Source organism: Pantoea sp. X-Soil-TKNS-1207 (assembly GCF_059730485.1).
Genome location: NZ_AP035958.1, coordinates 1666981 through 1722497 on the forward strand (window position 1 = coordinate 1666981; position 55517 = coordinate 1722497).

Annotated in this window: 62 protein-coding genes, 1 tRNA gene and 1 pseudogene (1 of these 64 running past the window's edge); 29 read left to right on the forward strand and 35 right to left on the reverse strand. The window is 54.3% G+C overall.

Features of this window, described 5'->3' with window-relative positions; all coding sequences use genetic code 11:
* Positions 1-1124 carry the 5' portion of a beta-galactosidase BglB gene (gene bglB, locus AC6I8V_RS07680; RefSeq protein WP_497845288.1) on the reverse strand. 16 nt of this gene lie to the left of the window's left edge, so the window shows 1124 of its 1140 coding nt (coding positions 1-1124); the start codon lies at positions 1122-1124; the stop codon falls past the left edge of the window.
* A gap of 9 nt (positions 1125-1133) precedes the next feature.
* Positions 1134-2726: an MFS transporter gene (locus AC6I8V_RS07685; protein ID WP_497845289.1), complete on the reverse strand. Its 1593-nt coding sequence runs from the start codon at positions 2724-2726 to the stop codon at positions 1134-1136.
* A 412-nt stretch (positions 2727-3138) separates the two neighbouring features.
* On the opposite strand from AC6I8V_RS07685, the gene hinT reads away from it, so the two are divergent.
* From hinT to AC6I8V_RS07725, 8 genes are all read left to right on the forward strand, one after another.
* A complete protein-coding gene (hinT, locus tag AC6I8V_RS07690) occupies positions 3139-3489 on the forward strand; it encodes a purine nucleoside phosphoramidase (RefSeq protein WP_497840843.1) in 351 nt (116 codons plus the stop codon).
* Positions 3490-3508: 19 nt separating this feature from the next.
* Positions 3509-3874 carry a YcfL family putative periplasmic lipoprotein gene (locus AC6I8V_RS07695; RefSeq protein WP_497845290.1) on the forward strand — a complete coding sequence of 122 codons (366 nt, stop codon included), beginning with the start codon at positions 3509-3511 and terminating at the stop codon, positions 3872-3874.
* A gap of 10 nt (positions 3875-3884) precedes the next feature.
* Positions 3885-4478 (forward strand): penicillin-binding protein activator LpoB, encoded by a 594-nt coding sequence (lpoB, locus tag AC6I8V_RS07700; protein WP_497845291.1) that lies wholly within the window; start codon positions 3885-3887, stop codon positions 4476-4478.
* Positions 4462-5280 (forward strand): thiamine kinase, encoded by an 819-nt coding sequence (gene thiK / locus AC6I8V_RS07705; protein ID WP_497845292.1) that lies wholly within the window; start codon positions 4462-4464, stop codon positions 5278-5280. The genes lpoB and thiK overlap by 17 nt, the downstream gene beginning before the upstream one ends.
* 18 nt (positions 5281-5298) lie before the next feature.
* Positions 5299-6342, forward strand: a complete 1044-nt coding sequence (nagZ, locus tag AC6I8V_RS07710) for a beta-N-acetylhexosaminidase (RefSeq protein WP_497845293.1) — start codon at positions 5299-5301, stop codon at positions 6340-6342.
* A 39-nt stretch (positions 6343-6381) separates the two neighbouring features.
* A complete protein-coding gene (gene ycfP, locus AC6I8V_RS07715; RefSeq protein WP_497845294.1) occupies positions 6382-6924 on the forward strand; it encodes an alpha/beta hydrolase YcfP in 543 nt (180 codons plus the stop codon).
* Positions 6925-7136: 212 nt separating this feature from the next.
* A complete protein-coding gene (locus AC6I8V_RS07720; RefSeq protein WP_497845295.1) occupies positions 7137-8441 on the forward strand; it encodes an NAD(P)/FAD-dependent oxidoreductase in 1305 nt (434 codons plus the stop codon).
* Between the two features lie 296 nt (positions 8442-8737).
* Positions 8738-9280 carry a glycine zipper 2TM domain-containing protein gene (locus tag AC6I8V_RS07725; RefSeq protein WP_497845296.1) on the forward strand — a complete coding sequence of 181 codons (543 nt, stop codon included), beginning with the start codon at positions 8738-8740 and terminating at the stop codon, positions 9278-9280.
* Positions 9281-9766: 486 nt separating this feature from the next.
* On the opposite strand, the gene AC6I8V_RS07730 is transcribed toward AC6I8V_RS07725, so the two are convergent.
* The 3 genes from AC6I8V_RS07730 to AC6I8V_RS07740 all read right to left on the reverse strand — a co-directional run bounded on the left by AC6I8V_RS07730 (position 9767) and on the right by AC6I8V_RS07740 (position 13639).
* Entirely contained in the window at positions 9767-9982 is a 216-nt protein-coding gene (locus AC6I8V_RS07730; RefSeq protein ID WP_497845297.1) for a hypothetical protein, read from the reverse strand.
* Between the two features lie 257 nt (positions 9983-10239).
* Entirely contained in the window at positions 10240-12366 is a 2127-nt protein-coding gene (locus tag AC6I8V_RS07735; protein ID WP_497845298.1) for a peptidase domain-containing ABC transporter, read from the reverse strand.
* The gene (locus AC6I8V_RS07740; RefSeq protein WP_497845299.1) at positions 12353-13639 is read right to left on the reverse strand and encodes an HlyD family secretion protein; all 1287 of its coding nucleotides are present in this window, start codon (positions 13637-13639) and stop codon (positions 12353-12355) included. Before AC6I8V_RS07740 ends, AC6I8V_RS07735 begins: the two co-directional genes overlap by 14 nt.
* A 243-nt stretch (positions 13640-13882) precedes the next feature.
* Between AC6I8V_RS07740 and AC6I8V_RS07745 the strand changes: the two genes are divergently transcribed.
* Positions 13883-14920 (forward strand): hypothetical protein, encoded by a 1038-nt coding sequence (locus tag AC6I8V_RS07745; protein ID WP_497845300.1) that lies wholly within the window; start codon positions 13883-13885, stop codon positions 14918-14920.
* 138 nt (positions 14921-15058) lie between these two features.
* Here the strand turns inward: AC6I8V_RS07745 and mfd are convergent, their stop codons facing one another.
* Together mfd and AC6I8V_RS07755 are read right to left on the reverse strand one after the other, a co-directional pair.
* Positions 15059-18502 carry a transcription-repair coupling factor gene (gene mfd, locus AC6I8V_RS07750; RefSeq protein ID WP_497845301.1) on the reverse strand — a complete coding sequence of 1148 codons (3444 nt, stop codon included), beginning with the start codon at positions 18500-18502 and terminating at the stop codon, positions 15059-15061.
* Between the two features lie 105 nt (positions 18503-18607).
* Complete coding sequence (locus tag AC6I8V_RS07755) at positions 18608-18817, reverse strand: hypothetical protein (protein ID WP_497845302.1); 210 nt, start codon at positions 18815-18817, stop codon at positions 18608-18610.
* Positions 18818-19057: 240 nt separating this feature from the next.
* Between AC6I8V_RS07755 and lolC the strand changes: the two genes are divergently transcribed.
* The 4 genes from lolC to cobB all read left to right on the forward strand — a co-directional run bounded on the left by lolC (position 19058) and on the right by cobB (position 23105).
* A complete protein-coding gene (gene lolC, locus AC6I8V_RS07760) occupies positions 19058-20257 on the forward strand; it encodes a lipoprotein-releasing ABC transporter permease subunit LolC (RefSeq protein ID WP_497845303.1) in 1200 nt (399 codons plus the stop codon).
* A complete protein-coding gene (lolD, locus tag AC6I8V_RS07765; RefSeq protein WP_497845304.1) occupies positions 20250-20951 on the forward strand; it encodes a lipoprotein-releasing ABC transporter ATP-binding protein LolD in 702 nt (233 codons plus the stop codon). Before lolC ends, lolD begins: the two co-directional genes overlap by 8 nt.
* Positions 20951-22195, forward strand: a complete 1245-nt coding sequence (gene lolE / locus AC6I8V_RS07770; protein WP_497845305.1) for a lipoprotein-releasing ABC transporter permease subunit LolE — start codon at positions 20951-20953, stop codon at positions 22193-22195. The genes lolD and lolE overlap by 1 nt, the downstream gene beginning before the upstream one ends.
* A 76-nt stretch (positions 22196-22271) precedes the next feature.
* Positions 22272-23105 carry a Sir2 family NAD+-dependent deacetylase gene (gene cobB, locus AC6I8V_RS07775; protein ID WP_497845306.1) on the forward strand — a complete coding sequence of 278 codons (834 nt, stop codon included), beginning with the start codon at positions 22272-22274 and terminating at the stop codon, positions 23103-23105.
* Between the two features lie 111 nt (positions 23106-23216).
* Here cobB and potD read toward each other — a convergent pair whose 3' ends face one another.
* The 4 genes from potD to potA are packed head-to-tail and all read right to left on the reverse strand — an operon-like array spanning position 23217 to position 27000.
* The gene (gene potD / locus AC6I8V_RS07780; RefSeq protein ID WP_497845307.1) at positions 23217-24260 is read right to left on the reverse strand and encodes a spermidine/putrescine ABC transporter substrate-binding protein PotD; all 1044 of its coding nucleotides are present in this window, start codon (positions 24258-24260) and stop codon (positions 23217-23219) included.
* 10 nt (positions 24261-24270) lie between these two features.
* A complete protein-coding gene (potC, locus tag AC6I8V_RS07785) occupies positions 24271-25044 on the reverse strand; it encodes a spermidine/putrescine ABC transporter permease PotC (RefSeq protein WP_497845788.1) in 774 nt (257 codons plus the stop codon).
* Positions 25041-25901: a spermidine/putrescine ABC transporter permease PotB gene (gene potB, locus AC6I8V_RS07790; protein ID WP_497845308.1), complete on the reverse strand. Its 861-nt coding sequence runs from the start codon at positions 25899-25901 to the stop codon at positions 25041-25043. Before potB ends, potC begins: the two co-directional genes overlap by 4 nt.
* Positions 25885-27000: a spermidine/putrescine ABC transporter ATP-binding protein PotA gene (gene potA / locus AC6I8V_RS07795; protein ID WP_497845309.1), complete on the reverse strand. Its 1116-nt coding sequence runs from the start codon at positions 26998-27000 to the stop codon at positions 25885-25887. The genes potB and potA overlap by 17 nt, the downstream gene beginning before the upstream one ends.
* Positions 27001-27314: 314 nt before the next feature.
* Here potA and pepT point away from each other — a divergent pair, with 314 nt between their 5' ends.
* On the forward strand, positions 27315-28541 hold the full coding sequence (gene pepT, locus AC6I8V_RS07800; protein ID WP_497845310.1) for a peptidase T: 1227 nt from the start codon (positions 27315-27317) through the stop codon (positions 28539-28541).
* 121 nt (positions 28542-28662) lie between these two features.
* Here pepT and AC6I8V_RS07805 read toward each other — a convergent pair whose 3' ends face one another.
* From AC6I8V_RS07805 to rluE, 8 genes are all read right to left on the reverse strand, one after another.
* Positions 28663-29784, reverse strand: a complete 1122-nt coding sequence (locus tag AC6I8V_RS07805) for a ribosomal protein uL16 3-hydroxylase (protein WP_497845311.1) — start codon at positions 29782-29784, stop codon at positions 28663-28665.
* Between the two features lie 59 nt (positions 29785-29843).
* Entirely contained in the window at positions 29844-31304 is a 1461-nt protein-coding gene (gene phoQ, locus AC6I8V_RS07810) for a two-component system sensor histidine kinase PhoQ (protein ID WP_497845312.1), read from the reverse strand.
* A gap of 3 nt (positions 31305-31307) precedes the next feature.
* The gene (gene phoP / locus AC6I8V_RS07815) at positions 31308-31976 is read right to left on the reverse strand and encodes a two-component system response regulator PhoP (protein WP_497845313.1); all 669 of its coding nucleotides are present in this window, start codon (positions 31974-31976) and stop codon (positions 31308-31310) included.
* 107 nt (positions 31977-32083) lie between these two features.
* Complete coding sequence (purB, locus tag AC6I8V_RS07820) at positions 32084-33454, reverse strand: adenylosuccinate lyase (protein ID WP_497845314.1); 1371 nt, start codon at positions 33452-33454, stop codon at positions 32084-32086.
* Positions 33455-33498: 44 nt separating this feature from the next.
* The gene (gene hflD / locus AC6I8V_RS07825; protein ID WP_497845315.1) at positions 33499-34140 is read right to left on the reverse strand and encodes a high frequency lysogenization protein HflD; all 642 of its coding nucleotides are present in this window, start codon (positions 34138-34140) and stop codon (positions 33499-33501) included.
* Positions 34141-34173: 33 nt separating this feature from the next.
* Positions 34174-35286, reverse strand: a complete 1113-nt coding sequence (mnmA, locus tag AC6I8V_RS07830; protein ID WP_497845316.1) for a tRNA 2-thiouridine(34) synthase MnmA — start codon at positions 35284-35286, stop codon at positions 34174-34176.
* A gap of 38 nt (positions 35287-35324) precedes the next feature.
* Complete coding sequence (locus tag AC6I8V_RS07835; protein WP_497845317.1) at positions 35325-35801, reverse strand: NUDIX domain-containing protein; 477 nt, start codon at positions 35799-35801, stop codon at positions 35325-35327.
* Between the two features lie 48 nt (positions 35802-35849).
* Positions 35850-36476 (reverse strand): 23S rRNA pseudouridine(2457) synthase RluE, encoded by a 627-nt coding sequence (gene rluE / locus AC6I8V_RS07840; RefSeq protein ID WP_497845318.1) that lies wholly within the window; start codon positions 36474-36476, stop codon positions 35850-35852.
* A gap of 131 nt (positions 36477-36607) precedes the next feature.
* Here rluE and icd point away from each other — a divergent pair, with 131 nt between their 5' ends.
* Positions 36608-37858: an NADP-dependent isocitrate dehydrogenase gene (gene icd / locus AC6I8V_RS07845; protein ID WP_480370389.1), complete on the forward strand. Its 1251-nt coding sequence runs from the start codon at positions 36608-36610 to the stop codon at positions 37856-37858.
* A 120-nt stretch (positions 37859-37978) separates the two neighbouring features.
* Here the strand turns inward: icd and AC6I8V_RS07850 are convergent, their stop codons facing one another.
* From AC6I8V_RS07850 to AC6I8V_RS07900, 11 genes and pseudogenes are all read right to left on the reverse strand, one after another.
* A complete protein-coding gene (locus AC6I8V_RS07850; RefSeq protein WP_497845319.1) occupies positions 37979-38527 on the reverse strand; it encodes an ORF6N domain-containing protein in 549 nt (182 codons plus the stop codon).
* Positions 38528-38620: 93 nt separating this feature from the next.
* Positions 38621-38812 (reverse strand): annotated as a pseudogene (locus AC6I8V_RS07855) (hypothetical protein); the annotation flags it as partial.
* Positions 38809-39942: a phage integrase Arm DNA-binding domain-containing protein gene (locus tag AC6I8V_RS07860; protein ID WP_497845320.1), complete on the reverse strand. Its 1134-nt coding sequence runs from the start codon at positions 39940-39942 to the stop codon at positions 38809-38811. The pseudogene AC6I8V_RS07855 and the gene AC6I8V_RS07860, both read right to left, overlap by 4 nt.
* Positions 39917-40177, reverse strand: a complete 261-nt coding sequence (locus tag AC6I8V_RS07865; RefSeq protein WP_497845321.1) for an excisionase — start codon at positions 40175-40177, stop codon at positions 39917-39919. The genes AC6I8V_RS07860 and AC6I8V_RS07865 overlap by 26 nt, the downstream gene beginning before the upstream one ends.
* Positions 40178-40255: 78 nt before the next feature.
* Positions 40256-40447: a DUF1187 family protein gene (locus AC6I8V_RS07870; protein WP_497845322.1), complete on the reverse strand. Its 192-nt coding sequence runs from the start codon at positions 40445-40447 to the stop codon at positions 40256-40258.
* Complete coding sequence (locus AC6I8V_RS07875; protein WP_497845323.1) at positions 40435-40920, reverse strand: class I SAM-dependent methyltransferase; 486 nt, start codon at positions 40918-40920, stop codon at positions 40435-40437. Before AC6I8V_RS07875 ends, AC6I8V_RS07870 begins: the two co-directional genes overlap by 13 nt.
* 156 nt (positions 40921-41076) lie before the next feature.
* Entirely contained in the window at positions 41077-41388 is a 312-nt protein-coding gene (locus AC6I8V_RS07880; RefSeq protein ID WP_497845324.1) for a hypothetical protein, read from the reverse strand.
* Between the two features lie 106 nt (positions 41389-41494).
* Entirely contained in the window at positions 41495-42157 is a 663-nt protein-coding gene (locus tag AC6I8V_RS07885) for a hypothetical protein (protein WP_497845325.1), read from the reverse strand.
* Positions 42157-42822, reverse strand: coding sequence for an ATP-binding protein (locus tag AC6I8V_RS07890; protein WP_497845326.1), 666 nt, complete (start codon positions 42820-42822; stop codon positions 42157-42159). Before AC6I8V_RS07890 ends, AC6I8V_RS07885 begins: the two co-directional genes overlap by 1 nt.
* A 1-nt stretch (position 42823) precedes the next feature.
* A complete protein-coding gene (gene exoX, locus AC6I8V_RS07895) occupies positions 42824-43492 on the reverse strand; it encodes an exodeoxyribonuclease X (RefSeq protein WP_497845327.1) in 669 nt (222 codons plus the stop codon).
* On the reverse strand, positions 43467-43658 hold the full coding sequence (locus AC6I8V_RS07900; RefSeq protein WP_497845328.1) for a hypothetical protein: 192 nt from the start codon (positions 43656-43658) through the stop codon (positions 43467-43469). Before AC6I8V_RS07900 ends, exoX begins: the two co-directional genes overlap by 26 nt.
* 233 nt (positions 43659-43891) lie before the next feature.
* Here AC6I8V_RS07900 and AC6I8V_RS07905 point away from each other — a divergent pair, with 233 nt between their 5' ends.
* Positions 43892-44101 carry a hypothetical protein gene (locus AC6I8V_RS07905; protein ID WP_497845329.1) on the forward strand — a complete coding sequence of 70 codons (210 nt, stop codon included), beginning with the start codon at positions 43892-43894 and terminating at the stop codon, positions 44099-44101.
* Positions 44102-44273: 172 nt separating this feature from the next.
* Here the strand turns inward: AC6I8V_RS07905 and AC6I8V_RS07910 are convergent, their stop codons facing one another.
* From AC6I8V_RS07910 to kil, 4 genes are all read right to left on the reverse strand, one after another.
* The gene (locus AC6I8V_RS07910) at positions 44274-45761 is read right to left on the reverse strand and encodes a RecE-related exodeoxyribonuclease (RefSeq protein WP_497845330.1); all 1488 of its coding nucleotides are present in this window, start codon (positions 45759-45761) and stop codon (positions 44274-44276) included.
* Positions 45762-45862: 101 nt separating this feature from the next.
* Positions 45863-45942: transfer RNA gene (locus AC6I8V_RS07915), tRNA-OTHER, on the reverse strand.
* Positions 45943-46003: 61 nt separating this feature from the next.
* Complete coding sequence (locus AC6I8V_RS07920) at positions 46004-46348, reverse strand: hypothetical protein (protein WP_497845331.1); 345 nt, start codon at positions 46346-46348, stop codon at positions 46004-46006.
* A 75-nt stretch (positions 46349-46423) separates the two neighbouring features.
* Positions 46424-46570 carry a host cell division inhibitory peptide Kil gene (gene kil / locus AC6I8V_RS07925; RefSeq protein WP_497845332.1) on the reverse strand — a complete coding sequence of 49 codons (147 nt, stop codon included), beginning with the start codon at positions 46568-46570 and terminating at the stop codon, positions 46424-46426.
* A 131-nt stretch (positions 46571-46701) separates the two neighbouring features.
* Between kil and AC6I8V_RS07930 the strand changes: the two genes are divergently transcribed.
* Positions 46702-47220, forward strand: coding sequence for a super-infection exclusion protein B (locus tag AC6I8V_RS07930; protein WP_497845333.1), 519 nt, complete (start codon positions 46702-46704; stop codon positions 47218-47220).
* A 377-nt stretch (positions 47221-47597) separates the two neighbouring features.
* Here AC6I8V_RS07930 and AC6I8V_RS07935 read toward each other — a convergent pair whose 3' ends face one another.
* The gene (locus AC6I8V_RS07935; RefSeq protein WP_497845334.1) at positions 47598-48023 is read right to left on the reverse strand and encodes a helix-turn-helix domain-containing protein; all 426 of its coding nucleotides are present in this window, start codon (positions 48021-48023) and stop codon (positions 47598-47600) included.
* A 127-nt stretch (positions 48024-48150) separates the two neighbouring features.
* On the opposite strand from AC6I8V_RS07935, the gene AC6I8V_RS07940 reads away from it, so the two are divergent.
* The 12 genes from AC6I8V_RS07940 to AC6I8V_RS07995 all read left to right on the forward strand — a co-directional run bounded on the left by AC6I8V_RS07940 (position 48151) and on the right by AC6I8V_RS07995 (position 55397).
* The gene (locus AC6I8V_RS07940) at positions 48151-48432 is read left to right on the forward strand and encodes a transcriptional regulator (RefSeq protein ID WP_497845335.1); all 282 of its coding nucleotides are present in this window, start codon (positions 48151-48153) and stop codon (positions 48430-48432) included.
* The gene (locus tag AC6I8V_RS07945; RefSeq protein ID WP_497845336.1) at positions 48410-48886 is read left to right on the forward strand and encodes a toxin YdaT family protein; all 477 of its coding nucleotides are present in this window, start codon (positions 48410-48412) and stop codon (positions 48884-48886) included. Before AC6I8V_RS07940 ends, AC6I8V_RS07945 begins: the two co-directional genes overlap by 23 nt.
* A gap of 23 nt (positions 48887-48909) precedes the next feature.
* Complete coding sequence (locus AC6I8V_RS07950; protein ID WP_497845337.1) at positions 48910-49905, forward strand: phage replisome organizer; 996 nt, start codon at positions 48910-48912, stop codon at positions 49903-49905.
* Positions 49880-50164, forward strand: a complete 285-nt coding sequence (locus tag AC6I8V_RS07955) for a P-loop NTPase family protein (RefSeq protein WP_497845338.1) — start codon at positions 49880-49882, stop codon at positions 50162-50164. The genes AC6I8V_RS07950 and AC6I8V_RS07955 overlap by 26 nt, the downstream gene beginning before the upstream one ends.
* 504 nt (positions 50165-50668) lie before the next feature.
* A complete protein-coding gene (locus AC6I8V_RS07960) occupies positions 50669-50893 on the forward strand; it encodes a hypothetical protein (protein WP_497845339.1) in 225 nt (74 codons plus the stop codon).
* Positions 50894-50943: 50 nt separating this feature from the next.
* Entirely contained in the window at positions 50944-51537 is a 594-nt protein-coding gene (locus AC6I8V_RS07965) for a DUF1367 family protein (protein WP_497845340.1), read from the forward strand.
* Positions 51534-51734 carry a hypothetical protein gene (locus AC6I8V_RS07970; protein ID WP_497845341.1) on the forward strand — a complete coding sequence of 67 codons (201 nt, stop codon included), beginning with the start codon at positions 51534-51536 and terminating at the stop codon, positions 51732-51734. Before AC6I8V_RS07965 ends, AC6I8V_RS07970 begins: the two co-directional genes overlap by 4 nt.
* Entirely contained in the window at positions 51727-53415 is a 1689-nt protein-coding gene (locus AC6I8V_RS07975; RefSeq protein WP_497845342.1) for a DNA cytosine methyltransferase, read from the forward strand. The genes AC6I8V_RS07970 and AC6I8V_RS07975 overlap by 8 nt, the downstream gene beginning before the upstream one ends.
* A gap of 361 nt (positions 53416-53776) precedes the next feature.
* Entirely contained in the window at positions 53777-54082 is a 306-nt protein-coding gene (locus AC6I8V_RS07980; protein WP_497845343.1) for a Ref family recombination enhancement nuclease, read from the forward strand.
* Positions 54079-54636, forward strand: a complete 558-nt coding sequence (locus AC6I8V_RS07985) for a DUF1133 family protein (protein ID WP_497845344.1) — start codon at positions 54079-54081, stop codon at positions 54634-54636. Before AC6I8V_RS07980 ends, AC6I8V_RS07985 begins: the two co-directional genes overlap by 4 nt.
* 95 nt (positions 54637-54731) lie before the next feature.
* Complete coding sequence (locus AC6I8V_RS07990; RefSeq protein ID WP_497845345.1) at positions 54732-55034, forward strand: type II toxin-antitoxin system HigB family toxin; 303 nt, start codon at positions 54732-54734, stop codon at positions 55032-55034.
* A 3-nt stretch (positions 55035-55037) separates the two neighbouring features.
* Positions 55038-55397 (forward strand): helix-turn-helix domain-containing protein, encoded by a 360-nt coding sequence (locus AC6I8V_RS07995; protein ID WP_497845346.1) that lies wholly within the window; start codon positions 55038-55040, stop codon positions 55395-55397.
* The last annotated feature ends 120 nt before the right edge of the window (positions 55398-55517 follow it).

The window sequence follows — 55517 nt, forward strand, 5'->3', positions numbered from 1 at the left end:
AAATACTCCGTCAGACACAGCAGCGCCATCGCCTGACCATACGGCATCGAGGTCAGCGGCACCTGGCGATAGTACTCCAGATCGCTCCCCATCGCGGTGCCAAACGACACCTGCTTCAGCTCCCCATCCTCATCAATATTGGCAATCACGCCACGCAGCGCTTTTTCCGCCAGCGGCAGATAGTCGCGCGACAGGTAACGTTTACGTACTGCCTTCAGAATGCCGTAGGCAAAACCGGCGGTGGCAGACGCTTCCGGGTAGCTGTCAGGATCGTCCAGCAGGGTATGCCATAGGCCGCTGCTATGCTGGCAGGTTGCCAGCGCCTTCACCTGGCTCTCCAGCGCCTGTTGCAGAAAACGGCGTGTGGCGTGCTGTTCCGGCCAGTTCATCATTTCCAGAAAATCAGGGATGACGATGGTGACCCAGCTGTTGCCGCGCGCCCAGCGTGCATTGGCGAAGTTGTGGCGACCCGCAAAGTTCCAGCCGTGGAACCATAAGCCAGTCTGGCGATCCATCAGATACTGGGTGTGAATCAGGAACTGATAGCTGGCTTCCTCAATAAACGCCGGACGATCCAGCAGCTGGCCAATCTTCGCCAGCGCCATCACGCTCATCATCAGGGTATCGTCCCACAGCTGCTGAGTGTTCTCGTTGTTATATACGATATGTTGCAGCCCACCGTTTTCGGTACGCGGCATTTCATACATCACCCATTCCGCCCAGCGCTCCAGCACCGGTCGCCATGCCGGGTTGCGCGTCTCTTCATAGCGATACGCCAGCGTCAGAAACGGACACACGGTGTTGACGTTTTTGGTCGGCGTGCCTTCAGCCAGCCGGGTGCTGAACCAGTCATCAATAATCTTCAGCGTGGCCTGGTCGCCGGTCTGCTGGTAATAATGCAGCATACCGTACAGGCCGATGCCGTGCGTCCACTCCCAGCCTGCCCAGCCTTTGGTATCAATCACGCGTCCATCATCGAGACGCAGCAAAAACTCGCCGCTATGGTCGGTAATATTGACCAGGTTCTGCGTCAGCTGATGGATTAGCTGCACCAGCTCCTTGCGGGGCAGCAGATACTCCGGCTGGCGTAACAGGTCACTATGCTTTACAGGAAATACGGTCATGGTTCATTCCTATCGTTTTGATGGGGTAGGGAGAGGATGCAGGGGGCTGCGCTGGCGCGGCAAAGGCGGCGCAGCGGGCTTATGGCGGTTGAGATAACCGACGTTGTTATTGCCCCAAAGATTTTCGTACGGCATACCCGCCAGGGTTTCGACGATCTCACGCGCTTCCGGCGTGATACGTTCCGGCACCACCCGCCCGGCGTCACGCATTTTCAGCGTCTCTTCACGCAGCACGGTATGGGTATGCAGATTGAGTTTGAAGCGCAGCGACACCAGAAAGCCGCAGGTCAGCACGCAGACGGTGCCGATACTGAGGATCACCAGGATGGTATGGCTCACCGCCGGCACCTGTGACGCCTGGCCGGAGACAAATCCCGCCAGCTGCAACAGGATACCCACCACCATCACCGCACCCGCCTGCGAGGCTTTGCGCGTCAGCGTCATAATGCCGGCGAAGATCCCTTCACGACGCTGGCCGGTGATCACCTCGTCAACGTCGGCGATGTAGGTGTAGGTGTTCCACGGCACATAGTTGATGCCGCCACGACCCAGCCCGGCGAGGCCGGAAATCAGTACCAGCAGCGCCATGCTGTCGTTCATCCCGGCGTACCACAATCCGGCGTAGGAGAGGGCGCTCAGGCCGAACAGCACCACCACCAGACGATAAGCCGGTGCCGGTCCAAGGCGGATGCACAGCGGGATCATCGCCATCACCGCGATAAATTGCAGCACGGCCATGGTACCCATCAGGCTGGAGGCGATTTGGGCGCTTTGCATCAGTACAAACACCACGTACCAGGTGAACACCGCGTTAAACACATCCTGGGCGATATAGCCACCGAGATACATGCCGAGATGCTGGCGGAAGATGCGTACGCGCAGCGTCGATCCCAGCTCCAGATACAGACGTTTCAGGCTCTGGAGCAGCGTCAGCTGATGTTTTTCCTGTTCGGCGCGCAGCGATTCGGCTGAAAAATCATCCGGGTCGCGTTCCCAGGTAAAGCGCCACACCAGCGTCAGCACCAGCGCGCAAATCACCGCAAACACCAGGCTGGCGTAGAAGAACGATAGTGGGTTGGCTTTACCGAACCAGCCAATCAGGATGCCCGGCAGAAACGCGGCCAGAATCGCCGACAGCTGGGCCAGCGCGATGCGCGCGCCGGAGAAACGGGTCTTTTGTTTGAAATCATCGGTCATCTCCGGCACCAGGGTTTCGTAAGGCACCAGAATCATGGTGTAGACGATGTCGAACAGCAGGTAGGTCAGCAGATACCACCAGAAACTCATATCGGCAAGCCACATCAGGCTGTAGCTGAATACGCAGGGGATGCCGAGCAGGATAAAGAACTTACGCCGCCCAAAGCGTTTGCCGAGCCAGGTGGAGCCGAAATTGTCGGTCAGGAAGCCCATCAGCGGGCTGACCAGCGCATCCAGCACGCGGGCGGCGGCAAAGATAAAGGTGGCTTCGATAGGCGTCAGCCCACAAAACGTGGTGTAGAAGTAAAGCAGCCAGGCGGCAGTCAACGCCGTGGTGCCTGCGCCGAGGAAATCCCCGGAGCCGTAGGCCAGATAGTGGCCCAGACCAATCTTACGTGAGCGCATTGCAGGTACTCCCTGAGACAAATGTGGTGTACATCCCTCATCCTTCCGGACAGCTGGCTCGGATTGGTTAGAAAGTAGAGCCGTCAGCGGGGCTAAACCTTCGCGATTTGGCAAGGTTGTCGGGCTGAGTGGCAAAATCACAAAGAAACAGCCGTGATAAATCTAATTTATAAAACAGCGTTTCATTTTTGTGGTGGATGAGATGTCAGAATTGAGAGCCAGAACACGATGTGCAGTCGAAGGGAATGTTGTGGGCCTGCGCGCAGGCTGCGAATTCATTCGCTCCCGCGGCGCGATAAATTTTTGCTGTAAACGCAGCCATTTAATGTAAGAAAAGTGGTCCTGAGGTTGAAAGAAACAGAATTCCTCACGCATACTGCCTGACTGAACTCCAGGCTTAAGGAAATGCACCATGGCTGAAGAAACTATTTTCAGTAAAATCATCCGTCGCGAAATCCCCGCCGACGTGGTTTATCAGGACGAACTGGTCACCGCCTTCCGCGATATCGCGCCCAAAGCGCCCACCCATATTCTGATCATCCCTAACGTATTGATTCCCACTGCTAACGATGTGCAGGCCGCGCACGAGCAGGCGCTGGGCCGCATGATCACCGTGGCGGCGAAAATCGCGCGCGATGAAGGTATCGCCGAAGATGGCTACCGTCTGATCATGAACTGCAACCGCCACGGCGGCCAGGAGGTTTACCACATCCATATGCATCTGCTGGGCGGCAAACCGCTCGGACCGATGCTGGCTGGCTAACCCTCAGGCGGACCTTGCTATGCGTCAATGGCTGAGCGGCTTGTTATTGCTGACCCTTGCGGGTTGCAGCAGTGACAAGCCGATGATCAATACTTCGCAGTCGCTGGTGATGGAATCGTCGGTGCTGTCGGCCGGTATCATCACCGATGAACCCCGGCTAACCGGCAACGACGGGCAGCTGCGCGCGGCGAGCGTGCTCTACAATCAGCGCGAAACGCCGGTAACCGTGCACTATCGTTATTACTGGTATGACGACAAAGGGCTGGAAATCACCCCGCGCGAACCGGCACAGACGCTCACCGTTCCGGCGCATGGCAGCATTGAGGCTGCCTCGCAAATCGGTAATCTGACCGCCAGCAAGGTGCGTCTCTATCTTTATCTCTGAGGAGTAATCTGTGATTCGCAGTGTAAAACGTTCCGGCGCGCTGTTATTTGCGCTGATGCTGACCGGCTGTGTGGTGAAACAACAAACCCCGGCCCCGGTTGAACCGACCACCCCGACGACGCCCACGCAACCGGTGCCGCCGCCGACCCAGCCGCCACAGCCGGAAACCGTGCCGCAGCCGCCGAAGCTGAAAACCATCAACTGGAGCGCCAGCGTACAGCCGCTGGTGGCGAATATGGTGCAGTCGGCAGGGGTGAATCCGGGCAGCGTGCTGCTGGTGGATCGCATCAAAAACAGCACCAACGGCGCTTTGCAGACAGACAAAGCGACCGATGCGATTCAGAGCGCGCTGAACAACAACGGCAAATTCCAGCTGGTGACCGCCGATCAGCTCAGCCAGGCGAAGCAGACGCTGGGTCTGTCGCCGGATGACAGCCTCAATTCGCGCAGTAAGGCCATTGGCCTGGCGCGCTATGTCAACGCGCAGTATGTGCTGTACAGCACCGCGCAGGGCGATGTGAAATCACCGACCCTGCAAATGCAGCTGATGCTGGTGCAGACCGGCGAAATCATCTGGTCAGGCAACGGTGTCGCACAACCCTGATCCGGCGCTGCAATATCTGATTCAGCAACAATGGCCGACGGCGCAAGCTGCCGGTCATTTTTTCACGCTGCCGGGTCTGAGCGGGCAGAGCGTGCGCATCAGCGGCGAGCAGGGCAGCCTGCTGGCGCGCCGTGCGCCATCCTCGCCGATTCCGTTTGTCGATCGTCAGCGTGAATATCGCCTGCTGCGCAAGCTGCGCGGCTCACAGCTGGCGCCACGGGCGCTGGGCTGGCGCGATCCCTGGTTGCTGCTGGCCTGGCAGCCGGGCGAGGTGCTGTCCGTCGCAGACTTCGGCGCACAGCGCGCGGCGGTGATTGCGCTGCTGCACCGTTTGCATCACCAGCCGCTGACCGGCTATCGCCTGTCGCTGACGCCGCTGTTGCAGCGCTACTGGCAGCTTTGCCAGCAGCGGCACTGGCGCTGGCAGCGGCGTCTGCATCATCTGATTAACGCCGGTGAGCCACGTCCGCTGCGCCTCGCGCCGATTCATATGGATGTCCATGCCGGTAATCTGCTGCGCTGCGCCGAGGGGTTGCGGTTGATCGACTGGGAATACGCGGCAGATGGTGATGTGGCGCTGGAACTGGCCGCCATCTGCGCGGTCGATCCCCGGCAGCAGGCGGCATGGATCGCGGCCTATGCCGACGCGGCCCAACTCGATGCCGCAACCCTGCGACGCCAGATACAACGCTGGCAGCCGTGGTTGCAGTTGCTGATGGCCAGCTGGTATCAACGGCGCGCCGAACAAAGCCAGGATGCTACGCTTGAGCAACTGGCTCGCGCCAGCTGGCAAGACCTTTAACATTACAGGATTGACGTTATGACCACGAACACCCCCGGACCGCTGATGCTGGATGTCGAGAGCTATGAACTCGACGCGGAAGAACGGGAAATTCTGCAACATCCGCTGGTAGGCGGCCTGATTCTGTTTGCCCGCAACTATCATGATCCGGCACAGCTGGCCGAGCTGGTGCGCCAGATCCGCGCCGCCTCGCATACCCGGCTGGTGGTGGCGGTAGATCAGGAAGGCGGTCGCGTGCAGCGTTTCCGCGATGGCTTCACCACGCTGCCCGCGATGCAATCTTTCGCCGCGCTGCACGATCTGCCCACCGCAGGCGAGCTGGCGCAGCAGGCGGGCTGGCAAATGGCGGCGGAGATGATTGCGATGGATATCGACATCAGCTTCGCCCCGGTGCTGGATATCGGCCATATCAGCGCGGCCATCGGCGATCGTTCGTTCCACACCGATCCGGCGATTGCCTTGCAGGTGGCGCGCCGTTTTATCGCCGGGATGCATGAAGCTGGAATGAAAACCACCGGCAAACATTTCCCTGGGCACGGCGCGGTGAGTGCCGATTCGCATAAAGAGACGCCGCGCGACCCGCGTGATGCCGTCACCCTGCGTCAGCATGATATGGCGATTTTCCAGCAGCTGATTGACGAGCGCGCGCTGGATGCGGTGATGCCTGCCCACGTTATCTATACTGAGGTGGACCCGCTGCCCGCCAGCGGTTCGCCTTACTGGCTGAAGACCGTCTTACGTGAAGAACTCGGCTTCGACGGCGTCATTTTCTCCGACGATTTGTCGATGGAAGGGGCGGCGGTGATGGGCAGCTACGCGGAGCGCGCTCAGCAGTCGCTGAATGCCGGTTGCGACATGATTCTGGTGTGCAACCACCGTCAGGGGGCGATCAGTGTGCTGGATAATTTGACCCCGATCGGGGCGACGCGTGTGGCGCAGTTATACCATCAGGGACGATTCGACCAGAAAATGCTTCAGGCAAGCACACGCTGGCAACAGAATCAGCGCCAGCTCAGCGAACTGCAAAGCCGCTGGCTGGCACATAAAGCGTCGGGCAGGTAAGCATCGCTGCCCGGAACGTTCACCACGCTGAGGATAATCATGATCATCTATCTGCACGGTTTCGACTCCAACAGTCCGGGCAACCATGAAAAGGTGCTGCAACTGCAATTTATTGACCCGGATGTCAGGCTGATCAGTTACAGCACCCGTCACCCCAAACACGATATGCAGTTTCTGCTGAAAGAGTGCGACAAGCTGCTGCAACAGGCCGCCGATGCCCATCCGCTGATTTGCGGCGTGGGGCTCGGTGGCTACTGGGCGGAACGCATTGGCTTCCTGTGTGGCCTGCGTCAGGTGATCTTTAATCCCAACCTGTTTCCCGAAGAGAACATGGAAGGCAAGATTGACCGGCCGGAAGAGTATGTCGATATCGCCACCAAATGCGTGAGCAACTTTCGCGAAAAGAACCGCGACCGCTGCCTCACCATCCTGTCGCGTCATGATGAAGCGCTGGACAATCAGCGCACCGCGGCGCAACTCCATCACTTCTATGAAATTGTCTGGGACGAAGCCGCCAGCCATAAATTCAAGAACATTGCGCCGCATCTGCAACGGATAAAAGCCTTCAAAATGCTGGGGTAATCCTGGCTGCGCCGCATGATGCGGCGCAAAGTTTGTGTAACATTCCGATAATGTCCTTGAAAGATTGATGTACATCAATTTTGTTGTGATATCCCGATCCCGCCATGATATTCTGCCCCCAGCTCGCGATTTAATGTCGCCAACCCTATGTTTATTAAGGTTTTTAATAACCATTAATTAACTTTTGGTTTACAACTTTGAGGGGGTCTTTGTTGACTACGTCTATGAAAAAAATCGTTATTGTCGGCGGCGGTGCCGGCGGCTTAGAGCTGGCCACCCAGCTCGGACATAAGCTGGGCCGGAAAAAGAAAGCCGAGATCATTCTGGTTGATCGTAACCATAGCCATCTGTGGAAACCGCTGTTGCATGAAGTTGCGACCGGCTCCATGGACGAAGGGATTGATGCGCTGAGCTACCTGGCCCATGCGCGTAATCACAGCTTCCAGTTCCAGCTCGGTTCACTGACCCACATCAACCGCGATAACAAAACCATCGAACTGGCCGAGATCCTCGACGCCGACGGTGGCGTATTAGTCCCGCAGCGTGAGCTGGCGTATGACACGCTGGTGATGGCGCTGGGCAGCACCTCAAATGATTTCGGCACGCCGGGTATCAAAGATCACTGCATCTTCCTCGATAACCCGCATCAGGCGCGTCGTTTCCACAACGAAATGCTTAACCTGTTCCTGAAATTCTCTGCCAGCGAAGGGCGTTTGCAGAAAGTGAACATCGCCATCGTGGGCGGCGGTGCGACCGGCGTTGAACTGTCGGCGGAGCTGCACAACGCGGTGAAACAGCTGCACAGCTATGGCTACAAAGGTCTGGACAGCTCGGCGCTCAACGTCACGCTGGTGGAAGCGGGTGAGCGTATCCTGCCTGCACTGCCGCCGCGTATCTCTGCGGCGGCCCATCAGGAGCTGACTAAACTTGGCGTGCGCGTGCTGACCCAGACCATGGTCACCAGCGCCGACGCAAACGGCCTGAATACCAAAGGCGGCGAGTTTATCGAAGCCGATCTGATGGTGTGGGCGGCGGGTATCAAAGCGCCGGACTTCCTGAAAGAGATTGGCGGGCTGGAAACCAACCGTATCAACCAACTGGTGGTGAAAGACACGCTGCAAACCACGCGCGATGACGATATCTACGCCATCGGTGACTGCGCCTCCTGTGCGCTGCCATCCGGTGGGTTTGTACCGCCACGCGCGCAGTCAGCGCATCAGATGGCGTCACGCGCGCTGGAAAACATCCTTGCCCAGATGAAAGACAAGCCGCTGAAAGCCTACGTCTACAAAGATCACGGCTCGCTGGTGTCGCTGTCGCGCTTCAGCACCGTGGGCAGCCTGATGGGTAACCTGATGCGTGGCTCGATGATGGTGGAAGGGCGTATTGCCCGTTTCGTTTATATTTCCCTGTATCGTATGCACCAGATTGCGCTCCACGGTTATTTCAAAACCGGCCTGATGATGCTGGTGGGTAGCCTGAACCGCGTACTGCGTCCGCGCCTTAAGCTGCACTGATAGATGCCGGGCGGTTCAGGCCGCTCAGCCTCGCCTGCAACCGCCTTAACTCATTGAAATGCGTAAGTTACGCTGATGGGAATGGCGGTTTTTCTCTCTTCTCAGAACTCTCTGAAAAAGCTGGCCCTGACGGCCATGCATCGCGTTTCCTCCATTAATCTGATGTTGCAAAATCGGGCCATCTGTAAAACTTATCTCACAAACACGGCGCGTCGCGCACGCCGGTTATGCCCCGGCTGCAACAGGATGCTGTAGCGGCAGGAATGCGCGGTAACACTTATCAGGAGGACATTCCTGTGAACAAATCAATGTTAGCGGGTATCGGTATTGGCGTGGCAGCAGCATTAGGCGTTGCCGCTGTCGCCAGCATGGATGTCTTTGACCGTGGCCCGCAGTATGCTCAGGTGATTTCGGCGACGCCGATTAAAGAGAGCATTAAGCAGCCGCGACAGGATTGTCGCAATGTCACTTTAACTCATCGTCGTCCGGTGCAGGATGAGAACCGACTGACCGGTTCTGTGCTGGGTGCGGTAGCGGGTGGCGTGCTCGGTCACCAGTTTGGCGGCGGACGCGGCAGAAGTGTGGCGACGGTAGCCGGAGCGCTGGCTGGCGGTTATGCCGGTAACCAGGTGCAGGCAGGGATGCAGGATCGTGACACCTATACCACCACGGAGCAGCGTTGCAAAACGGTATACGATAAACAGGAAAAAATGCTGGGTTATGACGTGACCTATAAAATAGGCGACCAGCAGGGCAAAATCCGTATGGAGAATGACCCTGGTACCCGCATTCCGCTCGACCGTAATGGTCAGCTGATCCTGAATTCGAATCAGGCCTGATTGGGCAAAGACACTTCACAGCAGGGGGCATCCTTATGGATAGCCCCCAAATTTGAATAATTTCCCTGCGGTAATCATTGACGTTAATTCGGTCGCCATAAATGACGACCCTACAACAGTAGGGTGCGCATTTATGCGCACCGGGCAGACTGTTGCCGGATGTGATTATTGATTCGGTTGCCATAAATGACGACCCTGTAACTGTAGGGTGCGCATTTATGCGCACCGTTTCATAGCGCGCACGGAAATCAATGGCGTATTTATACGCACCGGGCAGACTGTTGCCGGATGTGATTATTGATTCGGTTGCCATAAATGGCGACCCTGCAACTGTAGGGTGCGCATTTATGCGCACCGTTTCACAGCGCGCACGGAAATCAATGGCGCGTCGGGCAGGTTGGTTCTGGATATTATTATTTATTCAGGTGGGTTAAATATATTTAACGCCTCCTCCCTGAGGCTTTTCAGAAAATTGATTTTTTAAAATCAAAGACCTGAATTGTTGGTTAGTCCACTCAGTGATGAGCCAAGACCACTCACTACGCCACCGACAGTTGATAACACTGAACCGAGTAAACCGGTAACCGTGGTGGTGACACTACCCACTACGCCGCTGACATCTGCGATGCCGGGAATAGAAAGCGCACCGCCGCTAACCTGAGAAATTTCCTGCTCAGAGAGTTCACGCATTGATTCGTTCATAGTCAGACTCCAGATTATCGAAAATGGTTGACTGGATGATAACGATATTTGGAAAAGAGCTTTCATTTCGAAACCTCATATTAAGAATAGACGGCATTCGATGAATGAAAAGATATTTATAAAAATAAATGGCCCTAAAAATAAAGTGATTATTTTCAGGTGAAAATAACTCTCCGTTATGAATTCGGATGTTGAGATATAACTATCAATGCGCAAAAGAATAATTTCGTTATAAACTCAGTTCTGTCCTAAATAATTTATGGCCTCTGCGGCCATGCGCCCATATCAATCACCCGATCTGCCGATGCGATGGTCGATGGTCGGTGCGCAATCATCACGCGGGTGATATTCAACGCCTGGATGGCGGCATTTATCCGGTACTCATTATCTGCATCAAGGTGGCTGGTTGCTTCATCCAGAAATAACACCTGAGGACGACGATACAATGCGCGCGCGATCAGCAGCCGCTGCTTTTGCCCCCCAGACAGACTACTCCCCAGTTCACCGATCAGCGTTTGATAGCCCATCGGCATCGCCAGGATGTCGTCATGGATCTGGCTCAGGCTGGCACAGGTTTGTATCCAGCCATCATCCGGCTGACTATCAAATGCGCAGATATTCTCCGCTACCGAGCCAGCCAGCAACGTATCGTCCTGCAACACACAGGCGATGCAGGCCTGCCAGTTGGCAATGCCGCTGGCGCGAATATCAATGCCATTGACATACACCGCCCCGGCGGTGGGCTTTAGCAGACCGGCCATAATCCTGATCAGCGTGGTTTTCCCCCGGCCGGAGGGGCCGGTGATGGCGACACACTCTCCGGCACCAATCGTAAGATCCAGCTCGCTAAACAACAGGGGGCTAAACGGGTCGTGACGGAAGGTGAGTCCTTTGACCGACAGCGCCGCCGCTTGCCCGTGGCTTAGCAGCGGATAAACCGGCTCGCCGGGGGGGCTTTCCGGTTCGGTCAGGAGGATATCCGCCACGCGCTCCTTGTGCAGCGACAGCATACGTAACTGCAACAGGGTATCCAGCAGGGTTGCCGTGCGGTCCGCGAATTGCCCCCGGTAGGTGCTGAAGGCGACAAACATCCCCAGCGTCATATGCCCGGCAATCACCTGATTTGCCCCCAGCCACAGCAAAGTAATCTGTTGCAACATGCTAATCAGGGTGTTGCCGCCCGAAAACAGCATTTCATAGCGCGTGGTACGCACCGTGGCGTTCGCGCTTTCGACATTCAGGTTTAGCCAGTGCTGCGCTCGCAGAGTCGCGAGTCCCAGCGCCTTAATGGTATGGATGCCATACAGCGTTTCCATAAAATGCGAGCCGGAACGGGCCGTTCTGACGATCTGCTCCTCAGACGCCTGGCGCCATGCCTGGTAAGTTGCCATGCGGAACAGGCTCCAGAGCAGGGTAAACGCCAGCACCACCCATAACAGGCTGCCGCCATACAGCAACATCATGATTATCAGCCCCAGGGTCATAATGCTATCCATGATGCCGCTGACCACATTGCTGGTGAGGGTGGTTTGCAATTTCTCCAGCGAGGTAAAGCGCGACTGAATATCCCCCAGTTGGCGTTTTTCAAACCAGTCCGTCGGCAATCCGAGCAGATGATCAAACAACCTCGCTTTGCCCTGCACATTAATCAGGGTACTCATCACCAGCGACGTCCAGCCTCTGAGCATACTGGCGCCGGTACGGAACAGGACGATAAACAGCAGCCCAAGGCAAATCAGCGTCAGCAGCCCCGCATCGCTGGCCGGAATGGCATGATCCAGCACCATCTGCATCCCGACGGGTAACAGCAGGCTGGCTGACTCAATAAGCAGGGAGAAACAAAACAATTTGGTGAGCGTCGCACCCAGACCGGCAATACGTCCCGTCAGGGACCAGAGCGGTAAACGGGGACGGGGAGGGGCGCTTTTAGGGATCTCGCCCGCTGGCCATAGCTCCAGCGCCACCCCGGTGAAATGCAGGGAGACCTCCTGCATCCCGAGGACGCGATAGCCCGCCGCCGGGTCATGGATCACCACGCGGTTGCGGCGCACCGCGACCAGCACCACAAAATGATTTAAATCCCAGTGCAGAATACAGGGCAGCTTAAGGGCGCCGAGATTGTCGATATCCAGACGTAGCGCGCGCGATTTCAGCCCAGCCACCGACGCGGTATCGATCACGGTGCGTAATGTCGCACCGCGCGAGGAGATGCCGGAATGCTGGCGTAAAAACCGCAGATCGGCGGGCAACTGATACCAGCTGGCGATCATGGCAAGGCTGACGAGGCCACATTCCGCCGCTTCTGTTTGCAGCATGACCGGCATACGACGTCGGAGGTTGATATGCAGGCGGGAGAACAATTCTTTCATTTCACCGTTCGTCACTGAGTGGCCCCGTCATGCTTTTTTTCAGGAAATAATAGGGTGACAGCATCCACTGATATAGCGGGCGCTTTTCGAGAAAGACCGTCGCCTGTAGCTGCATCCCGCTGGCCAGCGGCAGATGCTCTCCGCGCCAGTGGAGGCTGGGATGAGTTAACGCCACGCTGGCTTTAAACCATGCGCCAGAAATCTGACCGTCGGGCAAGCGCGGGGCGCTGCCATAATTGTTCAGCTCACGGGACGGCACCGGCGCAGAGGAGATCGACAACACCCTGCCGGGAAACTGGCCATATTTTTCAGCCGGATAGGCGGCATAACTGATGTTAATCACGTCGCCGGGTTTGATGTAAGGCACGCTGTCATTGGGTAGCCAGATAACCAGACTGGGGATATCGTCTCCCGCAGGCACTAGCTGCGCCAGGCTGTCGCCGTCGCTGACCATCTGTCCTTCCGTGACGCTCAATGAAGAAATACGTCCGGCTGCAGGCGCGGTAATCAGCCGCTCACCGCCGGCATCAGTTTCCGCAATCTTTTGTTCGATATCGGCGAGATGAATGTTGTACTGCGCCATCTGCCCGTCAAACTCCGCCGCGCGCGTGACCTGCTGGCTGAGGAGGTCAGCAATCTTCATATCCTGCTCAACCTGCTGTGAGTTCAGGCTGTGCCAGACGCTCAGCTGTTGATAAAACAAATAGCGCTGGTTGTTTTGCTGGTCAGTGGTAATCAGTCCGCGTTGCAGATAACGGTTGTAGTCATTCATGCTGGCTCGCATCACCTTGAGTCCGTCACCCGCCGAGTCCACCATCTGCTGGGTTTTCAGACGCGCGTCGCGCAGCTGGTCAAGCTGCTGCTGAATGCTGACCAGCGTGGCATGGCGGTCCTGCTCCAGCTGGTGCAGCATATTCGCCATTTGCTGTTGCTGTTTTTTCAGTAAGCCCAGCGTGGTCGCGCTGAGATTGCCGGAGGGAGAGACGCGGCTGGTATCCAGCGCATAAAGCGGCGTACCGGCGCTGACGACCTGCCCGGTGGAGACCAGCAGGCGGGAAACCACCCCCTGCTGTGGGGCAAACAGGTTAATGGTGTGCGGCCAGGTGATGACTTCACCATTGACACTGGTCCGGCGCGTGTAGCTGCCTTGCCACAGAAAAAGCAGCAGCGCGGTAAGAAACAGCAGGGTGATACACAGCGTTATCCATACTGGCCAGCCCGCGACGAGCAGAATCGGTCCGGCATAACGTGACTGCAAATGTTCACTGACTTCCTTGCGAAACAGCATAAACACACCAGCACAAAAATAGACTGGTGAGAAAGATAGTCAGTAATCCATGAGTTATCCAGTACAGGGAGACGTAGAAGGATTAAGAACATTCCAATCAGATATGAGAAATTTAATATGATTTGCTGTATTTCATGATTTTTACATGAGTTAAATAATTTTCGATATGCATGGGTGTTATTGTCCTTTATGCGATAACCCGCATGTTAATATCTTCTTTATTTTTTATTTTGGATTATTTAAATGAAAAAAAATATATTTTTTCTTCTCGCAAGTCCATTCATGCTCTCCACGGCTATTGCCGACACGGCAATTTCTATCAATATTGATAACCCTGACGATTTGCATATTCAGGTGGAAGGAAAAGGTTTTTACGTTGAGCGCAATCCCGGAGGTTCCAGTGATATTCTAAGTTACTTTGATAATGTCAAAGACGCGAATAAGGGCGCTCCGATAAGATTTATTGTGGATGGGGTACTGGATGAGACTATTGTAAACGGTACTGGATGCAGTTACGGTTTGATAGTTAGCAAACATGATGGATTTCATCTGCAAGGCAATGGCGAGGGTTGTTCTTACAAAAAAGGTAACTACACCCCCATTAATTCTCCCGTGGTCAGATTTTTAAATGATACATCTGACTCTGTCAAAGTCATTACTTTTGTTAATGATAAAATAATATCTTCTGATTATAAGCCTGGTATTGCTCCCAATGGGATAAATATGTATACAGGAGATAGCGGCGCATGGAAGACGGCCAACGTCCGTTATGGTGATAAGATAGATAGCAAAGTTTATTTTGGCTCTGGTATTGTTGGTGACAAATTCGTGATGTGTCCCTCTCTGGCGTCATTAACAGAAAGTAAAACCTATCGTATTACAGATAATAGCTGCGAATTTTTTGAAGAAGGTGTTGTGCTGAATGGCAGCAATGAACTTTCTTCCGACCAGGCGGGTAATGGCGAAACCGCATTTGACATTGTTTATAAAACGCCTGAAAGCGACGGAGATTACTATATTGCTGTGCTCAATAAAGAGAGGACCAAATTTGGCTCTTATCGTAAGGTGCCGGCAGGATTTGAAGGGCAAATCAGAGTGCCGGTCCATAAAAATTGGTTCCCTGCGGGAGGCTCCTTCACTATCGGAGTGACTAAAAACTTCAGCGCACCGAAAGATGTAAAATGGATTGGCAGTACAGTGGATGTCAGTACCGTGGCGGGGAGTAGCGCGGGAGGGAATACAAACATTTCCTCTTCGATTAGCTTAGTAAGTAAGCAGTAATTCCTGCTTTAAATAATTCTGGTTGCAGGTGCGTGTCTCGAATCAGTACCCCCCTGTAACCAGAAGAATACTCTTTGACGCGCGATAAATCGCACCGCTACAGACCGCAGGCAACCGTAGCGGCGCGATTTTAGTGCGTCAGACCCGATTCTTCATCAGATCGCTGACGAAATTCTGCACCCACTCCATGCGCATTTTACGTTCAGCCAAATCGCGGGTGAACTTCAGCCGCGTCGGGCCGTCCAGCTTCCATTGCTTCGGATCTTTTTGCAGCAGACCAATCAGCCAGCCAGGATCGACATGATTCTGCGGCGCGAACTCAAAGAAGCCGCCTTTTTCGCTGGCTTCAACCCGGCGCACGCCCAACTGACGCGCCACTAAACGCAAGGCCGCGATATCCAGCAGGTTACGTGCTGCATCGGGCAGGGTGCCGAAACGGTCGATCATCTCGACCTTCAACTCAGCCAGTTCGCCATCATCGTTGGCGCTGGCGATGCGTTTATACAACGACAGACGGGTGTTCACATCCGGGATAAAATCATCCGGCAGCAGCGCAGGCATACGCAGCTCAATTTCGGTCTGGTTGCTGGTGAGATCCTCCAGCGACGGCTCACGACCGGCCTTCAGCGCGTCAACGGCACTCTCCAGCAGCTCCATATACAGGGTGAAGCCGATGGTCTCCATCTGGCCGCTCTGATCCTCGCCGAGCAGTTCACCGGCACCGCGGATCTCCAGATCGTGGGTTGCCAGCGCAAAGCCGGCACCCAAATCTTCCAGCGACGCGATGGCTTCGAGGCGTTTCTGCGCATCGGTGGTCATGGCTTTTGGATGCGGCGTCAGCAGCCAGGCGTAAGCCTGATGGTGCGAACGTCCGACACGACCACGCAGCTGGTGCAACTGCGCCAGGCCAAAATGGTCGGCGCGTTCGATGATAATGGTGTTGGCGCTGGGGATGTCGATGCCGGTTTCGATAATGGTGGTACACACCAGCACGTTGAAGCGCTGATGGTGGAAATCATTCATCACCCGTTCCAGATCGCGCTCGCGCATCTGGCCATGACCAATGGCGATACGCGCTTCCGGCACCAGTTCCGCCAGCCGCTGAGCCGCTTTCTCAATGTTTTCAACATCGTTGTACAGGTAATAAACCTGGCCGCCGCGCAGCACCTCACGCAGAATCGCTTCGCGTACCACCAGGCTGTCGTATTCCCGCACGAAGGTTTTCACCGCCAGACGGCGGGCGGGTGGCGTGGCGATAATCGACAGATCGCGCATACCGCTCATCGCCATATTCAGGGTTCGCGGGATCGGCGTGGCGGTGAGCGTCAGAATATCAACATCGGCGCGCATCGCTTTGATGCGTTCCTTATGGCGTACGCCAAAGCGGTGTTCTTCATCGACAATCAGCAGGCCGAGATCGCGCCATTTCAGGTCGCTCATCAGCAGCTTATGGGTGCCGATCAGAATATCGACTTTGCCCTCTGCCGCCTGCTCCAGGATCTGGTTCTGCTCTTTGGCGCTACGGAAGCGCGACAGCATCTCAATGCGCACCGGCCAGTTGGCGAAGCGGTCGCGGAAATTATCGTAATGCTGCTGGGCCAGCAGGGTGGTGGGGACCAGCACCGCCACCTGCTTACCGTTTTCCACCGCCAGAAACGCGGCGCGCATCGCCACCTCGGTTTTACCGAAGCCGACATCGCCGCACACCAGACGATCCATCGCCAGCGGCTGGCACATATCGCTCAGCACCGCGTTGATGGCCTGCGCCTGGTCCGGCGTGGTTTCGAACGGGAAGCCTTCACAGAACAGCTGATACTGGTCACGATCGTGCTTAAAGGCAAAGCCGGTTTTGGCCGCGCGCTGGGCATAGATATCCAGCAGCTCGGCGGCCACATCGCGTACCTTTTCCGCCGCTTTCTGGCGTGCGCGTGACCAGGCATCGCTGCCCAGCTTGTGCAGCGGCGCGTTTTCATCGGCGCCACCGGCATAGCGACTGATCAGATGCAGCGACGACACCGGCACGTAAAGTTTGGCGTCACCGGCGTAGGAGAGCATCAGATATTCGGCTTCAATGCCGCCGGCTTCCAGCGTGGTCAGGCCGATATAACGCCCGACGCCATGCTCCAGGTGCACCACCGGCTGGCCGGGATGCAGCTCCGCGAGGTTGCGGATCAGCACATCCGGGTTGATGGTGCGGCGATTGTCCTGACGACGGCGGCTGACGCGCTCGCCGAGCAGGTCGCTTTCGCAGATAAACGCCAGCTGACGCTGGCTGTCGATAAAGCCACGCTCGCTGGCGCCAATCATCAGGCTGTGCGGCTGCTGGCTGGCGTCTGCCAGGCGGACAATCGGCTGCGGGCGCAGCTTGATGCGCGCCAGCAGCTCTTGCAAACTTTCGCGGCGGCCTTCGCTCTCAACCGAGAACACCACCGAACCGGCGAATTGCTCAATAAACTGACGCAGCAGATCGAGCGGCGCTTTTGCCTGCGCCTGCACGGTCAGTTCCGGCAGCGGCTGATAACCGAGATTGGTATTGGCGGCTTTGTCGGCGAGGGTTTCGCCGCTGAGCTGAATACGCGGCCAGGCTTTCAGTTCGCCCAGCAGCGCATCGGGGCGCAGCCAGAGTTCAACCGGCTCCAGCAGCGGACGCATCGGATCGATACGGCGATTTTCGAAGCGGGCATTGATGTCCTGCCAGAAACGTTGCGCGCTGCCTTCCAGGTCGCCGCTATTCAGAATCAGCGTATTGGCGGGCAGATAGCTGAACAGCGTGGGTAATTGCTGGGTGAAAAACAGCGGCTGCCAGTATTCAATCCCGGCGGGCAGGGTGCCTTTGCTCACCTGCTGATAAATATGCTCGGCTTCGCGGCGCACATCGAATTTCTCACGCCAGGCGCTGCGGAACTGTTCAATGGCGGCTTTGTCGGTGGGAAATTCGTGTGCCGGCAGCAGGTTAATCGCCTCAACCGCTTCCAGCGTGCGCTGGCTGTCGACATCGAACAGACGCAGGCTGTCGATTTCATCATCGAAGAAATCGATGCGATAAGGCTGCTCGCTGCCCATCGGGAACAGGTCGAGCAGCGCGCCGCGGGTGGCGTACTCGCCGTGCTCCATCACCTGATCCACATGACGATACCCGGCCTGCTCCAGCTGATCGCGCAAGGCATCGCGTGACAGTTTTTGCCCCTGCTGCATCACCAGCGCATGGCCGTGCAGGAAGCTGTGCGGGCAAACGCGCTGCATCAGCGTGTTCACCGGCATAATCAGCATACCGTGCGTCAGGGTCGGCAGCTGGTACAGGGTGGACAGACGGGCGGAGATAATGTCCTGATGCGGCGAGAAGCTGTCATAGGGCAGCGTTTCCCAGTCGGCGAGGTTACTGACCGGCAGATCGGTGAACTGGCGGATTTCTTCCTGCAGGCGCAGGGCAGATTGCATATCCGGGGTGATCATCAACACCGGACCTTTATGACGTTCGGTGATGCTGGCACACTCAACCGCCTGCGCGGCACCCACCAGTTGGCCCAGCTGGCGATGGTCACCGGCTTTGGCTGGCAGGGTATAACGACTCTGTTCGGACATGGGGGCTCGACATTCTCTCCTTTTATTCCAGGGCGTCATCATTCCATAATCCGCCCTGAGGATCACCTGTCGCGGTGCTTTTTTCCTCGCTTATGCCCGGTTGCGTTACTTAATCGATTGCTGTGTATAGTGCATACGCGGGCGGTCAACGTTGGCCCAGATCAGCTCCTGTTCCAGATGGTAGCTGTGGTTGCCGTCATCCCACTTCACGTAATAGCCGGTTGGCGCATTTCCCTGTTCAAAAACGTTAACAATCTCGCCTTTAATCTCTCCCGATTTGTGTTTCACAATACTGCCTTTGGGAAATCTGAACATGGTTGCTGTACTCCTGCGCCTGACGCTAAAAAGTTACTACGCTATTCAGTCTACCCCAGCGAATTCCGAATAATCGTACAAAAAACGTCATTATTTTGTCGCTTTTATATGCACCACGGCGTTTCGCGTCGTATTTTGACGCAACTTTGCCACAGACTCAGAGGGTTAGAGGTTTCATAAAGCAGACGGCTCCTTTATCATCCCTCTACTTATTTTCAGGCTACTGCCAAGACGGATCTCATGTATCAACCAGTCGCGTTATTCATCGGCCTGCGCTACATGCGTGGACGTGCCTCAGACCGCTTCGGTCGCTTCGTCTCCTGGCTCTCGACCATCGGCATCACGCTGGGCGTGCTGGCGCTGGTAACGGTGCTGTCCGTGATGAACGGCTTCGAGCGCGAGCTGGAGGGCAATATCCTCGGCCTGATGCCGCAGGCGCTGGTGACCAGCGATAAAGGCAGCATCAATCCGCAACAGCTGACGCCGCAGAGCCTTAACCTGCAAGGCGTCACGCGCGTCGCGCCGCTTACCACCTCCGATGTGGTGTTGCAGAGCGCCCACAACGTCTCGGTCGGGGTGATGCTCGGTATCAATCCCGACGAAAACGATCCCCTGACGCCTTATCTGGTCAACACGGAGCAAAGCGTGCTGCAACCGGGGCAATATAATGTGATCCTCGGCGAGCAGCTGGCCGGGCAGCTCGGCGTCAAACGCGGCGATCAGCTGCGCCTGATGGTGCCGTCGGTGAGCCAGTTCACACCGGTGGGGCGCGTACCCAGCCAGCGTATCTTTACCGTGGCGGGCACCTATGCCGCCAATAGCGAAGTGGATGGCTACCAGATTCTGGTCAATCAGCAGGATGCCTCGCGCGTGATGCGTTATCCGCTCGGCAATATCACCGGCTGGCGTCTGTGGCTGGATAAGCCGCTCAACGTTGATGCGCTGAGCCAGCAGAAGCTGGCCGATGGCCTGGTATGGAAAGACTGGCGCGAGCGCAAAGGCGATCTGTTCCAGGCGGTGCGGATGGAGAAAAATATGATGGGGCTGCTGCTCAGCCTGATCATCGCCGTGGCGGCGTTTAACATCATTACCTCACTTGGCCTGCTGATTATGGAGAAGCAGGGCGAAGTGGCGATTCTGCAAACCCAGGGCTTGACCCGCCGTCAGATTGTGGCGGTGTTTATGGTGCAGGGGGCCAGCGCGGGCATTATCGGCACGCTGCTTGGTACGCTGCTCGGGGTGTTGCTGGCCAGCCAGCTGAACCATCTGCTGCCGGTGATTGGCCTGTTCCTTGATGGCGCTGCGCTGCCGGTGGACATCAATATCTGGCAGGTGATTACCATCGCGCTGGTGTCGATGGCCGTGGCGTTACTTTCCACTCTTTATCCGTCATGGCGCGCTGCCGCCGTTCAACCCGCTGAGGCTTTACGTTATGAGTAACACCCCTTTGTTGCAGTGCCGTGACCTGTGTAAACGCTATCAGGAAGGCAGCGTGCAGACCGATGTGCTGCGCAATGTGGCTTTCAGCCTGCAACCGGGTGAGCTGACGGCGATTGTCGGCAGTTCCGGTTCCGGCAAAAGTACCCTGCTGCACCTGCTGGGCGGGCTGGATGCGCCCACCTCCGGCGATGTGATTTTTGATGGCAGGTCGCTTAACGCCATGTCCTCCTCGGCCAAAGCGGAGCTGCGTAACCGCGAGCTGGGCTTTATTTATCAGTTTCACCATCTGCTGCCGGACTTCACCGCGCTGGAAAACGTGGCGATGCCGCTGCTGATTGGTAAAAGCGCGAAGGGCGAAGCGGAGGCGCGCGCGCGCGAAATGCTGGCGGCGGTTGGGCTGGAAAAACGCGCCGCGCACCGGCCTTCTGAGTTGTCAGGCGGTGAGCGGCAGCGTGTGGCGATTGCCCGCGCGCTGGTCAATCGTCCGCGTCTGGTGATGGCGGATGAGCCGACGGGGAACCTCGATGCGCGCAACGCCGATGCCATCTTTGAACTGCTGGGCGAACTGAATACCCGTCAGGGCACCGCCTTTCTGGTGGTGACGCACGATTTGCAGCTGGCAAAACGCCTCAGCCGTCAGATGGAGATGCGTGATGGACAGCTGAGCGATCATCCAACGCTGGGGGCGCTGTAATGACGCCTTCGTTATCCCTGCTGCTCGGGCTGCGTTTTAGTCGCGGCCGTCGGCGCGGCGGCATGGTGTCGCTGATTTCAATTATCTCCACTGTGGGTATCGCCCTCGGCGTAGCGGTACTGATCATCGGCCTGAGCGCGATGAACGGCTTCGAACGCGAACTCAACAACCGTATTCTGGCGGTGGTGCCGCACGGTGAAATCGAGCCGGTTAATCAGCCGTTCCACAACTGGCAGCCGATGATTGCGCCAATTGAAAAGGTGCCCGGCATCGCTGCTGCCGCACCCTACGTTAACTTTACCGGCTTGATTGAGAGCGGTGCGAAGTTGCAGGCGTTGCAGGTGAAAGGCGTCGATCCGCAGCAGGAACCACGTCTGAGCGCGCTGCCACGCTTTGTGGCGGATAACGCCTGGTCGCAATTTGCTGCCGGTAAGCAACAGATCATTCTTGGCGGCGGCATCGCCACCTCGCTGAACGTCAAACAGGGTGACTGGATCACCATCATGATCCCCAACAATGATGGCGAGAATAAGCTGCTGCAACCGAAGCGTATTCGTTTGCAGGTGAGCGGCATTCTGCAACTGAGCGGGATGCTGGATCACAGCCTGGCGCTGGTGCCGCTGGCGGATGCGCAGAATTATCTGGGAATGGGCGACAGCGTCAGCGGTATCGCGCTGAAGATGAATGACCCGTTCCAGGCGCAGAAACTGGTGCGTGACGCCGGGGAAGTGACCCATTCTTATGTCTATATCCGCAGCTGGATTGGCACCTATGGTTATATGTACCGTGACATCCAGATGATCCGCGCCATTATGTATCTGGCGATGGTGCTGGTGATTGGCGTCGCCTGTTTCAATATCGTCTCAACGCTGGTGATGGCGGTGAAAGACAAAAGTAGCGATATCGCGGTGCTCCGCACGCTGGGGGCGAAAGATGGTCTGATCCGCGCCATCTTTATCTGGTACGGACTGCTGGCCGGGCTGCTGGGCAGCGTCAGCGGGGTGGTGGTCGGCGTGCTGGTGGCGCTGAACCTGACGCCGATTATGCGTGGGCTGGAGCATCTGACCGGGCATCAGCTGCTGGCGGGAGATATCTACTTCATTGATTTTCTGCCGTCTGAGCTGCACTGGCTGGATGTGATTTCCGTCCTGGCGACCGCGATTGTGCTGAGCCTGCTGGCCAGCTGGTATCCGGCGCGCCGCGCCAGCCGTATCGATCCGGCACGCGTGCTGAGTGGACAGTAACGTTGCTATTATCGGGCAATCAGCCCGGACAAAACCCCGAAGCGCGGCGATAAGCGCCGCAGATTAAGGAGCCTTTATGCGCACATTGCGTCGCCGCGTACGACTCGCACGCTACAAAAAGACCCGCCGCAAAGTGCATCAGCGTTTTCGCCAGCGCATTTTTGAGCGCGACCGTAAAGAGGAGCTGGCGGCGCATCCTCAGCCGCGCGTAGTGGTGCTGACCGGCGCGGGGATTTCGGCTGAGTCCGGAATTCGTACCTTCCGTGCGGCAGATGGGTTGTGGGAAGATCACCAGGTGGAAGATGTTGCCACCCCGCAAGGTTTTCAGCGCGACCCGGCGCTGGTGCAGGCGTTTTACAATGCGCGCCGCCGCCAGCTGCAACAACCGGAGATCCAGCCGAATGAAGCGCATAAGGCGCTGGCGGAGCTGGAACAGGTGCTGGGTGATAACTTCCTGCTGGTGACGCAGAACATTGACGATCTGCATGAACGCGCGGGTAGCCAGCGGGTGTTGCATATGCACGGTGAACTGCTGAAGGTGCGTTGTGTCAACAGCGGTCAGGTGATTGACTGGACGGACGATATCACCCCTGACGATCGCTGTACCTGCTGTCAGTTCCCGTCGGCGCTGCGTCCGCATGTGGTGTGGTTCGGTGAAATGCCGCTGGGGATGGAGGAGATTTATCAGGCGCTGGAGCAGGCCAATTTATTTATCGCCATTGGCACTTCCGGGCACGTTTATCCGGCGGCCGGTTTTGTCCACGAAGCGAAATTGCAGGGCGCGCATACCGTGGAGTTGAATCTGGAGCCGAGCCAGGTGGGTAATGAGTTTGCCGAGGGGCAGTACGGTCTGGCGAGCGAAGTGGTGCCTGCGTATGTCCACACGTTTTTGCGTGGGTTATATAAATAATGTGTTGCCCGGTCGGCATGGCTGGTGCGGTTATTACCTGGTCGGCATAAATGCCGACCCTACATAACCGTGTAGGGTGCGCATTGATGCGCACCTGGCCGCTGGTCAATGTTAACGTCCCGCTTTTAACTGCTGGAACAGCGTCTCGTACTGCACGCTGGCATCGCCGACATCGTTCTGCCACTCGCCGTTTTTAATCACCTCAGCCGCAGGATACAGCGACGGATCGTTCGCCACAGCTTTCGGCAGCAGCGCCTTCGCCGCCAGATTCGGCGTTGGATAACCAATAGTTTCCGCCACCTGCGCCGCCACGGCCGGGCGCAACAGGAAGTTGATCAGCTTCAGCGCACCCGCCTTATTCTTCGCATTGGCCGGGATTGCCAGGTTATCCATCCAGAAAATGCCGCCTTCTTTCGGCCACACCACCTGCAACGGCGTGCCCGCCTGACGCGCCACATAAGCCGAACCATTCCAGATCATGCCAAGGTTCACTTCACCTTCCATATAAGGATTGCCGGGATTATCGGAGTTGAAGGCCAGCACATTCGGCATCAGCTTTCTTAACTCTTCATAGGCCGCGGTGATCTCTTTCGGATCGCGCGTGTTGCCCGAATAACCCAGCTTGCGCAGCGCCATCTGGAATACTTCGCGGGCATCATCGGTCAGCAGCAGGCTCTGCTTGTACTCAGGCTTCCATAAATCGGCCCAGCGGGTGACGGTTTTCGGATCGATAGCATCGGTATTGACGCCAATTGCCGTCGCGCCCCAGATGTAAGGGATCGAGTAGTCATTATTGGGATCGAACGGCTTATTGAGCAGATTCGGATCGAGGTTGTGGAAATTGCTGAGCTGCGATTTATCGATCTTCTGCAACATGCCTTCATTGCGCATTTTGGCGACGAAGTAGGTTGAGGGCACCACCAGATCGTAAGCGCCATCCTTCCAGGTTTTCAGCTTGGCATACATGCTTTCGTTGGACTCGTAGGTGGAGTAGATCACCTTGATGCCGGTCTCTTTAGTGAACTGCTCCAGCAGTCCCGGCGGCACATATTCCGTCCAGTTGTAGAAATAAAGCGTGTTGCTGTCGTCAGCCTGCGCGCTCTGCATCCCCAATGCCAGCGCCCCAGCCGCCAGCCAGTGAGACCATTTTTTCATGGATTGTCCTCTATTTGGTTTTATCACGAAGCAACAGCTGACTGGCTGCCACCAGCAGCAGCGACAGCAGCAGCAAAATCGTCGCCAGCGCATTCACCTCGGGTGATACGCCGACTTTAACCATCGAATAAATTTTCAACGGTAAAATTTCAAAAGTCGGGCCGGTGACGAAAGAAGAGACCACCACATCGTCCATCGACAGGGTGAAACTCAGCAGCCAGCCTGCCGCCACGGCGGGCAGCGCCAGCGGCAATAAAATTTTGCGCAAAATGGTGACTTCGCTGGCGCCCAAATCCTTTGCCGCTTCCAGCATCCGCACATCAAATCCTTTCAGACGTGAATAGACGGTGATGACCACAAACGGCAGGCAAAAGGTGATGTGGGAAAACAGCAGCGACCAGAAGCCAAGCGAGATGCCGAGCAGCATAAACAGCACCAGCAGCGAAATCGCCATCACAATGTCGGGCGACATCATCACCACAAACAGCATTCCGCTGACGAAAGGTTTGCCGCGAAAACGATAACGATACAGCGCCACCGCAGTCAGCGAACCGATCAGCGTGGCGCAGCTGGCCGATAGCACGCCCATCAGCAGCGAATGTTGCGCCGCCTGCAACAGGCTGTCGTTATTCACCAGCAGTGCGTACCACTGGGTGCTGAAGCCCTGCCAGTTGATGCCAAAGCGTGAGGCGTTAAACGAATTGACGATCAGGATGATGATCGGAATATAAAACCAGGCGTAAATCACGGCCATAAAGCCGCCGCGTAACCCGCGTGCCATTATTGCAGCTCCACTTTGTTATTCAGCAGGCGCGCCGCGCGCCAGTAAACCAGCAGCATTAACCCCATCAGCACGGTCATTACGATGCTGGTGGCGGCCCCAAACGGCCAGTCGCGAATATTCAGGAACTGGCTTTTAATCACGTTGCCAATCAACAGATTTTTCGCGCCGCCCATCAAATCGGAGACGTAAAACAGTCCCATCGCCGGAATCAGCACCAGCAGGCAACCGGCGACGATACCGGGCATGGTCAGCGGCAGGATGATGCGGATAAAACGTTGCAGCGGGTTAGCGCCGAGGTCGCGCGCGGCCTCAAGGCAGGATTTATCGAGCTTCTCCAGGCTGGAGTAAAGGGGCAGCACCATAAACGGCAGCAGAATGTAGATCAGGCCAAGGATCACCGCTTGCGGCGTATACATAATGCGAAATGGCTGATCGATCACCCCGAGCCACAGCAGAAAATCATTCAGCCAGCCGCGCGTGCTGAGGAAAATTTTCAGGCCATAAATACGGATCAGCGAGTTGGTCCAGAAGGGGACAATCAGCAGAAACAGCATCAGCGGGCGCAGGCGCGGCGATAATCGGGTGAGGCACCAGGCAAAGGGGTAGCCGAGCAGCAGGCAGCACAGGGTGGCTATCACCGCCATATTGACGGAATGCAGCAGCACTTCGGCATATAACGGGTCGAGCAGGCGGCTGTAGTTGCTGAGGGTAAATGCCATGCTGACGAAATGCGCATCGTCACGCGTCAGGAAACTGGTGATAAAGATCATCAGGTTCGGCAGCAGCACGAACAGCGCCAGCCAGCCGACAATCAGGGTGATGATGGCGGTTTGCAGGCGATTACGCATCAGTTTCATACGGCAGCACCACCTCCCAGCTTTGTACCCAGCTCACCGCCATTTTCTGGTTCAGCGAGTGGTCAAAATCGGGGTCGTCTTCATTGAAGAATTCGCTCACCGTCAGCAGTTTACCGTTTTCCAGTTCCACGGTGGATTCCAGCGTCATGCCTTTGTAGTTGCGTTCACGCACGTAGCCGATCAGCTGGTCGCTGTGGCTGTCGACGGCAATCTCTTCCACGCGTAAATCTTCCGGGCGCAGCAGTACGTGCAGCCTGTCGCCGGGCTGTACCGGGAACGGACAGTGGATATCACACTCCCGGCCTTCGACCCGCGCCCGGACCTGCGGCAGGGTATCGCTGTTCAGCACCTCGGCATCAAACACGTTAATTTCGCCGATAAAGCGCGCCACAAACAGGTTGGCGGGTTCTTCATAAATTTCGCGCGGCGTGCCGTCCTGCTCAATGCGCCCGTCACGCATCACCACGATGCGGTCCGACATGGTGAGGGCTTCTTCCTGATCGTGGGTGACGAACACAAAGGTGATGCCCAGCTTACGCTGCAACGCTTTTAGTTCGTTTTGCATCTGCCTGCGCAGTTTGTAATCCAGCGCTGACAGCGACTCGTCCAGCAGCAACACTTTCGGGCGATTCACGACCGCACGGGCAATCGCCACGCGCTGTTGCTGACCACCGGAGAGCTGATGCGGGCGACGATCGGCAAAACTTTCCAGCTGCACCATCGCCAGCGCGTCATTCACCCGCGTGGTGATCTCAGCAGCCGGGGTTTTCTGCATCCGCAGGCCAAAGGCCACGTTTTCGAACACCGACATATGCGGGAACAGCGCGTAGCTCTGGAACACGGTGTTGATGTGACGATGCTCTGCCGGGGTGTCGGTGATGTCATTATCATCAAGGATGATGCGACCGCTGTCGGTCTCTTCCAGCCCGGCAATCAGGCGCAGGATGGTGGTTTTACCGCAGCCGGAGGGGCCGAGCAGGGTGATAAATTCGCCGTGACGGATAGTCAGCTGGAAATCAGAAATGATGGATTTACCGTCAAAAGCTTTACTGATGCCAGAAAGCGTAACCAGCGCCTGTGGTGCGCGTGTTTGCGTCATTTTAGTCACTCAGTCTGAGAGAGGATCTGATTACAGCATAGCCATCGGAGACGGCCTGCCGTGATGAAGGGCGGGATAATACCTGAAAAATGCGGCAATGCCATGTTTACACACGGAATAACCTTGAAAAGTCTGCAAAATGTTGGAGTATGCTGATCGGACTGCGGGGATGCGCAGTTGCAGGGGAGATCTTTCTGCTCAAGGGGATTAAGCAAATCACCGTGACGGGACTAACCTGATGGATAATGATTTGACGCAACAACGCGTCACCCGTGACCAATGATAATAATGCAGGTTCTTAAGAGGGATGACAGATGGATCAATTACTTGAGCGCTTTCTCAGTTATGTGGCGGTAGAAACCCAGTCAAAACCTCAGGCACGTCAGGTGCCGAGCAGCGAAGGGCAGTGGACGCTGGCACGTCAGCTACAGGAAGAGCTGCTGGCTCTGGGTTTTGTGGATGTCACGTTAAGCGATCATTGCTGCGTGATGGGCACCTTGCCAGCGAATGTTGACTGGCCGACGCCCGTGATTGGCTTTATCTCGCATATGGATACCTCACCGGATTTCACCGCGAAAAACGTCAATCCGCAGATTATTGAGAACTACCGCGGCGGCGATATCGCCCTCGGCAACGGTGACGAGATTCTTTCGCCGGTGATGTTCCCGGTGTTGCACAAGCTGATTGGCCATACGCTGATCACCACCGACGGCAAAACGCTGCTCGGCGCTGATGACAAAGCCGGGGTGGCGGAAATCATGACGGCAATGGCGCGCCTCGCCAAAGGCGACATTCCGCACGGCGCGATCCGCGTGGCCTTTACCCCGGACGAAGAGATTGGTCGCGGCCCCTCTTTCTTTGATGTGGAAGCCTTTGCTGCCGACTGGGCTTACACCGTCGATGGTAGCGATCTCGGCGAATTCGAGTTTGAAAACTTCAACGCCGCCTCGGCCATCGTCAAAATCACCGGTAACAACGTGCACCCTGGCACCGCCAAAGGGGTGATGGTGAATGCGCTGGATCTGGCGATGCGCTTTCATGCGGAAGTTCCGGCGCATGAGAAGCCGCAGTTCACTGAAGGCTATGAAGGTTTTTACCACCTGCATACCATCAAGGGCACGGTGGAACATGCCGAGATGATGTATATCATCCGTGATTTTGATACCGATAATTATGCGAAACGTAAGCAGCTGCTGGAAGATATTGGCCGTCGGGTCAGTAAAGGACTTCATGCCGAGTGCTCAGTAAAAGTCGAGATCTCCGACAGCTATCGCAATATGCGCGAGAAAGTGGAACCGCATCCGCACATTATCGAGCTGGCGTTGCAGGCGATGCGTGACTGTGGCATCGAACCGAACGTCAAACCGATTCGCGGTGGCACCGACGGCTCGGCGCTGTCATGGAAGGGGCTGCCCTGCCCGAATCTGTTTACCGGCGGCTACAACTATCACGGCAAGCACGAGTTCGCCTCACTCAACGTGATGGCGCAGGCGGTAGATGTGATTGTGCGCTTGTCCGCGCTGGTGGCTGAGAAAAAATAAATCGGCGGGTCGCCATAAATGGCGACGCTGCAACCGTGGGGTGCGCATTAATGCGCACCATTTCACTCCGCACAAACCCGCGCGATAAATCGCGTCGCTACGAATCTGTGCAGGATCGTCTTTAGTCAGCAAAGAACCAGTAGCCGCTATTTACCAGCGCCGCGATTTGCGCCAGCAGTGACGGATCGTCCAGCGCATCACCGAAATCTTCCAGTGTCAGCACCTGACGGTTGGCCAGCGCAGCCAGCACTTCCGGGCGGGTGCAGGCTACGCGTTCGCCGTTAACAAACACCGCATCACCCAGCGTCAATACACGCAGCCCCCCCAGGCGCGTCAGTGCGTCACCCTGTTGCAGCGCATCATAGATCTCATCCGGCTGATACGGTGGCTCCGGCGGTGCGATATCCAGCTCGTGACGCGACTGCGAAATAAACTCACCGAACCACTGGTTAAACTGCTCCGGCTGATTGATCACATCCAGCATCGTCTGACGGATACCATCAATTTCTGATGGCAGGATCTGCGACGGGCAATCACGGGTGGGGACATCCGGGTCGCTGTAGCGATAGCTGCCCAGCTCATGTGCCAGCACATGATCGGCGAAACCGCTGATCAGTTCACGTCCACTCGGCGCACGGAAACCAACCGAGTAGTTCAGCGCGTTCTCCAGCGAATAGCCTTCGTGCGGGAAGCCCGGCGGAATATAAAGAATGTCGCCCGGTTCCATCTCTTCATCGATGATGGCGTCGAAGGGTTCCACCTGTAACAAATCGGGGTGAGGGCAGTGCTGCTTCATCGGCACTTTTTCGCCAACGCGCCAGCGACGACGGCCGGTGCCCTGAATAATAAACACATCATACTGGTCGAGATGCGGACCCACGCCGCCGCCCGGTACGGCGAAGGAGATCATCAGATCGTCGATGCGCCAGTCGGGTAGAAAACGAAACGGGCGCATCAGCGCGGCAGAAGGTTCATGCCAGTGGTTAACTGCCTGCACCAGCAGCGACCAGTTGTTTTCACCGAGATGATCGTAGCTCTGAAACGGACCGTGGCTCACCTGCCATTTGCCGTTCTCATGGCTGACCAGGCGGCTGTCCACCTCGTTTTCCATTGCCAGACCGGCCAGCTCATCAGGAGAAATAGGATCAATGAAGTTTTTAAAACCACGTTTAAGCACCACCGGGCGTTTTTGCCAGTAGCGCTGAATAAAGTCGGGCCAGTTTAGATCGAGCTGATAGTCCATAGAAGGGAGTTCCGGTTAGGGCCATGAATGCCTGCAAGTATAACAGCCCGCAGGAGATTCTACTCGCGACGATGTTCAACTTCCTGCCGCTGGAAAATCACTTCCATGCGTGCGCCGCCCAGCGGGCTGGTGGTGGCGATCACCTGACCCGCGTACTGTTCGAGGATATCGCGCACCACCGCTAAGCCTAAACCCTGACCAGGGCGCAGGGTATCGGCGCGCTGACCGCGCACGAAGATCAAATCACGCTTACTTTCCGGGATGCCGGGGCCATCATCGTCGATAAACAGATGCAGGGCTTTGTCGGTTTGTCGCGCGCTGACTTCGATAAACTCCAGACAATATTTGCAGGCGTTATCCAGCACGTTCCCCAGCACTTCCATAAAGTCGTTTTGATCACCGATAAAGGTCAGTTCGGGGGAGATATCGAGGGTGATCTCAACGCCTTTACGCTGATACACCTTGTTAAGCGCCGAACACAGGCTATCGAGCAGCGCGGAGACCGAATGCAAATCGCGCTGCAACGGGTTGTGGTCCGCCTGCATACTGGCGCGATGCAGGTAATAACCAATCTGCTGCGAGATACGGCTGATTTGCTCCAGCATCACCGGTTCCGCCTGTTCCACCGTCAGCTCTTTGCCACTGCGCAGCGAACGCAGCGTACTCTGCAACACCGCCAGCGGGGTTTTCAGGCTGTGGGTGAGGTCGGAGAGGGTGGTGCGGTAGCGTGTATAGCGCTGGCGCTCGTTGGTGAGCAGCAGGTTAAGGTTGCGCACCAGGCTGCGCAGCTCCTGCGGCGGATTATCATCGAGATTTTCCCGCTGGCCGGTTTCCAGTTCGCGTACCTGAGCGGTGAGATGGCCGATCGGGCGCAGACTCCAGTGCGCCGCCAGCCACAGCAGTGGGATCACCAGCAGCAAATTCGCCGCCAGCACGTAGCTGAACCACGACCACACCACATCCGAATGCTGTAGCTCCTGCGGGATCGAATCGACCACCACAATGGTCAGCGCCGGCAGGTTGGTGGTGGCATCGTAACGGTTGACCGCCACCGAGTGGGTAAAGGTATCGTTGCTGTCGGTGTCCCAGGCGTGCAGGCGTTTTTGCGCCACCAGGCTGTTGCCCATCGCCGCCAGGCTGGTGCGGTTGCTGGTATCAATTTCGTAGAAGTCGGGCTTGAGCAGCCACTCGCGCTGGATTTTTTTGCGGATGTCCGGTACGTCACGCTGCTGCCACAGCAGTTTGCCGTGTTCGTCGTAGATAAATACCAGCGTCGGGAAGTTGAGCGTCATACGCTCCGGCTGCGCAATGGTCAGGCGATTGCCCTGCCACTGGGCGAGGGTAAAGAACAGGTTGCTTTCGCCACGCATCACGCGATAGGTGTTTTTATCGAAGCTCACCACATAACCCACGACGGCGACCATGCCGTAGGAGAGCGACAGGAACAGCACAATGGCGGCGGTTGCCAGCAAAAAGCGGGCGCGCAGGGAAAAAGGACGCAGACGTCGCAACCAGTTCATCAATCAGAGATCGAATCGATAGCCCTGACCACGTACCGTGTTGATCACTTCAGTCGGGTAGAGAGCGAGAATCTTTTTGCGCAGACGCCCCATCAGGACATCAATGGTGTGACTTTCGCGCAGTTCGGCATCGGGATAGAGTTGCAGCATCAGCGAATCTTTGCTGACCACTTTACCGGAGTTGCGGATCAGGGTTTCGACGATGGTGTATTCGAACGCCGTCAGTTTTACCGGCTCCTCATTCACCGTCAGTTCGCGACGGGAGAGATCAACCTGGAATGGCGGCATCGAGATAATCTGTGAAGCATGGCCGCTGTTGCGTCGCATCAGCGCCTGCAACCGGGCTGCCACTTCTTCAATATGGAAAGGTTTGGTGACGTAGTCGTCGGCACCGGCTTCCAGCGCCTCCACTTTCGCCTGCCAGCCTTCGCGGGCGGTAAGCACCAGAATCGGCTGACGAATGGCTTCGCCACGCCAGCGACGGATCAGCGACATGCCATCTTCGTCTGGCAGGCCCAGATCGACCAGCGCGATATCCGGCACATGTTCCTGAAGAAAATAATCCGCTTCTTTTGCATCTTCGGCGGCATCCACCTGATGACCCATTTCGCGCAGTTGTACCGCGAGGTGATGACGCAGCAACGCATTATCTTCCACAACCAGAACACGCATGGCATTTCCTTACTTTCAAACACATTGATGGAGAAAAGTATATGCGAAGCCAGCTAAACCGCAGATTAACGCAGGCGAGCCGCGGCGCGCCTGCGTTTGAGGGGGGATTATTTCAGATCGTCAACCATTTGCACAGCACGGCCGAGGTAGTTGGCTGGCGTCATTTGCTTCAGACGCACTTTTTCCTCTTCCGGCAACTCAAGGCCATCAATAAAGGCCTGCATACCGGCAGCATCGACGCGCTTGCCGCGGGTCAGCTCTTTCAGCTTCTCGTACGGTTTCTCGATGCCGTAGCGACGCATCACTGTCTGAATCGGTTCCGCCAGCACTTCCCAGTTATGATCCAGCTCGTCAAGCAGACGGTCACGGTTCACTTCCAGCTTGGAGATGCCTTTCAGCGTCGCCTGATAAGCGATCAGCGCATAGCCAACGCCAACACCGAGGTTACGCAGCACGGTGGAGTCGGTCAAATCACGCTGCCAGCGCGACACCGGCAGTTTACTGGCCAGATGCTGCATCACCGCGTTCGCCAGGCCGAGGTTGCCTTCGGAGTTTTCGAAGTCAATCGGGTTAACCTTGTGCGGCATGGTGGACGAACCGATTTCACCGGCGATGGTTTTCTGTTTGAAGTGATTGAGCGCTACGTAGCCCCAGATATCACGGTCAAAGTCGATCAGGATGGTGTTGAAACGCGCGATGCAATCGAACAGCTCGGCAATGTAATCATGCGGCTCAATCTGCGTGGTGTACGGGTTCCAGGTGATGCCCAGCGAGGTAACGAAGGCTTCGCTCAGCTGGTGCCAGTCCACTTCCGGGTAAGCGGCGATGTGGGCGTTGTAGTTGCCGACCGCGCCATTAATTTTACCCAGCACTTCGATGCTGCTCAGCTGACGCAGCTGACGTTCCATACGGTAAGCGACGTTTGCCATCTCTTTACCCATGGTGGACGGCGTGGCTGGCTGGCCGTGAGTACGTGACAGCAGCGGAATGTCGCGATACTCCTGCGCCAGACCTTTCACCGCCGCAATGAGTTTGTGCCAGAACGGCAGGATCACGTCACGACGGGCTGTTTCCAGCATCAGCGCATGAGAAAGGTTGTTGATGTCTTCGGAGGTGCAGGCAAAGTGGATAAACTCAGACACCGCGTGCAGCGCAGGCACGTCAGCCACTTTCTCTTTCAGAAAGTATTCCACCGCTTTGACGTCGTGGTTGGTGGTGCGCTCGATGGTTTTGATGCGCGCGGCGTCAGTTTCGTTGAAGTTGGCGACAATAGCATCAAGGAAAGCGTTTGCGTCGGCATCAAAAGCAGGAACTTCCTTGATCTCTGCGGTCGCGGCCAGTTTCTGTAACCAGCGAACTTCAACCTCAACGCGGAATTTCAGCAAACCATATTCGCTGAAAATCGCACGCAGCGGGCTGACTTTATCGCCGTAACGACCATCGACAGGTGAGACGGCGGTCAGAGAGGATAATTCCATCAGTGCAACTCCTGAATCGTTTAACAATTATGCCGGAAGGGCGCTTAATACGCCGTTCCCAGCCGGGATAAAATGGTTTTGGCCTCGCTCAGCAGACGCTGGCGCGAGAACATCAGCTGCAGGCGGCCACCGCCAACCTGCTGCCATAATACGGCAGAACGAATGCCAGCCAGCAGCGCGGCGCGGACGCGGCCCTGAATCTGGCTGCTTTGTAAAATCTGTGGTGATCCGGTCACCTGAATGCGTGGTCCGAGCGGGCTGATCACATCGACATAAATACCGGCCATCGCGCTGGTAATGGTGTCGGATTCCAGTTCATAGTGCGCCAGCTGACGATCAAGCTGGCTGATGCGCTGGGCCAGGGTATTCAGCGCCTGTTTGTTGCCGTGCAGCTTGCGCTCCAGCACCATCAGGCTCAGGGTATAACGCGTCAGTTCCGCGCCCGCGCCCTGACGACTGCTGCTGTTCAGCACCGCCATCATCGTTTCCAGGCCCAGCCGCAGGTTGGCTTCATCGTTGCCATATACCGCCAGCGTCGAGCCGGGATTGAGATCGAGCAGGCTGCGCAGCGACACGCTCAGCGCCGTGTTATTGCAGGTACCCTGATGCGCCAGTTGTTGCACCAGATGGGCTGCCTGACAGACACCCGCCAGCGCCAGCGTGATCTCATAATAGTTCTTAGCCACGGTTACTCCTGTATACGCGTCAGCCGCGCCGATTTAGACCGCTGCCCAGGGCAGACGCTGTTCGATAATGCCGCCACCCAGGCAGACGTCGCCCAGATAGAACACGGCAGACTGGCCAGGCGTAACGGCAGCCACCGGCTCATCAAAACGTACTTCGATGCGATCGTCGCCGTGCGGAATAATTTCGCACGGGATATCGGTCTGACGATAACGGGTTTTCACCGTGCAGCGCAGCGGGGCGGTGATCGGCTGGCGATCGACCCAATGCAGCTGCTGCGCGATCAGACCCACTGACATTAAACGCGGATGGTCGCCACCCTGTGCCACAATCAGGCGGTTACGCGCGACATCTTTATCGACCACGTACCAGGGATCGTCATTGCTCTCTTTGCGTCCGCCGATGCCCAGACCCTTGCGCTGGCCGAGAGTGTGATACATCAGGCCCTGATGTTCACCGACGATTTCGCCATCCACGGTTTCAATCTCGCCCGGCTGCGCAGGCAGATAACGGCCGAGGAAGTCGCGGAATTTGCGTTCGCCGATAAAGCAGATGCCGGTGGAGTCTTTTTTCTTCGCGGTAATCAGATCGAGCTGCTCAGCAATGCGGCGCACTTCCGGTTTTTCCAGCTCTCCCACCGGGAACAGGCTTTGCGCAATCTGCTGGTGGCTGAGGGTGTAGAGGAAGTAGCTCTGATCTTTGTTGCCGTCGAGGCCGCGCAGCAGGCGGCTCTGGCCGTCCACATCCTGGCGGCGCACGTAGTGGCCGGTGGCGATAAAGTCGGCACCGAGATCTTCCGCAGCAAATTCGAGAAACGCTTTAAACTTGATCTCTTTATTGCACAGAATGTCGGGATTCGGCGTACGACCCGCTTTGTACTCTTCCAGGAAGTGTTCAAACACGTTATCCCAGTACTCAGCGGCGAAGTTGACTTTATGCAGTTTGATCCCGAGTTTGTCGCACACGGCCTGCGCATCAGCCAGGTCTTCAGCGGCGGTGCAATACTCCTCGCCGTCGTCCTCCTCCCAGTTCTTCATGAACAGGCCTTCAACCTGATAGCCCTGCTGTTGCAGTAACCAGGCGGAAACGGAAGAATCGACGCCGCCGGACATACCGACGATCACTTTTTTCTGGCTGTTGTCAGACATGACGCACTCTTGATTACGATAAAAACAGGCGGCGTATTCTAGCACGCAGAAGCCGGGTGCGCACCCTCGTGAAACGGCCACTGGAACGGCGCCACCAGATGCAGGGGATAACGTGATCCCTGTAGCCAGAGCCGCACGCTTTCGGCGACCAGTGGCGATCGCAGCTTGTCAGCCGTGAGGATCTGCGCGGGCGGCAGCCACCAGCAGCAATCGATATCCTCGTCATGGGGCGTGGTGGCGACCCGTTCCGGCAGATCCAGCCCAAACAGAAACCGCACAAAAGGCGTATGATCCGGGGCGATCCACTGCTGAACGCCGAGGAAATAGTCGGGCGCGGCAGCAATACCGGTCTCTTCATACAGTTCGCGCTGCGCCGCTTCGGGCAGGGTTTCATTCGCTTCCAGATGACCTGCTGGCTGGTTCCAGGTGGCGCGTCCGTTAATGCGTTCTTCCACCACCAGCAACTGGCCTTCTGCCTGCACCATACAGGCCACGGTGACATGAGGTTTAAACATCGATCCTCCCGGATTGTTAACCTGAAGTTATTGAAAAATGGCGACGCTTTAGGATTTGGGCGTGATATCACGCCACTCGCCCGGTGCCAGATTGTTTAACTGATGCTCCCCCATGGCATAACGGATCAGCCGCAGGGTGGGAAAACCAATATGTGCCGTCATCCGTCGCACCTGACGATTACGCCCTTCATATAACGTGATTTTCAGCCAGCTGGTGGGAATGGCTTTGCGTTCGCGGATCGGCGGCTGGCGCGGCCACAGCCACTCCGGCTCGGCCACGCGTTCCACCCCGGCGGGCAGGGTGGGGCCGTCATTCAGGGTCACGCCACTGCGCAGAGGGGATAAATCTGATTCCTGCGGCTCGCCTTCCACCTGCACAAAATAGATTTTTCCGGTACGTTGACCGGGCTGCGTGAGCTGTGCCTGCAACGCGCCGTCGTTGGTTAAAATCATCAAACCTTCGCTGTCGCGATCGAGGCGGCCTGCGGCGTAGACGTCCGTTACGGGCACAAAATCCTTAAGGGTGCGGCGTCCGGCTTCATCGCTAAATTGCGGCAAAACATCGAAAGGTTTGTTAAAGAGTATGACGCGCACCGGTCCTTTGGGCCGTTTGTCACGGCGGGCAGGGCCGCTGAAACGTTTATCCTGGTGAATTCGTTGAGAAGTTTTTCGCATGGGCTTTGCAGTCGGTGACAATCAGCGCATTATAACGCGAAACTGCGGTGATTGGCGCGGCGGAAATATTCAAGTAGTATTGACGCGCATCTTACAAATCATTAACAAAAAATCGCTCGAAGGAGAGGTTAATGGAAAGCAAAGTAGTTGTTCCGGCGGAAGGTCAGAAAATCACCCTGGATCAGGGCAAACTGGTGGTGCCAAATAACCCGGTCATCCCCTACATCGAAGGTGACGGCATTGGTGTCGACGTTTCCCCGGTAATGCTGAAGGTGGTTGATGCCGCTGTGAAGAAAGCCTACAACGGCGAGCGAAAAATTTCCTGGATGGAAATTTACACCGGTGAGAAATCAGTAGAACTCTACGGCCAGGACGTCTGGCTGCCGCAGGAAACCCTCGATTTAATCAAAGAATACCGCGTTGCCATCAAAGGCCCGCTGACTACCCCAGTTGGTGGCGGTATTCGTTCTCTGAACGTTGCGCTGCGCCAGGAGCTGGATCTGTACGTATGTCTGCGTCCGGTTCGCTACTACACAGGCACGCCAAGCCCGGTAAAACGTCCTGAAGATACCGACATGGTGATCTTCCGTGAAAACTCCGAAGATATCTATGCGGGTATCGAGTGGAAAGCCGGTACGCCGGAAGCGGATAAAGTGATCAAGTTCCTGCGCGAAGAGATGGGCGTGAAGAAAATTCGCTTCCCGCAGCAGTGTGGTATCGGCGTGAAGCCGTGCTCGGAAGAGGGCACCAAACGTCTGGTTCGCGCGGCCGTGGAATACACCATCACTAACGATCGTGACTCCCTGACGCTGGTTCACAAAGGCAACATCATGAAGTTCACCGAAGGTTCTTTCAAAGACTGGGGCTACCAGCTGGTGAAAGAAGAGTTCGGCGGCGAGCTGATCGATGGCGGCCCGTGGATGAAGTTCAAGAACCCGAACACCGGCAAAGAGATCATCGTGAAAGACGTGATCGCTGACGCCTTCCTGCAACAGATCCTGCTGCGTCCGGCCGAGTACGACGTGATCGCCTGTATGAACCTGAACGGTGACTACATTTCTGACGCCCTGGCGGCGCAGGTTGGCGGCATCGGTATCGCACCGGGCGCTAACATCGGTGACGAATGCGCGCTGTTCGAAGCGACTCACGGTACTGCACCGAAGTATGCCGGCCAGGATAAAGTGAACCCAGGTTCAGTGATCCTGTCAGCAGAAATGATGCTGCGTCATCTCGAGTGGTTCGAAGCCGCAGACCTGATCGTCAAAGGCATGGAAGGCGCTATCGCGGCGAAAACCGTGACCTATGACTTCGAACGTCTGATGGAAGGCGCTAAACTGCTGAAATGCTCAGAGTTTGGTGACGCGATTATCGCGAACATGTAATTCCGGCATTCAGAAGCAAGGCCAGCATGAATGTTAAATTTATGCTGGCTTTTTTCTTTCCCCAAAACCCCCCCAAAACTCCCCCCCAAAACTGTATTAAAAAAATACAGTCCTGCGGCGTCAGAACGAGGTGTGTCTCGTCAGGTCGTCCCGGTGAATGACAAGATAGTTAGCCTTCCTGGCGATCTCCAGAAATGCCTCAATCGTGCAAATGTATTCGCTGTCTAAAACTGGCCGCTGGCAGGTCACGAGTCCGTTTTCCATGTAGATTACAAAACGCTGCTTGTGGGGATGGGGGATTTGAGTAGGAGAGGTGGGGGCGGTTTTGAAGTAACTGTCTTCCAGTTTTTCGAAGACATCCCATGCCTGATCTGTTTCGAGCATCTTCGCATGCCGCGCAGCACCGCGTTCTGTCCAGAGGATCAATTTTCGAACGTTAGGGGCTACATTTTGGAAGTATCTTAAAGATACTTTCAGATTTTCTAGGTCTTCACCTTTAACGATAAAATAGTGTTTACCCTCAATGAAACGATCTTTATTTCTGGTGTGCCCTTGCCTGATTCGTACTGGTTCAGTGCCGTACAGCTGGGCCAGCAATTCAGTGGTGATCACTGGGATCTGATTGTGGGAAATGGGGGAAAGAGATTCGACAGTAAGTTGAATAGCCATGAGTGAATTCCCTATGCATTAAGGAAGATCACCACCGTCAGGTTCCAATCATTGGGTGGTGAGACGTACAGGGTTGGAACTACCGGACACTCAAGAACCCGGCGAGCCTCTCGGCTCCCCCGCACGCCCCACCATAATTTTGATGTAGCTGTGCTTTACACATAAAAAAACCGCTGGCGCGGTTATGCGCTTGAGTGTTCACGGGGTTCCAATCCCGGCACCAGATTTTGCTGGTGCGTGGAAAGTATTAATTTTTCCCTTTACGAAGTCAACAATCACCGTCATACCGCAACTACCATCCATTCCTTGCCCCGGTCATCGTTGTATTTGTCCGTCATTTTCTGCGACTTATGCCCCAGCAGGCGTTTTGTATCGACTCCCTGATCACGATAGATACGCTCTGATAATGACCGTTGCTCATGAAATGTTGGAGCCGTTCCGTCTATCCATTCGATGCCGGAGCCGTTCCTGGCTTTTTTAAATGTTGTGGTTATCGAACTGGAAGACACTTTATCCCCGCGCGTCGCCTGGGATGTGCTATGCCTGAAATGAATGAGGTATTTACTGATCACGGCATCGCGGCATTTGCCTATAACATCACGCAGGGTCATATCTATCGCTTCACATTTCAGGTCCAGGGGAATCGCAAGACGGCATCCAGTTTTCTCCTGGGTGACATGCAGCAGATCGTCCCAAATGTCCGAAAATTTCATGTTAGAGATATCACCAATACGCTGGCCCGTTACAAGCGCCAGCAGCATGGCGCACTGGAGATAGGGCGGGTGCTTTTCGGCAACGTTGTAAATGATCTTCCATTCTTCAAGTGACAGACGCTGCCGTGTCACTCTGTTGCGCGGTTGCTTTGTTGCCAGCGCAGGATTGTAACCCGGCGGGACATGCCCCGCATGTTGGGCCTCCCTGAACACATCGACCAGCACCAGGCGGATGACCTGAGCCATTCTGCTATGCCCCTCGGCTTTTACGCAGTCGATAATCTCTGCAATTTCCAGAGTGGTGACATCTTTCAGGTAAAGCATCCCAGCATACTGACGAAGCAGCTCGACAGGACGCTTCTTCTGTTTTACTGAATTTATCTTTATTTCACCGGCTTGAAGTCGTTCCTCCTGGATTTCGAAATAACGTTCAAGCCAGGTAGTCACGGTTATAAATTCTCTGGACTCTTTCATCCTTGCAATTTTTTGATTAACGCTAAGGATCTGACGGGTACGCTGTTCCGCGATAATATCGTTAGCTTCACTGGCGACTTGTTTAGCTTCTTCAGCATCAGTGCCCAGGCCGTGAAACTTGCCTGTGATCGGGTGCTTGTATTGCCAGTAAACTCGGCCTGTCCTTTTATCTAACTTTGAATACAAGTTTGGGATTGTGATCTTATGGGATCGTGGTCGTGCTGCCATCGTTGATAATCTTCTTCAATTTAGGATTTGGATGTTTAGATATTTTTGGCTTCGCTGATATACCAACATAACGAGCCTCACTATCAATCATCCATTTCCTTCCAACTTTTTGGGCCGGTGGTGCGGTCATTTTCGCTTTGGCAAATTGCTTTAAAACTTGAGAGCTGGGGGCGTGGTCACCAAATTCATCTTTAGCCCATTCTTCTAATGTAAGCATTCTCGACATAATGGTCATATCTCTTCATGACCGGCCATCACTGTAGTGCTGACCGGCTTTTAAAACTGAATCACGTAAATCAAAAGGCTGGTGCTCTCAATTTGCTATTACACATTTGAAATCGTGCAGCGTAACCCGCTCACTTGCGGGTAGGCACGCTTTGCGGCCTGCCATGCGTCCGGTCAGCAGCTTTTCACATTCAACTTTGGATAGTTTTTTATCGGAGTAGCGAGTCCACAGGGTGGGTGCTCCCCCGGATTTAATGGCGGTGGCGGTTATTTTGTACATGTTGCCTCCTTCATAAAAACAATCCAGTGGGTTTTGTCACCCTTGCCGGTGCGCTGCCCGAATGCTGGTTCCTGGTCAGTCAGCGCGACCACCTGGCTAACCGGTATCTGCGTTTCGTTCCATTTGAATATCAGGGTGCCGTGTGGCCGCAGCACCCTGAACGCTTCACGGAAACCAGCGCGGATGTCGTCGCGCCACGTTGTTCTATCCAGTGCCCCATATTTCTTGCGCATCCAGCTGTTAATACCGACGCGGACGAGGTGAGGTGGGTCAAATACCACCAGAGCAAAGCTGTTATCGCCGAATGGCAGAGTGCGGAAATCGGCGACCACGTCCGGGGCGATATTTAACGAGCGACCATCACAAAGGGTGTGAAATTCATTGCGGATGTCGACAAATACGACGCGCGGATCTTTTTTGTTGAACCAGAACATGCGGGAACCGCAGCACATATCAAGGATGGGGCGCAGCATTCTCAGCCTCCTTTTCCTGCTGCCATGCTTTCGCCATAAACTCTTCGCTGAATTCCATTTCAGGTGCCTGCACAAAAGCGATATACGCTTCCTCCTGGCAATTAGTGCAGTACTCGGAAACTTTGCGGCATCCGCAGTTTTCGCAATATTCGGCCATTACTCATCGCCCTCTGTGGGAAATAAATATGTGTCGTCAGGAACTTCTATATTTAATTGCACACTGCATCCGTGCTCATGCGTTGTGTAGGTTACGGGCCATTCAGGTGTCGAAATATTTTCACCAACCTGACTTATGCCAATACTCCAGAGGCCAGAATCAAGGTAATAACCAATAATCCGCATTTCACCCTGTTCTGATTTCAGGTGATAAATTCCCGGCTTGTCATAACATCCAATTTCTTCGCGGATTGCACCTTCACATTCAAAAAGGTCATCACTGGCGCCATAAAATCTCAGTGCTTTAGTCATGCTGTTTACCTCATGGGTTAATTTTGGCGTAAGCAGTCCCCTGACGGTTTACGCCATATTTAAATACTGGTTACTTTCGGTTTATTTCAGATGGTTATATTCATTTTTAAAATGGAATTTCCTCATCGTCATCAGGTACCTGCTGCATTTGCTGATGATGGATAGTCGCAGCCTGTTGTAAACGTGACTGAGGCTGGCCGTTTGCATTGGCCCACTGGTTCTGATTCATGCCACCTGGTGCCTTCTGGCGTTCATCGCGGTCAGAAAGGGAGGACAGCAGCTTGCCTACCGCTTCCGCTGGCAGATTCTCCATCGCCTCCTTGTATGTTTTGCGTGTCTTTAATCCAAACGCCTGGCGGATTTCGAATTTATATCCGTCTCCTCCGTCATTTTTGGTATACAGAACTTTTTGCAAAACCAGACCGATTGGTTTTCCTTCCAGCTCTTTACAGTGAAGCCCTGTTCCGTTTTCAGTTGTGACTTCAGTTGCGAAAAGCTGCTTGGTCTGAGTAAGGCCCATAATGGCGTTTATCATCGCGGTACCACTTTTTAGCGGGTTTCCCTCGCGCCCCACGAAGGGGATGCGGAGGTAATTAATTACCCCTACGTCAGAATCCAGCGACAGCTCCAGCGATTCAGATTGAGAGTTTTGTCCTGTGGTGAAAAGTGCCTGCCGGATAGTGCCGGTGTAAGCGCCGGTTTCGGTTGCGCCGCCGGGGCCGGAAGTTTTTGCAGAATCGGCGTCAAAGGTAAACATAGGCTGCTGCATTATGCTGTTTCTCCATTATTAAGTTCGTAATAATCCCGGATTGCCGCGTCCACGGCGTTCAGGTCGTTCTCGATCTGAAACTGGTCAAAGAGGCCAATCGGTGATTTAACCGGGTCGGTGCCGTCGGATTGAGTGGTGAAGTAGTAGCGGCCATCCGCCACGCCTGTGCGCAGCGCTATGCTGAACATGCCTTCGACGGTGATTTTCTCGTCCAGCATCTTGCCGATGGTCTTCATCTTGATACGGCCAGCTGCTGTTTCTTCGGTGTGCGCCAGGAAGTAAACAATCAGGTCATCAGCTGCCGCCTGCGCGGCGCGGATAACGTCCCAGGCTCCGCCGCCAATCTCTGTGAACTTTTCATACGTTTTTTCACTGCGACGCCGCATAAACTGGTTGCCCATCACATACTGAAAATCATCAACCACCACGAATCGTTTACCGGCGCGCCGGGCATATTTAATAATCGTGATGATGTCTGCCGGAATATCAGTAAAAAAGACGTTACCGGTTTTGGTGTTAAAGTCGCGTGGCTTCCACCCCGTGGACTTAAACGGAAGGCGTTTGTTTTCCGGGTTAACCAGAAACCCCCGTTCGGGATTCATGCGCATCAGGCTGGTTGATTTTCCAGAGCCTGACTCGCCAAGAATAAGCACCGGGATACCCATATCAGCGCCCCATATGGTGTTGCATGGTGAATTTCTGATCCTCATCGAGTTCCAGATTTCCCAGCGCCCAGCGCAGATAGCTCGGGTCGGTCGCTGCAATCTCTTCGAAGGTTTTGCCCTTGTGCTTACCGAAGCGCATGGTGTGCAGCAGGGAGGGGCGGGAAGAGATATCGCGCATCTGTGAGATCGTGAATCTGGCTTCCCGATTCAGGCGCAGCAGCAACGCCGCCGTGACATAGCAGTCATACAATGCCCGGTGTGCGTGCAATCCCTCCGGCACATCAACGTCCAGCATGAAGTGATAGCGCAGGTACTGGTTAGTGTGGCTTTCCAGCGCAGGAAACAGCTCGCGGGCCAGCTTCAGGGTGCAGATCCACGGTGCTGTAATTTGTGGCAGCTTTTCCCGGTCAAATTTCGCGTTATGCGCCACATAAACGTCAGCGCCCTGATACCGGTCAATCACATCATCAATCGCCGGGGCATCGGCCACCATTGCATCCGTGATGTGGTGCACAGCCATTGCGCCAACGGTGATAGGCTCTGGTGGTTTTACAAAATCGCTCATCGGATTACACAACTGACCATCGACAATATCGATGCTGGCCAGCTCACAGATGCCACCTTCAAAGCTGGTGGTTTCTGTATCAATAATTCGAATAACTGTGGACATAAAACTCTCCTGTAATTGCGTCGGCGTTCGCTTCGCGTTGTGCCAGTCTGTGGGCCAGCGCCACAAGCTCCGCCGGGGTAACGTGGTTCTGCTCACATACATGCAGAATCGTGCCGAGTGTCAGGGAATGCATCGCCTCATGCAGGGCGAATTCAGTGGGGTTCATGATTTGCACCACCTGCCGTGAGCAGGCCGTTTTGCCGAAACACGGATTGATTGCTGATAGGTCCCGGCGCAATCCCTGTCAGTACAAAAGGTGTGCTGCTCGGTACGATTCCAGAAGCGGATCAGCACCCGCTTTGTATCGCCAGGCTGGCGGAAGTGGCCGCAGTATTTGCACCGATCTGATTCGGTGAATTCAGTGGCTGATTGCAGGATCACCCACTCACTGAAGCGGCGATGATTGCCATGCTCATCGGTATAATTGACAACAGTTTCATTTCTACCATTGAGATCCGGCTCAATGCTGCAACCGTCAAAAATGACGCAGAGGCTGCCAATTTTGATTGGCGTGCCTTCGGGCAATTCGCTGAGGCGCTGGCGGGTAAGTTTCGGTATTATTTTCATGGGTGCACCTCTGCTGATTTGGTGCGGTTTAACGATTCCTGACGGGCTTCCAGAGCCTGAGTGATTACGTCGGCAGCTGTATTGCAGTCACTGCTCCAGCGGTCAAAAGCCTCATTAACGACATTGACAAGATGTGCTTCAATTTTTATGTCAATGATTTCCGCTAAGCGTGAACTGCCAGCTATATGGTTCAGCCGGGAAATTAATAATTCTGTCAGGGCATCAGTGGGCAGGGCATGACGGGGGATTGATCATCATGGCCGACTTCCGTTTTTTCACCCTCTTTTAAGGCGGGATATTCTCCGGTGTCCACCAGCGCGGAGATGTCGTAAATCCCGTTGCCAAGTGAGCGCACATCAGCAGCAGGTGTATCGGTGTTCTGCTGGTCTGCCTGCGTTGTACCGATTGAAGGTTCCGGAGTTTCAGGAACAGAGGCAGTGTCACCGGCGGGTGCGCTTTTCAGTGCCTGATGTTCTTCTTTGCTGATCTCATAAAAGCCCTGAGCAATCAGGTCGGCCAGGCCTTTTAATTTATTGGCGCGACGCAGTTCACCTGCATCGTTACGGGCATAGAACGGGCCTGTGCGCTCTGTTACCGGCGGCGTTTCCGCGTCCGGCGTTGGTTCATCAGGCTGTTGGTCATCAACAACCACTTCATCAGCCGTTTCCGCTCCTGCTGCCAGTACAGGCTTTTTGTCCGGATTGTTCTGTTCGGTTTCATCTTCAAATTTCCCGTTTGCGGCTAAATAGCCACTGATGTATTCATTCAGCTGTACCGGGTTTTTATGAATATCCAGAGGGCGCAGCTGAACGAGCGCATGAATTGTCAGCAGGTCATATTTCAGTGCATTGCTCTGGGTTCGCAGGGTCATGCTGATGCGCTTCCAGTCATCGCGATCCTTTCCGATTACATCGCGTTTTGCCCAGCGAAGAATTTCACCTTCCACACTTCCGGGTGTTACGTCACCCGGCCAGAGTGATGTTGCCACCTCAATATCGAGTGTTTCGTAGGTATGTTTGTAGGTACGACGGGGGCGGGAACTGGAAACAGGCGTTTCGTCTTGCTGGGCCTGCGTCGCAGCCTGAATACGGATAACTTTGCTGCCGGGTTCATTCCGGGCAGCCTGGCGGTCTTTAAGCCAGGCCTCGCAGAATGTTTTCATCTGCGGCCAGTTGTCGCCGGGTTCGAAGTTATTACCCAGCTCACCGATCAGCTCCAGAACGGCGCCCGGATGCATGGGGGAAATTCCCTGAGCGCGGCATAATGCTTCGACTATATGTCCTTCAAAAGTGCCCATCTCGCCCTGAATCAATACCAGCGCATCATTGAACTGGGATGTGCTAATCGAGGTCGTTCCATAGCGCACCAGCACCGCCATTTTCTGCTCAGGGGGAAGGGCGTTATAGTTAACCGGGGCGTGGGTGTCCGGGCGCACAATGAATCCACCATTCTTTGCATCCCAGATATGGGTTTTCACGTATTCGGCATCTAGGACATTCATCGCCGGACGGGGTATGCCGGGGCGGTCCTCACATACCAGCGGCTCGGCATAAAGATCAAAATCATCCGGGCGCAGTTGCTCCAGCATGCTCATAGCCTTCGAACGGGCGACCCATGCTGCGCGTTCTTCCAGACAGGTCGCATATTCCGGCAAACCTGACTGTGGGTTTTCGGGATGCAGATAGACGTTATAGGGCTGCATTATTTTCTCCTTTAATAATTGATGCTTTGTAAAACACACCGCAGATGCGTTTTAAAAAGCCCCGCCGGTAAAAGCGGGGAAGTACTACACACAGCATTTTGATGTGATGGCCGGACTTGAACCGGCGACCTCCCGTACCCTGAGCCACAGCCGGGCGCTACTTCCGCTGAGCTACACCACAACCGCCTGGACACTGATAAATGCGCACGCGGTTGCAGTGCCCCGCGAACGGGGCGCTGGCGTTAATGCATGGCGCGGCTGGCTTTGCTGAGTCCGGCCAGCATGGCTGCCAACATTTCAGCCGGGCCGTGGATGGTTTCAGCTATTGCAGCGTTGAGAGCTTCTTCGGGCAGGTGGAAATGCTGAGTAGCCAGAGCAAGAACAGCGCAGTCGTAACAATCAGCCTCAGGCAGGAGGCCGCCAGCAGTAAAAGGAGTGATGCGATCAGGGGTGCCGTGAACCAAACTTTCTTCGACATGAATAAAACCGAGGGCCGTTTCATGCGCTGAAATCATTAAAATTGAATTGATGCCAGTTTTATTAATCAGACCGAAATTAATACGAACAAGAATATTTAAACTTTTCATGATTTACCTTATTAAGATTGAGTGAACCCCTACCGGATTAGCGGTATGTAAAAACAATAAGTTGTAAGTTAAATGTTAATTTGACTTGGTCTTGCCACCAACAGCGTAAAAATAGAGCCTGATGGCTTCACGCCACATAACTTTGTCATTAAGAAATCTGGCGATGATCGCTTTACTACGGGCAGAAATAATCGCCTGCTCTCTGGTAAGTTGCCTGTCCATATCATCACTCTGTTAACCGGAACAGAAAACATGCCTGCTTTTATTACCCGTTCAGGCGGCACGGGTTCTCGCTATACCCCTACAGAGAGAATCGTGATAGCATTCTCGAACCCCTAAAGAGAGAAAAAAGAATGGAATCATTAATAAATTTGCTTTTGAAAGTTTTTAACAATGAACCTCTGGAACGCCTCATGTATGTAATTCTCTTTTGGGCATTGGCTCTTTGTGCAATTCCCTCGGATTTCGCAATGTCGGTTAATGAGAAAACCCACATCCCTTGGCTCTTCCACATTTTCTTATTTGCCCTGACATATGTTCTGGCTCTCATGTTTTCACGCGTACGTTTGCGAGTGGTTAAAAGCAAACCTTCGGGACAGGAAAGAAATGAAACCAGAATTATTAAAACGCTTAACAAACTTTCTCAAAATGAGCGGGAAATCATAATTGAATACCTTGATACCAGAGCTGTTGGTATCAGGCTTCATGCACGGGATCCACGAATCAGTACCTTGCAAAAGAAAGGTATCGCCAAACCGCATACGCAGATAGATGACAATGAATGGTTCTGTATGCTTGATGAGGAAGTCTGCAAAGTTGCAGTCAAAGCATGGGAACCATACACCCAAAAGTTCACGCTTAAAAAGCGATAACGCTTTATCAGTCGAGTCTTGGTGATGTCTGCCGTGTTTAACCATGGTTATCATCTTTTCCCGTAGTGCCAGCTGCAACGCAGAGTGCTGTACCCAGCAAACCGAGAACACCTCCACCAACGACCGCCAGTAAAATCCAAACCCAAAACCATGAATCGCATTCCATGTGAATCTCCTTTTTCCCCTTATCGCCGGGGCGCGGAACGTTTAACAAATCACTGTGCATAAGTACTTTGCTTGAGATGAAATATCCAATTTATGGATAAAATCAATCAAGAGGAAAATATGCAAACCTTCCATTAATTTTTCATCATATTGATTTTTAGGCATAAAAAAACCGACCAGGAAGGTCGGTTCATTTCGAGTGTATTGGCAGGCTACTGGTTCTGAAGTTTGAGTAACTCTTTGAAAAGTTTGTCATATTTAATGACGCTCTTTTCAAGTTCTTCAATAAAGAGAATCTTCTCAGATTCAGGAAGACGTTTTAATGAATTAAGGATATTGGATTCTTCGTTGCTGAGGCGCACCCAACCTGCACTCCCATCCTGAAAATCAGCCTGACCAGTGTTTCTGATGTACTGGAACAACTCGATTAAGTCAGGTCTGATTTCTTCCGGCTTGACGCCCAGGATGCTGGCGAACTTAACAGTGTTCTCCATATTCAGTGGAGCCTTGCCATTCAGGTACTGGCTTACGGTTGACTGATGCTCGAAGCCCAGCAATTCAGCAGCCTTCTCCTGAGTGAGTCTAAGCTCGACTTTTCTCCTGTCCCAGATTTCTTTTAAGTTGTGATCAGTTTTCATCTTTTGGATTTTGGTTAGGTGATGCGGGTCATTCTATGCATGGAATGTATAACTATCTATTGGGTTTACTGTTGATCTTTTTTATGTAAACCTTGTATATTCTATGGCGAGAACATAAGGACTACACATGAAATTTAATGATTACCTACAGACATACAACATCACGCAGTTGGAGTTTGCCCTGATTGTGGGTGCTTCACAGCCACATGTGAGCAGGGTGGCAAGTGGTGCGTGGTCGCTCAAGGGACGCGTAGCCCGAAAATGGGCAGAGGCTACAAACTGGATTGTCACCCCACATGACTTATGCCCTGAAGACTATCCGAATCCGACGGACGGCCTGCCGCCTGTCATTCAAGCTAGCATGCTCAAGGAACTGGAGCTGAATCATGAGAATCACACCAACAGTTGAGGACGTAGCAGAGGAAGTAGAAATGTGGGCGGTGGAGGTAGGGTGGAAAGCGGTTGCCTTAGCAGTTGCTGCTGAATACCACTGCGATAGCGACGGTACTCTCCTTCCTGTTGCGGAAAGCGAGGTGGATCTCAGAAATCTTGTGCAGAAACTACGGCGGACCTTCCGTGGGTGCTGCAATCCAAGATATGCACCTCAGGCGGAGATACTCAGTAAGGCCGCAATTTCTGCGATGCCTGCTGAACGCCGTGCACGGCTGGTGTCACCTGGTGATCCAGTATTGCTGGCTGCTATTGCAGCAAAAGAGGGGATTGAGGCGGTTAACGCCGTAAATCTTGGTGCTGGTCATCCGGTACTGCTCAAAGAAATTGATGAGGCTATATCCGCTTTTTCTGCTGTCAGAGCAGCAGTGTTGAATGGCTCCAGCAACTCAACTGCCTTTGAATACACGTAACAATTTTGTCTTAAGGGTTATTTATGGCCAATTCCTGGCTGCGCCTCTGGCATGACATGCCTACCGATCCGAAATGGCGAACAATTGCCCGTAAGTCGGGACAAAGCATTGGCAATGTGATTGCCGTTTATGTGCATATCCTTGTTAACGCATCGAGCGGCAGAGAAACGTTGGTTAACGCAGATGTAACGCAGAGTAACGCTGACATGCGCGGCGTAATTAAAAACTTGTGTGTGGATGATGTTGCCAGCTCATTAGATATTGAAACTGACCAGGTTGAGAAGATTATTTCGGCAATGCAAGGGAAGGTTCTTGAAGGTGAAATTGTCACTGGCTGGAACAGGCGTCAACCAAAGCGGGAAGACAATTCCGCCTCACGCGTCAAGGCTTTAAGGGAAAGAAAAAGGGCTGCAAATGATTCTGGTAAAGGTGATCCAGCCAGTGTTGAAACGACAGGAAACGCAGGTGTAACGCAAAGTAACGCACCAGATACAGATACAGATACAGATACAGATACAGATACAGATACAGAATTAAATGATCAAAACACTATGGTTCATGGCGAAAAAAATGCCAGTGAACCAGGTGGTGATCTCCAGGCTCAGGAACAGCCGGATATTCAGGAAACCACCGAGGCGTCCAAGAAAAAAAAACAGTCCGAATATTTGCCTGAGTTTGACCAGGTCTGGAAGGAATATCCCCGCCGTGCCGGAGCTAATCCGAAACACGCAGGATTCAGCGCCTGGAATGCCCGAAGGCGGGAGGGCGTTAGCCCTGAAACGATGCTAAATGGCGTAAAGCGGTACGCAGATTACCTCCGGGTGACCGGCAAGCTCGGCACGGAATTTGTTCAACAGGCATCGACATTTTTCGGGAAAAATCGAGGCTTTGAAAACTCCTGGGATCATCCCCCAGGAACCACGGCACTGAGAGACATACACGAGATTTCCTCAACGAACTATGAGATCCCGGATGGCTTCCGGGGAGGTTTCGATGAAACAGACCCCAGCGATTCTTGAGCGGTTTAACCGGCTGATGCCGCAGGGCGTGACGCCCAAATTTTCCACGGTGACAGAGTGGCAGGAATGGCAGCAGGCGGAAGCACGAAAGCGCTGTTCGGTGATCGACGCACAGAACCGGCAGACGAGAGCAGCCAGGCTGCTTGGCCGCTCCGGTATTCAGGTATTACACCGGCACCGCACATTTAAGAATTATCAGGTCAATGGGAATGGACAGCGGCAGGCATTCAGCGCGACGAAGAATCATTTTCGCTATTAACTATTCATTCAGTCTCAAAAAATGATATATGTTAAACGGCAGGTAAACAGAATGACAGTTGGAAAAGATGTGGGTAAAAATAGCCATTTAAAACAGTGCTAATACATGAGTTATTCCAAAAACATTTCCAGACGGCATTAAGTGGGAAAATAACGTTCATTTAATTTCAGGTGTTAAATGACATTGAATATCCTGTCTGGAATTGTGATTGAATTAACTGATTTTATGAAATCAACCTCAGCGCCATTTGCCAGGATTTGATCTGAGGCAAAATATTTAAATTATATCTAAGTAAAGTCCGGTGCTTCCATCCTTGCCCTGCTTTATACCTCTTTGTGGGTATGTCATGAATTGGGCATGATTGTTGAATGAGATTCATTTGTACGAATTTGGATGGCAAAGACATCGGTGAGGATTTCGTAGAAACAGATCTGAAGAAACCCAAAAAAATTGAAGAGTTGCTTTCACGAAGTCTGAAAATCAAACCATACGTAGGATTTACATATGATTGAAGCTGACACGTTAGATTGGTATCTGAGAAGTGGTGGGAAGGTACTGGTACATTTGGATGCAGACGGCAATCTGCAACACACATATATGGGCCGTAACGATGAAGAGTATGGGCCTGCAAGCGGTATTCTTGAAGTATTTTTGTCAGCATATCCCAAGGGGGATTTCAGAACACATGTTATGAGTTATCTTGCAAGGCAAAAGCGTCGTAACTTATAATTCAATTAAGGCTGAACACCTTACTGATCACTGTGCCACCGGAGAGAACGATGGCGCAGATTTATCTTTTCAAAACACCCGAAAATCTCCTGTCCCCGGCTAACCCCGAGGCCAGAGATTACGTTACCCGGTTAAAACCGGGCATCCTGCTGAACTGTGATGTGCGCCGTGCGCGCAATTACCAGTTTCATAAACTATTTTTTTCCCTGCTGAATCTCGGTTTTGAATACTGGATACCGACGGCCGGTGCTATCTCAGAAACTGAAAAATTTCTGTTGCGCGGTTACGTCGAGTACCTGATATCGATGTCAGGTCATCGCACTATTCTGAACGAAACGCTTGATGTGTATCTTGAGCTGGCCGGGCAGCGCCGTGCTGACGGTGTTGTGTTGGCAAAAGAGTTTGAGGCTTACCGCAAGTGGGCGGTTATGACGGCAGGGTTTTATGATGAATTTCTTCTGCCTGATGGAATCATACGCCGGGAAGCGCGCTCTATTTCATTTGCCAGCATGTCAGAGGATGAATTCCGGCAGCTTTATAAAGCTGTGCTTAACGTCCTCTGGAACACCATTCTGAACCGCAAATTCAAGTCCCAACAGGAAGCAGAAAACGCTGCCGCCCAACTGTGGGACTACGCCGCATGAAAAATCAAACCGTATGGCCTGAAGAAGTTAAGGCGTTATTCCGGCAAGTGCCTGATGCAGCGAATTGTGATCCTCAATTGCAGGTACGCCTGCATTACCATATCAACCGTCTGCTACTGATTGGCACCCCTTCTGAAGAAATACGTGCCGAGCTGGCGCTGATGGTCAACGCGCTGGAGGGAACCCGTAATGCGTGAGCTTATCGTTGATAATTTTGCCGGTGGTGGTGGCGCAAGTACGGGTATTGAGCTGGCGACAGGGCGAAGTGTGGATATAGCCATAAACCATGACCCACATGCCATTGCCATGCACACCACTAACCACCCCGGCACGCTTCACTATTGTGAAAATGTGTTCGACCTTGATCCTCTGGCGGCAACCGCGCACCAGCCCGTTGCCCTGGCCTGGTTCAGTCCCGACTGCCGCCACTTTTCCAGGGCAAAGGGTGCTACGCCGGTAGCGAAAGAAATACGCGGCCTTGCCTGGGTGGTGATCCGCTGGGCGCTGGCGGTTCGTCCTCGCGTCATGATGCTGGAAAATGTTGCAGAATTTCAGACCTGGGGACCGCTGCTGGATGATATAGCGCGGCCTGACCCGGTCAGAGCTGGGGAAACCTTCGCCGCATTTGTCGGGATGCTGGGTAACGGTATTCCTGCCGATCATCCTGCGCTGGATGAAGTGTGTGATTTTCTGAATATTGATCGTCACGGAATCGAAGCCAGACGACTGATTGCCGGATTAGGCTATGCGATCGAACATCGGGAATTGCGCGCCTGCGATTATGGCGCCCCGACAATCCGCAAACGGTTCTTCATGGTGATGCGCTGCGATGGTAAGCCGATTGCGTGGCCACAGCCAACCCACGGAGATCCGAAAAGTCTGGCGGTTCAGTCAGGCCACATAAAACATTGGCGCACTGCTGCCGGGTGCATTGACTGGTCATTACCCTGCAACAGTATTTTTGGTCGGAAAAAGCCGCTGGCTGAGAATACCCTTAAACGCATCGCGCGCGGCATTCAGCGGTTCGTTATCGACAATCCAGCGCCATTCATAGTGAAGTGCAACCACACCAGCACCCGAACGAAATATGACTGTTTCCGGGGGCATGCTCTCAGTCAACCGATGCAGACCATCACACAAACCCACGGCTATGCCGTTGTTGCGCCGATTTTTGCCGGTACCGGCGGTTCAACTTTCCAGATGAAACCCCGACCCGTGAATAAACCTTTCATCACTCTTATGTCACAGAACCGTACCAACGTTGTAGCACCAGTGCTGGCACCGGTAATTTCCCGGCAGTTCGGTAACAGCACCGGCCATGCGATAGATGAGCCAGCAGGTACTGTAACGGCTGGCGGTGGTGGAAAAAGTGCATTGGTAACGGCTTTTCTCGCGAAACATTTCGGCGGCAATTACAGCGGCCCCGGGGCGCCGTTAGATTCTCCAGCTCACACGGTGACGGCAACGGATCACCATGCGTTGATCACCAGCAGCCTGATAAAGATGCGCGGTACCAACATCGGCCAGCAAACAGATTTACCACTCCAGACAGTTACCGCCGGGGGCAACCATTTTGGTGAAGTAAGGGCTTTCCTTGAAAAATATTGTGGGGACATGGGGAAATATCCGGGTCTGGTCAACGTGGATGGGGTCAATTACCACATCGTCGATATCGGGATGCGAATGCTCCAGCCTCAAGAACTTTACGCGGCGCAGGGTTTCCCGGCTGATTACATCATCGACAGTGATCACCACGGTGTGAAATATTCCAAAGATAAGCAGGTGGCCAGGTGCGGCAATGCCGTGCCACCACAGTTTGCGGAAGCGCTGGTACGTGCCAACCTGCCGGAGATGTGCGCCGGGGAGGTGGCAGCATGAAAAATGAGATCTGCATTTTCTGCGGCGCACCTTCGACATTGCTTTGTGACGGGCATCTGGGCTACCCACCGCACAGGCACGAACCCGATTGCATATCACCGCTTGAACCCTATACCTGTGACGCGCCAATGTGCCGTGAATGCGCGACGCTGAAAGCAACAATGCATATCTGTCGCCGCCGTCGCGGGTGCATACATGAGACGGTTGATCATTGTCCCGCGTGTGTGGCCAACCTGCCGCAACACAACCGCCGAATCATTCATTCATCCGAACAGGCGCAGGTGATACGCGCCGCTCACTGGATGAGTAATCCCACTGAGTTTCAGAAGCGACAGCGGATTATTCAGGGCGGAGGTCAGCAATGTCTCGATCTGTGACTAAGGCCGAACACGATCACATGCAGCGCGTGAAAGAAATGTGCTGCGTAGTCTGCCGTAACCTGGGATATGGCGAATCACCCGCAGAGATTCACCACCTGCGTAGTGGTTGTGGTATGGGCCAGCGTGCCAGCCATTACCGCACAATTCCCCTTTGCCCTGCACACCATCGTACAGGCGGTTACGGTGTGGCTATCCACGCCGGGCAGAAAATGTGGGAAGAAATTTACGGTACCGAAGAAAGCCTGCTGGATCAGGTGACCAGAGAATTAGATGAGGGCACTAAATGATTTATCCATCAACAACAGGAAAAACTGACGGCAATGAAATCCGTCTTGGTACTCTGGAGAGCATCTGGATACAGGGCAAACTCCGGATGTGGGGCAGATGGTCTTACATCGGCGGCGGCAATGGAGGGAATATGTTTAACCATTTGCTTGCCAGCAGAAAAATCACGAAATCAGCCATCAATGAAGTGCTCCGGAGAATGAAAAAATCGGGTATCAGCAAGTCAGATCTGGCTCTGTATTTTATCGATCTACTGGAAGGAAAGCATAAGAGCAGTCTTGCATTTTGCTCAGATAAAGAGGCTCTGCTGATTGACAGGGTTGTAAGTGAATCGTTGGCAGATTTTCCCGGTCTGATTGATATTATTCACCAGCGTTATGATGGACGTGGGATGAGTAAACGACAAATGGCATTCAGGCTTAATGAAGCTCATCCGGAGTGGTGCTTAAGAACCTGTGAGAGTCGCATTGATGTCTGGTTACAGTTAGCAGAAAAAATGCTGTATATACCGATGAATGAAGCGTTTGAGCGTAATCCGGAAAGGTTTACTCGTTAATATTATAAATATCAGCTCGTTACTTTTATCTGGATAAAGTCCCGAAATGGGATAAATTTGTTGAACTAGTCCCGAGATGGGACTAGTATATTGGCATGAAGATAATCGCTATCAAGACACTAAGGGATTTCTGGACGGCGAATCCTGACGCAGAGCAGCCGCTAAAAGCCTGGGTAGATGAAGCCAGCAGAGCTGAATGGAAAACCCCGGCAGAAATCAAAGAGCAGTATCGCAGCGCCAGTATTTTGAAAAACAAGCGCGTGGTATTTAACATCAAAGGGAATGACTACCGGTTAATCGTGGCTATTGCGTACCAGCGCGGATGGATGTTCATTAAATTCATCGGGACACATAAAGAGTACGACAGAATAGATGCTGAAACCGTCAATCTGGAGTGAATCATGCAGATTAAACCCATTAAAACAGAGCAAGACTATAATGCGGCATTACGTGCGGTAGAGCCGATGTTTGACAACGAGCCGCCAGCCGATACGCCGGAAGGTGATTTTTTTGAAATCATGTGCGTGCTTATCAATGAGTACGAAAACAAACATTATCCTATAGAAGCGCCTGACCCTGTTGAGGCGATTAAATTCCGTATGGATCAGCAGGGGTTGACTGTAAAAGACCTTGAGCCAGCAATAGGAAAATCTAACCGCGTTTACGAGGTGCTGAATCGTAAGCGTAATCTGACGCTGCCAATGATTAGAAAACTCCATGCGCAATTCGGTATTCCCCTTAGTAGTCTGGTGGGGGTTTGACATTGAGGGCCGGGCTTTAAATAGCGCTGGCTATTGCGTCCTTAATATTTGTATTGCGTTTTTGCGTAAAAAAAGGTTAAATCCGTATATGCTTCGCAAAGCTGTATCGCGAGCGACAGG

Coding starts and splice junctions, on each gene's coding strand:
- AC6I8V_RS07685 (WP_497845289.1), bottom strand. CDS start 2,726: ATGCGCTCACGTAAGATTGGTCTGGGCCACTATCTGGCCTACGGCTCC.
- hinT (WP_497840843.1), top strand. CDS start 3,139: ATGGCTGAAGAAACTATTTTCAGTAAAATCATCCGTCGCGAAATCCCC.
- AC6I8V_RS07695 (WP_497845290.1), top strand. CDS start 3,509: ATGCGTCAATGGCTGAGCGGCTTGTTATTGCTGACCCTTGCGGGTTGC.
- nagZ (WP_497845293.1), top strand. CDS start 5,299: ATGACCACGAACACCCCCGGACCGCTGATGCTGGATGTCGAGAGCTAT.
- ycfP (WP_497845294.1), top strand. CDS start 6,382: ATGATCATCTATCTGCACGGTTTCGACTCCAACAGTCCGGGCAACCAT.
- AC6I8V_RS07730 (WP_497845297.1), bottom strand. CDS start 9,982: ATGAACGAATCAATGCGTGAACTCTCTGAGCAGGAAATTTCTCAGGTT.
- AC6I8V_RS07740 (WP_497845299.1), bottom strand. CDS start 13,639: ATGCTGTTTCGCAAGGAAGTCAGTGAACATTTGCAGTCACGTTATGCC.
- AC6I8V_RS07745 (WP_497845300.1), top strand. CDS start 13,883: ATGAAAAAAAATATATTTTTTCTTCTCGCAAGTCCATTCATGCTCTCC.
- mfd (WP_497845301.1), bottom strand. CDS start 18,502: ATGTCCGAACAGAGTCGTTATACCCTGCCAGCCAAAGCCGGTGACCAT.
- AC6I8V_RS07755 (WP_497845302.1), bottom strand. CDS start 18,817: ATGTTCAGATTTCCCAAAGGCAGTATTGTGAAACACAAATCGGGAGAG.
- lolC (WP_497845303.1), top strand. CDS start 19,058: ATGTATCAACCAGTCGCGTTATTCATCGGCCTGCGCTACATGCGTGGA.
- lolD (WP_497845304.1), top strand. CDS start 20,250: ATGAGTAACACCCCTTTGTTGCAGTGCCGTGACCTGTGTAAACGCTAT.
- lolE (WP_497845305.1), top strand. CDS start 20,951: ATGACGCCTTCGTTATCCCTGCTGCTCGGGCTGCGTTTTAGTCGCGGC.
- cobB (WP_497845306.1), top strand. CDS start 22,272: ATGCGCACATTGCGTCGCCGCGTACGACTCGCACGCTACAAAAAGACC.
- potD (WP_497845307.1), bottom strand. CDS start 24,260: ATGAAAAAATGGTCTCACTGGCTGGCGGCTGGGGCGCTGGCATTGGGG.
- potB (WP_497845308.1), bottom strand. CDS start 25,901: ATGAAACTGATGCGTAATCGCCTGCAAACCGCCATCATCACCCTGATT.
- potA (WP_497845309.1), bottom strand. CDS start 27,000: ATGACGCAAACACGCGCACCACAGGCGCTGGTTACGCTTTCTGGCATC.
- pepT (WP_497845310.1), top strand. CDS start 27,315: ATGGATCAATTACTTGAGCGCTTTCTCAGTTATGTGGCGGTAGAAACC.
- AC6I8V_RS07805 (WP_497845311.1), bottom strand. CDS start 29,784: ATGGACTATCAGCTCGATCTAAACTGGCCCGACTTTATTCAGCGCTAC.
- phoQ (WP_497845312.1), bottom strand. CDS start 31,304: ATGAACTGGTTGCGACGTCTGCGTCCTTTTTCCCTGCGCGCCCGCTTT.
- phoP (WP_497845313.1), bottom strand. CDS start 31,976: ATGCGTGTTCTGGTTGTGGAAGATAATGCGTTGCTGCGTCATCACCTC.
- purB (WP_497845314.1), bottom strand. CDS start 33,454: ATGGAATTATCCTCTCTGACCGCCGTCTCACCTGTCGATGGTCGTTAC.
- mnmA (WP_497845316.1), bottom strand. CDS start 35,286: ATGTCTGACAACAGCCAGAAAAAAGTGATCGTCGGTATGTCCGGCGGC.
- AC6I8V_RS07835 (WP_497845317.1), bottom strand. CDS start 35,801: ATGTTTAAACCTCATGTCACCGTGGCCTGTATGGTGCAGGCAGAAGGC.
- rluE (WP_497845318.1), bottom strand. CDS start 36,476: ATGCGAAAAACTTCTCAACGAATTCACCAGGATAAACGTTTCAGCGGC.
- icd (WP_480370389.1), top strand. CDS start 36,608: ATGGAAAGCAAAGTAGTTGTTCCGGCGGAAGGTCAGAAAATCACCCTG.
- AC6I8V_RS07850 (WP_497845319.1), bottom strand. CDS start 38,527: ATGGCTATTCAACTTACTGTCGAATCTCTTTCCCCCATTTCCCACAAT.
- AC6I8V_RS07860 (WP_497845320.1), bottom strand. CDS start 39,942: ATGGCAGCACGACCACGATCCCATAAGATCACAATCCCAAACTTGTAT.
- AC6I8V_RS07865 (WP_497845321.1), bottom strand. CDS start 40,177: ATGACCATTATGTCGAGAATGCTTACATTAGAAGAATGGGCTAAAGAT.
- AC6I8V_RS07870 (WP_497845322.1), bottom strand. CDS start 40,447: ATGTACAAAATAACCGCCACCGCCATTAAATCCGGGGGAGCACCCACC.
- AC6I8V_RS07875 (WP_497845323.1), bottom strand. CDS start 40,920: ATGCTGCGCCCCATCCTTGATATGTGCTGCGGTTCCCGCATGTTCTGG.
- AC6I8V_RS07880 (WP_497845324.1), bottom strand. CDS start 41,388: ATGACTAAAGCACTGAGATTTTATGGCGCCAGTGATGACCTTTTTGAA.
- AC6I8V_RS07885 (WP_497845325.1), bottom strand. CDS start 42,157: ATGCAGCAGCCTATGTTTACCTTTGACGCCGATTCTGCAAAAACTTCC.
- AC6I8V_RS07890 (WP_497845326.1), bottom strand. CDS start 42,822: ATGGGTATCCCGGTGCTTATTCTTGGCGAGTCAGGCTCTGGAAAATCA.
- exoX (WP_497845327.1), bottom strand. CDS start 43,492: ATGTCCACAGTTATTCGAATTATTGATACAGAAACCACCAGCTTTGAA.
- AC6I8V_RS07900 (WP_497845328.1), bottom strand. CDS start 43,658: ATGAACCCCACTGAATTCGCCCTGCATGAGGCGATGCATTCCCTGACA.
- AC6I8V_RS07905 (WP_497845329.1), top strand. CDS start 43,892: ATGATTGCCATGCTCATCGGTATAATTGACAACAGTTTCATTTCTACC.
- AC6I8V_RS07910 (WP_497845330.1), bottom strand. CDS start 45,761: ATGCAGCCCTATAACGTCTATCTGCATCCCGAAAACCCACAGTCAGGT.
- AC6I8V_RS07920 (WP_497845331.1), bottom strand. CDS start 46,348: ATGAAAAGTTTAAATATTCTTGTTCGTATTAATTTCGGTCTGATTAAT.
- kil (WP_497845332.1), bottom strand. CDS start 46,570: ATGGACAGGCAACTTACCAGAGAGCAGGCGATTATTTCTGCCCGTAGT.
- AC6I8V_RS07930 (WP_497845333.1), top strand. CDS start 46,702: ATGGAATCATTAATAAATTTGCTTTTGAAAGTTTTTAACAATGAACCT.
- AC6I8V_RS07935 (WP_497845334.1), bottom strand. CDS start 48,023: ATGAAAACTGATCACAACTTAAAAGAAATCTGGGACAGGAGAAAAGTC.
- AC6I8V_RS07940 (WP_497845335.1), top strand. CDS start 48,151: ATGAAATTTAATGATTACCTACAGACATACAACATCACGCAGTTGGAG.
- AC6I8V_RS07945 (WP_497845336.1), top strand. CDS start 48,410: ATGAGAATCACACCAACAGTTGAGGACGTAGCAGAGGAAGTAGAAATG.
- AC6I8V_RS07950 (WP_497845337.1), top strand. CDS start 48,910: ATGGCCAATTCCTGGCTGCGCCTCTGGCATGACATGCCTACCGATCCG.
- AC6I8V_RS07955 (WP_497845338.1), top strand. CDS start 49,880: ATGAAACAGACCCCAGCGATTCTTGAGCGGTTTAACCGGCTGATGCCG.
- AC6I8V_RS07960 (WP_497845339.1), top strand. CDS start 50,669: ATGATTGAAGCTGACACGTTAGATTGGTATCTGAGAAGTGGTGGGAAG.
- AC6I8V_RS07965 (WP_497845340.1), top strand. CDS start 50,944: ATGGCGCAGATTTATCTTTTCAAAACACCCGAAAATCTCCTGTCCCCG.
- AC6I8V_RS07970 (WP_497845341.1), top strand. CDS start 51,534: ATGAAAAATCAAACCGTATGGCCTGAAGAAGTTAAGGCGTTATTCCGG.
- AC6I8V_RS07975 (WP_497845342.1), top strand. CDS start 51,727: ATGCGTGAGCTTATCGTTGATAATTTTGCCGGTGGTGGTGGCGCAAGT.
- AC6I8V_RS07980 (WP_497845343.1), top strand. CDS start 53,777: ATGTCTCGATCTGTGACTAAGGCCGAACACGATCACATGCAGCGCGTG.
- AC6I8V_RS07985 (WP_497845344.1), top strand. CDS start 54,079: ATGATTTATCCATCAACAACAGGAAAAACTGACGGCAATGAAATCCGT.
- AC6I8V_RS07990 (WP_497845345.1), top strand. CDS start 54,732: ATGAAGATAATCGCTATCAAGACACTAAGGGATTTCTGGACGGCGAAT.
- AC6I8V_RS07995 (WP_497845346.1), top strand. CDS start 55,038: ATGCAGATTAAACCCATTAAAACAGAGCAAGACTATAATGCGGCATTA.